This window comes from Hymenobacter sp. BRD128, assembly GCF_013256625.1.
Classification (GTDB): domain Bacteria; phylum Bacteroidota; class Bacteroidia; order Cytophagales; family Hymenobacteraceae; genus Hymenobacter.
Genome location: NZ_CP053909.1, coordinates 57,672 through 114,590, shown reverse-complemented (window position 1 = coordinate 114,590; position 56,919 = coordinate 57,672). Strand labels below are relative to the sequence as shown.

53 protein-coding genes (2 of these 53 running past the window's edge) are annotated in these 56,919 nt (G+C 56.7%); 38 read left to right on the top strand and 15 right to left on the bottom strand.

Annotation, left to right across the window (positions count from 1 at the left end; genetic code table 11):
* The 8 genes from GKZ68_RS20910 to GKZ68_RS20875 all read left to right on the top strand — a co-directional run.
* Window positions 1-1,108 (top strand): IS3 family transposase gene (locus GKZ68_RS20910; protein ID WP_254244317.1). Its coding sequence is split into 2 segments (ribosomal slippage): window positions 1-252 and window positions 252-1,108, totalling 1,110 coding nucleotides (it extends 1 nt beyond the left edge of the window); the frame shifts between segments, so codons are not numbered across the junction.
* Between the two features lie 791 nt (window positions 1,109-1,899).
* A complete protein-coding gene (locus GKZ68_RS20905) occupies window positions 1,900-3,465 on the top strand; it encodes a vitamin K epoxide reductase family protein (RefSeq protein ID WP_173118790.1) in 1,566 nt (521 codons plus the stop codon).
* A 334-nt stretch (window positions 3,466-3,799) separates the two neighbouring features.
* On the top strand, window positions 3,800-5,353 hold the full coding sequence (locus GKZ68_RS20900) for a DUF6734 family protein (RefSeq protein ID WP_173118788.1): 1,554 nt from the start codon (window positions 3,800-3,802) through the stop codon (window positions 5,351-5,353).
* Window positions 5,354-6,569: 1,216 nt separating this feature from the next.
* Complete coding sequence (locus tag GKZ68_RS20895) at window positions 6,570-6,749, top strand: hypothetical protein (RefSeq protein ID WP_173118786.1); 180 nt, start codon at window positions 6,570-6,572, stop codon at window positions 6,747-6,749.
* Between the two features lie 520 nt (window positions 6,750-7,269).
* Window positions 7,270-8,325: an IS110 family transposase gene (locus GKZ68_RS20890; protein ID WP_173118784.1), complete on the top strand. Its 1,056-nt coding sequence runs from the start codon at window positions 7,270-7,272 to the stop codon at window positions 8,323-8,325.
* Window positions 8,326-8,559: 234 nt separating this feature from the next.
* Window positions 8,560-9,999, top strand: a complete 1,440-nt coding sequence (locus tag GKZ68_RS22860; protein ID WP_367949241.1) for a cysteine peptidase family C39 domain-containing protein — start codon at window positions 8,560-8,562, stop codon at window positions 9,997-9,999.
* A complete protein-coding gene (locus GKZ68_RS22855; RefSeq protein WP_173118782.1) occupies window positions 9,975-10,874 on the top strand; it encodes a peptidase domain-containing ABC transporter in 900 nt (299 codons plus the stop codon). The genes GKZ68_RS22860 and GKZ68_RS22855 overlap by 25 nt, the downstream gene beginning before the upstream one ends.
* A gap of 54 nt (window positions 10,875-10,928) precedes the next feature.
* On the top strand, window positions 10,929-12,221 hold the full coding sequence (locus tag GKZ68_RS20875) for an HlyD family efflux transporter periplasmic adaptor subunit (protein ID WP_173118780.1): 1,293 nt from the start codon (window positions 10,929-10,931) through the stop codon (window positions 12,219-12,221).
* A gap of 203 nt (window positions 12,222-12,424) precedes the next feature.
* Here GKZ68_RS20875 and GKZ68_RS20870 read toward each other — a convergent pair whose 3' ends face one another.
* The gene (locus GKZ68_RS20870; RefSeq protein ID WP_302052025.1) at window positions 12,425-14,950 is read right to left on the bottom strand and encodes an outer membrane beta-barrel family protein; all 2,526 of its coding nucleotides are present in this window, start codon (window positions 14,948-14,950) and stop codon (window positions 12,425-12,427) included.
* A 426-nt stretch (window positions 14,951-15,376) separates the two neighbouring features.
* On the opposite strand from GKZ68_RS20870, the gene GKZ68_RS22850 reads away from it, so the two are divergent.
* From GKZ68_RS22850 to GKZ68_RS20855, 3 genes are all read left to right on the top strand, one after another.
* Entirely contained in the window at window positions 15,377-15,718 is a 342-nt protein-coding gene (locus GKZ68_RS22850) for a transposase (RefSeq protein WP_367949242.1), read from the top strand.
* Between the two features lie 1,529 nt (window positions 15,719-17,247).
* Window positions 17,248-17,817 (top strand): replication initiation protein, encoded by a 570-nt coding sequence (locus tag GKZ68_RS20860; RefSeq protein ID WP_173118775.1) that lies wholly within the window; start codon window positions 17,248-17,250, stop codon window positions 17,815-17,817.
* A complete protein-coding gene (locus GKZ68_RS20855; RefSeq protein WP_254244311.1) occupies window positions 17,814-18,590 on the top strand; it encodes a DnaA N-terminal domain-containing protein in 777 nt (258 codons plus the stop codon). The genes GKZ68_RS20860 and GKZ68_RS20855 overlap by 4 nt, the downstream gene beginning before the upstream one ends.
* Before the next feature lie 23 nt (window positions 18,591-18,613).
* Here GKZ68_RS20855 and GKZ68_RS20850 read toward each other — a convergent pair whose 3' ends face one another.
* A complete protein-coding gene (locus tag GKZ68_RS20850; protein WP_173118771.1) occupies window positions 18,614-19,960 on the bottom strand; it encodes a Y-family DNA polymerase in 1,347 nt (448 codons plus the stop codon).
* Window positions 19,961-20,056: 96 nt separating this feature from the next.
* Here GKZ68_RS20850 and GKZ68_RS20845 point away from each other — a divergent pair, with 96 nt between their 5' ends.
* The gene (locus GKZ68_RS20845; RefSeq protein WP_173118769.1) at window positions 20,057-20,530 is read left to right on the top strand and encodes a hypothetical protein; all 474 of its coding nucleotides are present in this window, start codon (window positions 20,057-20,059) and stop codon (window positions 20,528-20,530) included.
* A gap of 190 nt (window positions 20,531-20,720) precedes the next feature.
* Here the strand turns inward: GKZ68_RS20845 and GKZ68_RS20840 are convergent, their stop codons facing one another.
* Complete coding sequence (locus GKZ68_RS20840) at window positions 20,721-21,194, bottom strand: LexA family transcriptional regulator (RefSeq protein WP_173118767.1); 474 nt, start codon at window positions 21,192-21,194, stop codon at window positions 20,721-20,723.
* A 230-nt stretch (window positions 21,195-21,424) separates the two neighbouring features.
* On the opposite strand from GKZ68_RS20840, the gene GKZ68_RS20835 reads away from it, so the two are divergent.
* The 4 genes from GKZ68_RS20835 to GKZ68_RS20820 all read left to right on the top strand — a co-directional run bounded on the left by GKZ68_RS20835 (window position 21,425) and on the right by GKZ68_RS20820 (window position 24,250).
* Window positions 21,425-22,009: a sce7726 family protein gene (locus tag GKZ68_RS20835; protein ID WP_173118765.1), complete on the top strand. Its 585-nt coding sequence runs from the start codon at window positions 21,425-21,427 to the stop codon at window positions 22,007-22,009.
* Window positions 22,010-22,169: 160 nt separating this feature from the next.
* Window positions 22,170-23,006 (top strand): hypothetical protein, encoded by an 837-nt coding sequence (locus GKZ68_RS20830; RefSeq protein ID WP_173118763.1) that lies wholly within the window; start codon window positions 22,170-22,172, stop codon window positions 23,004-23,006.
* A gap of 113 nt (window positions 23,007-23,119) precedes the next feature.
* Window positions 23,120-23,779 (top strand): hypothetical protein, encoded by a 660-nt coding sequence (locus GKZ68_RS20825; RefSeq protein WP_254244310.1) that lies wholly within the window; start codon window positions 23,120-23,122, stop codon window positions 23,777-23,779.
* A 15-nt stretch (window positions 23,780-23,794) separates the two neighbouring features.
* Window positions 23,795-24,250, top strand: a complete 456-nt coding sequence (locus tag GKZ68_RS20820; RefSeq protein WP_173118759.1) for a hypothetical protein — start codon at window positions 23,795-23,797, stop codon at window positions 24,248-24,250.
* Between the two features lie 56 nt (window positions 24,251-24,306).
* Here the strand turns inward: GKZ68_RS20820 and GKZ68_RS20815 are convergent, their stop codons facing one another.
* A complete protein-coding gene (locus GKZ68_RS20815; protein ID WP_173118757.1) occupies window positions 24,307-24,585 on the bottom strand; it encodes a hypothetical protein in 279 nt (92 codons plus the stop codon).
* A gap of 369 nt (window positions 24,586-24,954) precedes the next feature.
* Between GKZ68_RS20815 and GKZ68_RS20810 the strand changes: the two genes are divergently transcribed.
* Both GKZ68_RS20810 and GKZ68_RS20805 read left to right on the top strand, forming a co-directional pair.
* The gene (locus tag GKZ68_RS20810) at window positions 24,955-25,329 is read left to right on the top strand and encodes a hypothetical protein (RefSeq protein ID WP_173118755.1); all 375 of its coding nucleotides are present in this window, start codon (window positions 24,955-24,957) and stop codon (window positions 25,327-25,329) included.
* Between the two features lie 310 nt (window positions 25,330-25,639).
* Entirely contained in the window at window positions 25,640-26,170 is a 531-nt protein-coding gene (locus GKZ68_RS20805) for a hypothetical protein (RefSeq protein ID WP_173118753.1), read from the top strand.
* 396 nt (window positions 26,171-26,566) lie between these two features.
* Here the strand turns inward: GKZ68_RS20805 and rseP are convergent, their stop codons facing one another.
* Window positions 26,567-27,916, bottom strand: a complete 1,350-nt coding sequence (gene rseP / locus GKZ68_RS20800) for an RIP metalloprotease RseP (protein ID WP_254244309.1) — start codon at window positions 27,914-27,916, stop codon at window positions 26,567-26,569.
* 294 nt (window positions 27,917-28,210) lie between these two features.
* On the opposite strand from rseP, the gene GKZ68_RS20795 reads away from it, so the two are divergent.
* The 9 genes from GKZ68_RS20795 (at window position 28,211) to GKZ68_RS20760 (ending at window position 37,242) form a co-directional block, all read left to right on the top strand.
* Window positions 28,211-28,522 carry a hypothetical protein gene (locus GKZ68_RS20795; RefSeq protein WP_173118751.1) on the top strand — a complete coding sequence of 104 codons (312 nt, stop codon included), beginning with the start codon at window positions 28,211-28,213 and terminating at the stop codon, window positions 28,520-28,522.
* Between the two features lie 268 nt (window positions 28,523-28,790).
* A complete protein-coding gene (locus GKZ68_RS20790; protein WP_173118750.1) occupies window positions 28,791-30,488 on the top strand; it encodes a DUF4942 domain-containing protein in 1,698 nt (565 codons plus the stop codon).
* A gap of 210 nt (window positions 30,489-30,698) precedes the next feature.
* Window positions 30,699-30,830: a hypothetical protein gene (locus GKZ68_RS22475; RefSeq protein ID WP_302052024.1), complete on the top strand. Its 132-nt coding sequence runs from the start codon at window positions 30,699-30,701 to the stop codon at window positions 30,828-30,830.
* 252 nt (window positions 30,831-31,082) lie between these two features.
* On the top strand, window positions 31,083-32,159 hold the full coding sequence (locus GKZ68_RS20785; RefSeq protein WP_173118748.1) for a hypothetical protein: 1,077 nt from the start codon (window positions 31,083-31,085) through the stop codon (window positions 32,157-32,159).
* Window positions 32,160-32,248: 89 nt separating this feature from the next.
* Window positions 32,249-32,695, top strand: a complete 447-nt coding sequence (locus GKZ68_RS20780; RefSeq protein ID WP_173118746.1) for a hypothetical protein — start codon at window positions 32,249-32,251, stop codon at window positions 32,693-32,695.
* Between the two features lie 65 nt (window positions 32,696-32,760).
* Window positions 32,761-33,063, top strand: coding sequence for a hypothetical protein (locus GKZ68_RS20775; protein ID WP_173118744.1), 303 nt, complete (start codon window positions 32,761-32,763; stop codon window positions 33,061-33,063).
* A 56-nt stretch (window positions 33,064-33,119) separates the two neighbouring features.
* Window positions 33,120-33,569: a hypothetical protein gene (locus GKZ68_RS20770; RefSeq protein WP_173118742.1), complete on the top strand. Its 450-nt coding sequence runs from the start codon at window positions 33,120-33,122 to the stop codon at window positions 33,567-33,569.
* A 19-nt stretch (window positions 33,570-33,588) separates the two neighbouring features.
* Window positions 33,589-35,205, top strand: a complete 1,617-nt coding sequence (locus tag GKZ68_RS20765) for a 3'-5' exonuclease (protein ID WP_173118740.1) — start codon at window positions 33,589-33,591, stop codon at window positions 35,203-35,205.
* 330 nt (window positions 35,206-35,535) lie between these two features.
* The gene (locus tag GKZ68_RS20760; protein ID WP_173118738.1) at window positions 35,536-37,242 is read left to right on the top strand and encodes an ABC transporter substrate-binding protein; all 1,707 of its coding nucleotides are present in this window, start codon (window positions 35,536-35,538) and stop codon (window positions 37,240-37,242) included.
* 221 nt (window positions 37,243-37,463) lie between these two features.
* Here the strand turns inward: GKZ68_RS20760 and GKZ68_RS20755 are convergent, their stop codons facing one another.
* The 3 genes from GKZ68_RS20755 to GKZ68_RS20745 all read right to left on the bottom strand — a co-directional run bounded on the left by GKZ68_RS20755 (window position 37,464) and on the right by GKZ68_RS20745 (window position 40,166).
* Window positions 37,464-38,000: a hypothetical protein gene (locus tag GKZ68_RS20755; RefSeq protein WP_173118736.1), complete on the bottom strand. Its 537-nt coding sequence runs from the start codon at window positions 37,998-38,000 to the stop codon at window positions 37,464-37,466.
* Window positions 38,001-38,032: 32 nt separating this feature from the next.
* Window positions 38,033-38,683 (bottom strand): restriction endonuclease, encoded by a 651-nt coding sequence (locus GKZ68_RS20750; RefSeq protein ID WP_173118734.1) that lies wholly within the window; start codon window positions 38,681-38,683, stop codon window positions 38,033-38,035.
* 748 nt (window positions 38,684-39,431) lie between these two features.
* On the bottom strand, window positions 39,432-40,166 hold the full coding sequence (locus tag GKZ68_RS20745; RefSeq protein WP_173118732.1) for a ParA family protein: 735 nt from the start codon (window positions 40,164-40,166) through the stop codon (window positions 39,432-39,434).
* Window positions 40,167-41,114: 948 nt separating this feature from the next.
* Between GKZ68_RS20745 and GKZ68_RS20740 the strand changes: the two genes are divergently transcribed.
* From GKZ68_RS20740 to GKZ68_RS20700, 9 genes are all read left to right on the top strand, one after another.
* On the top strand, window positions 41,115-41,561 hold the full coding sequence (locus GKZ68_RS20740; RefSeq protein ID WP_173118730.1) for a BfmA/BtgA family mobilization protein: 447 nt from the start codon (window positions 41,115-41,117) through the stop codon (window positions 41,559-41,561).
* Between the two features lie 6 nt (window positions 41,562-41,567).
* Window positions 41,568-42,620 carry a DUF5712 family protein gene (locus GKZ68_RS20735; protein ID WP_173118728.1) on the top strand — a complete coding sequence of 351 codons (1,053 nt, stop codon included), beginning with the start codon at window positions 41,568-41,570 and terminating at the stop codon, window positions 42,618-42,620.
* An 84-nt stretch (window positions 42,621-42,704) separates the two neighbouring features.
* Window positions 42,705-44,021 (top strand): tol-pal system protein YbgF, encoded by a 1,317-nt coding sequence (locus GKZ68_RS20730; protein WP_173118726.1) that lies wholly within the window; start codon window positions 42,705-42,707, stop codon window positions 44,019-44,021.
* Window positions 44,022-44,161: 140 nt separating this feature from the next.
* A complete protein-coding gene (locus GKZ68_RS20725; protein WP_173118724.1) occupies window positions 44,162-45,073 on the top strand; it encodes a hypothetical protein in 912 nt (303 codons plus the stop codon).
* 69 nt (window positions 45,074-45,142) lie between these two features.
* Window positions 45,143-46,276 carry a hypothetical protein gene (locus tag GKZ68_RS20720; RefSeq protein ID WP_173118722.1) on the top strand — a complete coding sequence of 378 codons (1,134 nt, stop codon included), beginning with the start codon at window positions 45,143-45,145 and terminating at the stop codon, window positions 46,274-46,276.
* A gap of 326 nt (window positions 46,277-46,602) precedes the next feature.
* Window positions 46,603-46,758 (top strand): hypothetical protein, encoded by a 156-nt coding sequence (locus GKZ68_RS20715; protein ID WP_173118720.1) that lies wholly within the window; start codon window positions 46,603-46,605, stop codon window positions 46,756-46,758.
* 525 nt (window positions 46,759-47,283) lie between these two features.
* Window positions 47,284-48,780, top strand: coding sequence for a TraM recognition domain-containing protein (locus GKZ68_RS20710; protein WP_173118719.1), 1,497 nt, complete (start codon window positions 47,284-47,286; stop codon window positions 48,778-48,780).
* Window positions 48,777-49,283: a hypothetical protein gene (locus tag GKZ68_RS20705; protein WP_173118717.1), complete on the top strand. Its 507-nt coding sequence runs from the start codon at window positions 48,777-48,779 to the stop codon at window positions 49,281-49,283. The genes GKZ68_RS20710 and GKZ68_RS20705 overlap by 4 nt, the downstream gene beginning before the upstream one ends.
* Window positions 49,284-49,311: 28 nt before the next feature.
* Window positions 49,312-49,509: a hypothetical protein gene (locus GKZ68_RS20700; RefSeq protein ID WP_173118715.1), complete on the top strand. Its 198-nt coding sequence runs from the start codon at window positions 49,312-49,314 to the stop codon at window positions 49,507-49,509.
* Between the two features lie 403 nt (window positions 49,510-49,912).
* Here GKZ68_RS20700 and GKZ68_RS20695 read toward each other — a convergent pair whose 3' ends face one another.
* From GKZ68_RS20695 to GKZ68_RS20670, 6 genes are all read right to left on the bottom strand, one after another.
* Window positions 49,913-50,881, bottom strand: a complete 969-nt coding sequence (locus GKZ68_RS20695) for a tyrosine-type recombinase/integrase (protein WP_173118713.1) — start codon at window positions 50,879-50,881, stop codon at window positions 49,913-49,915.
* 21 nt (window positions 50,882-50,902) lie between these two features.
* Window positions 50,903-52,435: a hypothetical protein gene (locus tag GKZ68_RS20690; protein WP_173118711.1), complete on the bottom strand. Its 1,533-nt coding sequence runs from the start codon at window positions 52,433-52,435 to the stop codon at window positions 50,903-50,905.
* An 810-nt stretch (window positions 52,436-53,245) separates the two neighbouring features.
* On the bottom strand, window positions 53,246-53,725 hold the full coding sequence (locus GKZ68_RS20685; protein ID WP_173118709.1) for a hypothetical protein: 480 nt from the start codon (window positions 53,723-53,725) through the stop codon (window positions 53,246-53,248).
* 23 nt (window positions 53,726-53,748) lie between these two features.
* A complete protein-coding gene (locus tag GKZ68_RS20680; protein WP_173118707.1) occupies window positions 53,749-54,156 on the bottom strand; it encodes a hypothetical protein in 408 nt (135 codons plus the stop codon).
* A gap of 36 nt (window positions 54,157-54,192) precedes the next feature.
* Window positions 54,193-54,621: a hypothetical protein gene (locus tag GKZ68_RS20675; protein WP_173118705.1), complete on the bottom strand. Its 429-nt coding sequence runs from the start codon at window positions 54,619-54,621 to the stop codon at window positions 54,193-54,195.
* 10 nt (window positions 54,622-54,631) lie between these two features.
* A complete protein-coding gene (locus GKZ68_RS20670) occupies window positions 54,632-55,087 on the bottom strand; it encodes a hypothetical protein (RefSeq protein ID WP_173118703.1) in 456 nt (151 codons plus the stop codon).
* A 369-nt stretch (window positions 55,088-55,456) separates the two neighbouring features.
* On the opposite strand from GKZ68_RS20670, the gene GKZ68_RS20665 reads away from it, so the two are divergent.
* The gene (locus tag GKZ68_RS20665) at window positions 55,457-55,696 is read left to right on the top strand and encodes a hypothetical protein (RefSeq protein WP_173118701.1); all 240 of its coding nucleotides are present in this window, start codon (window positions 55,457-55,459) and stop codon (window positions 55,694-55,696) included.
* Window positions 55,697-55,827: 131 nt separating this feature from the next.
* Here the strand turns inward: GKZ68_RS20665 and GKZ68_RS20660 are convergent, their stop codons facing one another.
* Window positions 55,828-56,091, bottom strand: coding sequence for a transposase (locus GKZ68_RS20660; RefSeq protein WP_173118699.1), 264 nt, complete (start codon window positions 56,089-56,091; stop codon window positions 55,828-55,830).
* Between the two features lie 742 nt (window positions 56,092-56,833).
* Here GKZ68_RS20660 and GKZ68_RS20655 point away from each other — a divergent pair.
* A protein-coding gene (locus GKZ68_RS20655; protein ID WP_173118697.1) for a hypothetical protein crosses the window boundary here: on the top strand, window positions 56,834-56,919 show its beginning. It continues 1,543 nt past the right edge of the window; only the first 86 of its 1,629 coding nucleotides appear in the window; the start codon lies at window positions 56,834-56,836; its stop codon lies off the right edge, out of view.

The following is a 56,919-nucleotide window of genomic DNA, read 5'->3' as shown; positions in this document are numbered from 1 at the left end:
TGAAAAAGACCAAGTTTACCGAGGCCCAAATCGTGTTCGCCCTACGCCAGGCCGACACCGGCATCACCGTCGCGGAGGTGTGCCGCAAGATGGGCATCAGCGAGGCCACCTACTACAACTGGAAGAAAAAGTACGGCGGCTTGGGCGTACCCGAGCTGCGGCGGCTCAAGCAGTTGTCAGCGGAAAATCAGCACCTCAAACAGCTCGTGGCTGACCTGAGCCTTGACAAGCAGATGCTGCAGGACGTGCTCAAAAAAAAGTTTTAAGGCCCGTGCAGCGTCGGCACGCGGCCCAACACCTCATTGACGCTTACCGCATCTCTGCTCGCCGCGCCTGCCGAGTCATTGGCTTGCAGCGCGCCAGCTTTGCTTACAAAGCAGGTGGGCGTGATGATACCGTTTTGCGCCAACGCTTGCGCGAATTGGCGCAAGTGCGCGTGCGCTACGGTAGTCAGCGCCTTTATGTCCTGCTACGCCGGGAAGGCTGGCCCGACAATCACAAGCGCGTTCATCGGCTTTACTGCCTGGAAGGCTTGAACTACCGCAGCAAGCGCCCGCGGCGTAACCGCGCCGCTGCCCATCGGTTAGAACGTCTGCCGTTGGGTCGGCTACACCAGAGTTGGAGCATGGATTTTGTGGCCGATAATCTCTTCGATGGCCGCAAAATCCGCGCCTTAACGATAGTCGATAACTTTAGTCGCCAGTGCCTGGCTATTCACGTGGGCCAGTCGCTCAAAGGCGAAGATGTCGTGGCCGTGGTGCAGCGCTTACACCAGCAGGTAGGCGTGGTGCCCGAGCGCATTCAGGTCGATAACGGCAGCGAGTTTAGCAACAAGGCCCTCGACCGCTGGGCCTACGACCAGCACGTCACGCTGGACTTCTCGCGGCCCGGCAAACCGACAGATAATCCGTACAGTGAATCGTTTAATGGCAGCTTCCGGGACGAGTGCCTGAACGTGCACTGGTTTCTATCGTTGACTGATGCACAAGAGAAAATCGAGCACTGGCGCCAGGAGTACAATGGCTTCCGACCGCACAGTTCATTACAGAGTTTAACGCCCGATGAGGTAGTGGCGGCCGCCACTACGGTCGAGCTTCAGAACGCCTGATGCTCCACTTTCAACCGGCTCAGTAATTGGGAGGAGGTCAAGAGCTGCTTAACCTCTGCCTACCACTGGCTTATCGAACGGGGAAGCGTACACAAGTGGTGGCGCTTGAGGCAGAGCTATTGACCTTACTCGATTAACATTTTGAGTAGGAATAAGCCACTTACAATCCATACCCGGTATTGGCCGCAAGACGGCGGGCATGCTGCTTCTGTTTGAGGGTGCTTTACGCGCCTCGACAACTATGGCCAACTCATTGTTAAAGCGGGCCTCTCTCCACGGGAGCATACGCCGGGACCAGCGTGCTGGATAAAACGCACATTACCAAGATAGGTGGGGCTCTCCTTCGCGGTAAATTATTTGTCTGTAACTTCTCGGCTAAGAAGTTGAACGCGGCTTGCAAAGCCTTGTTTGAGCGACTGCTAGCCAAAGGTAAAAGCAGCAAAGTGGCCTTCCTTGGTTGCTGTCTGCAACTAACTCTTTAAGTAAGCCTTCGCCATTGTTAAATCCGGTGTTGCTTACTAAGCGAATTTCGCTAAACTTCCGGCTTAAAACATGGCTGTTCAACACTGTTCATGTTGTGTCTCCGATAATTTTACGTATAGCCTAGTAAAAATTGTTAGAATTCCGCTATATTAGCGAGCGATACATAAGCTTGCGCCTAATGCTACATAAAATATTTATATACTATAATAACAATGTATTATTATAGTATATTTTAAAATTAAGAAAAATTGTACTTGCGCATCAGGATTTTTATAACAATTTAGTTTTGTATCTCTTAGCTCTTAGTCATGAATAAAAATTCTGTACGTATGGAAAAAGTAGTCATAGACTATCTTAAGCACATAGGCGCCAAGGCTAACTATCCAAATATCGAGGATAACATTTTTAATCATCCAGATTATCCTTCAGTTCTGAGTATTTCCGACGTACTTAGTATGCATGGATGTAAGGTTAATGTAGTTAAGGTTGACTTAAAAAAGGCCGCAGCTATTCAATACCCATGTTTAGTCCATGTTTATAATGACGGCGGGGGTGTGATTTTGGTCAAAAGCTTACCTGATTTTATAACTAAAATAAATAATTTCGAACGTGCTTCGGGAGTGCTGATTAAAATAGAGTCAAAAATAAGTTCGAATACTTTTGAATATAGAAAATATATCGTAGAGAAAGGGATAAGATACGCATTGATTTTATCTCTTTGCTTTTTATTATTTTATTCTATATTTAATTTACGCTCAATTAATCTAGCCCCATCTCTAATACTCCCTATAATTGGAACTGTAATTGGGTTTGCCTTAGTTTTCAAGGATTTAGGGATAGCTGCTGAAGAGTTAGAAAAGTTTTGCTCAACTCAGCATGGTGATGGATGCGACAAAGTTACTAAGTCAGCTAGCGGAACTATAATGAATATCATTAAGCTCTCTGACATAGTATTAGCTTATTTCTCATTCCAAATTACAACTGTATTAATGCTTGGCTTCAATGCATTTCCGACCCTAAAATTTATATCATTGTTTTCGTTATTAGCAGTGCCCTATTCTATTTATAACCAAGCTAAAATTGGAACTTGGTGTAATTTATGTATTTTAACATTGGCTATCATTATTGCTGAATGCGCGTATTTCAACTATAATTACGCTGGTTATGGTCTGAATATTTGGCACTTTATCTACGCTGTGGCTGCTCTTGTTAGTATTATGTCTGCAACTGTCATAATAAATAACACAATTAGAGAATTGTTGACTTTAAAGGGCGAATTAGCTTTGTCTAATAGAATCAAAAATTCTTTTTTTGTTTTTAGTTCTATTCTGAAGTCTACTGATAAGATAGATGTTACCAATGATAATGAAAGCAAATTTGTTATCGGCAATATAAATTCACCGATCCATATAACAATGATAGCTAACTTGTATTGTGGCCCATGTGAGGAAAAGTTGCTACAATTATCTCAATTTGTTAAAAAACATTTAGACGATGTATGCCTAGAATTATTATTCATTAAAAACAATCCGGATGAATTAGAAATATCCGCTAACGAATATATATTCAATTATTGGTTGGCCAACATTAAAGGTGCTTATAATGAGTTAGAAAGAACTGTATCACTCCTCTTAGATTGGTACGACATTAAAAATCTCGACACGTTTTCCACCAAGTATAAAGAAAATGATCTATCTACAATCAGCCAAGCTACTAACATGTATAATAAACAACTAAACGTAATTAAGAATATTGATTATAGCCAAACCCCAACTTTATATGTTAATGGGTACAATATGCCTAATAAGTATTCGATATTTGACTTAGAGAAAATATTGCCTGAAATTTTAAACGAAATTAAAAATTTTGGTTGATGGCTATCGGCTTTGCCATTTTAAAAAGCCTAAAATTTCTTTCTTTTTTTTATGAAAAAGCGATTTAAAATTGACTCATTAGACATCGGTACAGTCTTGAGTCGAGAGCAAATGAGGCAAGTAAAAGGTGGCGCAACAGCTGGTGATGGTTGTCAGCATTGTGTGGTAACTGGCGCAGCATGTGGTTTTAGTCCTGTCAATCCTTGCTATTGCACATTCAATCCATCAGATTTTTGCTATTTCTGATAATTTTCAATTGACAGCACAAGGTTGCGTATTACTATGTAACCTCGTGCTGTCAATTTTATGTTACTTGTCAGCAAAAATTCTAATTATGAAAATCATACAGAGTTACTGGTCCAAACCATCCGAGACATCTCGTTTAACTAATGACCGTCACTCTGGGGGCTGGCTTACATCTAGATACCACTATATTGGAATGAGCCTAAGTTGTTTACTTCTCAACAGATATCATCGTAGTGTAGAGCTTTTAACTGATGAGCTTGGTTATGAATTACTTATCAATAAGTTGAACTTGCCGTACACTAAGGTTAGCAAATGTATGGACAATATAAATTCTTATAGTCCTTCACTATGGGCTTTGCCTAAATTACATGCTTATAATATCCAGGATGAGCCTTTTATACATGTGGACGGTGATGTTTTTGTATGGCAGGCACTTACAGAGTTTTTAAATGGAAATCAACAATTAGTTGTACAAAGCCCAGAAATCCATCTCGTTGGATATTATAAGAAACTGTATTTGCATATGCGTAAAACGTACCATAATATTCCTTCTGAGCTACAATGGGACGAAAATGTCACATCCTCTAAACTATTTTTCACTTCTGTGAATGCCGGTATTTTTGGTGGAACGGACAACGCATACATAAAGCAATATGCATCAACTGCGATAAATTTCTTTAACTCTAATAAACAAACTATACAATCAGATCCCAAGGCTGATACGCTTAACGTCCTAATTGAACAGCTATTGTTCTCTAAATTAGTTGAAAAAAATGGTAAAACATTAGAGTATGTTTTGCCTAATCTAGATAAAAAATTCAGCCAAATGCTGCAACTGCATCTGGTTCCATTAGCTTCTAAATATGTCCATTTAGCTGGAAGGACAAAAAGAATAATGCACAATTGTGAGCAGGTAGAAATGAGACTTCGATACGAATTTCCTAAAGAATATAAAAGTATTTGCAAAGAGCTGGAGCAGATAGAAAATGAAAATAGGTCTATTTTCCCTTATATTAATTCCAGCCTAGATAAAAGTAAAAAAAGAATTAAAAATAGTTCATCAGCGAAGAGATTCTTTTTACGTAATGGCATTACTCTTAATCAACTTAAAAACTCTTCAGACATAAGTCAGGGTAATGTTAACCGAATGCATTTGTTTGTAAAACAATTGTATGATCTTGAATCTGCATTAGAAAGCTTAAATAATAAAAATAATACATATAAATCTTATAAGTTTAAGAATGCAGAAGTTTTTTATAATATGTTGACTATGTTGTCAATAGACGACATACTAAAAAATCGTTATACTTCATCGAGTATTTCAATAATACAAAAAACCAACTGGCCGTTAAAACATATGAGTAAAATCATTAAAAATAATAATTGGCATTTAAATTTTACGGATACATTCATTGGAATAACTTTAAACATGCTCGGCGCAAATGCTCAGGACCTCAAAGGGTTGGACAAGCTTTTAGTACTTTTTCAGAACAGAATTATTTCAGGTAATCAGCTTGTTGATTATTTATTTGAAAAAACAGGGAGCACCGCAGAAAACCTTAACAATATCAAGCTTATTGCATTAAATTTTTTAGCGAATCAAGTTGTTCTGACAGGAAGGTTGAGAGTAGTTAAACCTTAATAATCTTTTTCAGAAACTATAGTTTATTTTCTGATATTAAGAGACACCATTAGTGGATTGAGACCATTTAATGGGTGCTGCAAATAGGATCTTATATTAGTTTTTTGGGTAGTGGTCTAAACTCATGTAAAACCGTATTGGCCGTGCGATAACTATGATTTACCTGTGCAGGCATTGTTCAAGCGAGCACGTGCGCAAAAATGGCAGCAACGGGTGGACGGGCGAAATATCAATGCACCAATTGCGGCTACCAGGAATTCTTGCAGTCTGCAGCCCCAGCGCGAGCGGCTCGCTAAACGCAAGTTGGAGAAGTGGCTATTTTGCTTAAAGTCGCAGTTACCAACTTGGCCCCGGATTGGACCACTGGTGACACTTCCACACATATTGGATAGCCTCAAAAGGTGTGGAGAACGGACAGGCAGTTGGTTAGGTTATAGTCAGTATGATGATTACGACTTTTCCAGCGAAACCTGTGTGTTGGTGATAGCGGCTGAGGTGCTCTACTTAAGCGGGGAAGAGTTGAGTGGCACCTTTCCTTCGTTGTTAAAGACAGCCCTTAACCTGCCAAACGTCGGCGCTATGACGCCGCCTTGCGTACCGAAACGTTGCGCTTAGTTGCGCAAAATCGCGTGACTCAATCCATGGTGCGGGCACTCAACATCGACCCCAAGCGCATCTACCAGTAGCAGAAAGTCGCCCAAAAGCCGATGGCCGCGTTGGGGCCTGCACTGCAACCGGCCACGGCCGCCGAGTTGCCAGGCGTACAAGCGGACGGCCCGGCGGCAGGCGCAAAAGTTGGATATTTAAAAAAGCCATAACCATCTTCTCTTAGACTCAGACGTCATGAGCCGCTACCGCTTCATCGCCGCCGAGCGCGGCCACTACCCCATGCGACGGCTGTGCTAGGTGCCGGGCGTGCCAGCCAGCGGCTTCTACGCCTGGCAACTCGGCGGCCGTGGCCGGTTGCAGGTGGCCCAGCGCCAAGAAGGGCCAGGGTGGACCGCCGGCGCTCGGCCATACGCCGGCCGGGCCTGCACGCCCTCCAGTCCAAGACCTTCGCCCCGCGCACGAAAGACTCCGCCCACAGCTTGCGCTGCACGCCCAACTACTGCTCAACCGGCCCAAACTCACCCAAGCCAACCGGACGAGGGTGTAGGACCTCACCTATTTGCCGCTGGCCGATGGCTCCTGGACCTACTTGTGCATGTTTCAATAAGTGGCCAGCCAGCATGTGCTGTGCTGGCATGTGGCAGCCACCATGCTCGAAGAATTAGTCAGCACGGACTTGCGGCGCGCCTTTTGGTCCCAGCCGCCTACGCCGGACCTGCTTGTGCACTCCGACCTGGGTGGACAGTATTGTGGCAACGACCACCGTAAACTGCTGCGCGACCGCTAGGCCCTGCGCTCGCAGAGTCGCCGCGGCAAATGCTATGCTAACGCGCACGGTGGTCGCGCTTCAAAATCGAAGAGCTAGAACGCCGCGAATGGCCCGTTTCTGCCAACCTTGCCGCCGAGCAAGCTAGTTAGGTATTTTATTAATATTACCATATTTATAAATATATACTATCACTTTCAATCTAGCATCGGCTACCAGCCCCCGCATCTTGATCACCAAAAACACATTCAAGCTACTGCCCTAAACTCACCAGCTTGACTCGATCACCCCTACCCTTGTATGATTGCAGAGCCTTTCGTAGAAGGGTAGCCAGAAAAGGAAACGGGGTCACCATCCATCCCTAAAGGCGGCGTTTCGGCGCTGACCTTGTGCGATAGAGACTGTGCCCCGTTTCCCGTTTTTGCCCGAAGACTGAACAGTATGGAGGGAGTCCGGCTGCGTGCTGACATCCCGTATTTGTGCAAGGATAGTTGCGGTAAAAACCTGACTGGCAAGCTGCTTTCCTTCTTATTTCCCGCTTATGCCTGTTCCACCAGCTGCCCCCCTCAAGTATGTCGTGGGTCTCGACATTGCCAAAGACACGTTTGTAGCCTGCTTCGGCCACATCGAAGTCACGCAGCACCTGCACTTTGGTAAGCCCGCCACCTTTGCCAACACCAGCGCCGGCTTTGCCGAGCTACTCACCTGGACCGTGCGCCAGCAAGCGGCCCGTGCCCCACTCTGGTTTGTCGTGGAGGCGACGGGCGTGTACTACGAAGAGCTGGCCTATTTCCTGGCAGATAAGCAACAGGCGTTGAGCGTGCTGCTGCCCAATAAAGCCAAGCACTTCGCCCAAAGCACGGAGCAAAAGAGCAAGACCGACCTGCTCGATGCCCGCCTGCTCTGCCGCCTGGGTCTGGAGCGGGTACTGCCCGCCTGGCAGCCGCCGACCCCGGCCCTGCGCCAGCTGCGCGCCCTCTCCCGCGAGCGTCACAGCCTGACGGGGCAGGGGGCGCGGCTTAAAATCCGCCGCCATGCGTACCAGCACAGCTACCAGCCCGATGCCCGGACCCTGGAACGGCTCAACATGCAACAGCAATTAGTTGACCAACAGCTCAAAGCAGTCGACAAAGACTTGGCCGACCTGGTAAAGGCGGCGCCGGACCTGGCTCGCAAGCTGGCCCATTTGACCAGCGTCCCGGGTATCGGCCTGACGACGGCTATCGCCTTGGTCGCCGAAACGACCGGCTTTGCCCTGGTCGAAAACGAGCGGCAACTGGCCTCCTACGCCGGCCTGGACGTGGTGCAGCGCCAAAGCGGCCTCTCAGCCGGGGCCACGCGCATCTCCCGTCGGGGAAACGTGCGCCTGCGCACGGCCCTGTACCTGCCGGCTGTCAGCAGCCTGCGCTACAACCCCCAGCAGATGGTTTTTTACGCCCGTCTGCGCAGTCGGCACCCCACCGGCAAGCCCGGCGTGATTGCCGTCATGCGCAAGCTCTTACTCCTTTGCTACTCGCTCTGGAAAAACGACCAGCCCTACGACCCATACTATCATCCGGCCCACCAGCCCCCAAAAGAAGTAGCCCCGGCCGTTTAAGGACCGAGGCTACGCAGGATGAACCCGAAGGCCCTCCTTGGAAGAGCCCAAAGGTAAAAATTATTGCCTCATTGCTTGCTTTTCATCACAGTATCTACCGCATCCATAATACCTGAGGCATCGAAGCCGTGTTTAGGATTGAACAAGCAAGTAAACAACACCCACTCAGCCATCTTTTACAGGGCCACTCCCATGTAAATGCAAATTCAATGTTACTGACAATCTCTTTTACTGATGCGATTTCCCCTTTACATCCAGCATGACCAAATGGACTGCGGTCCAACCTGCTTACGCATGGTGGCAAAGCACTATGGGCGGCATTTCTCCGCTCAAACCATGCGCGAAAAAGCCCAAATTGGAAAAGAGGGTGTCTCGCTACTGGGCATCGCTGAAGGCGCCGAAGCCATTGGACTGCGAGCTTTGGGGATCAAGGTGTCATTTGAGCAACTGGCAGAAGAGGCACAGTTACCATGTATAGTCCATTGGCAACAAAATCACTTTGTAGTAGTATATGATATTAAGCTAAGAAGCAAGTGGAAAAGTAAATTAACTACCCTCTTCGGGTCAAAACCTTCCGTTGAGGAATTTGATGCCACTCACCAAGCTACATCCTATGGAGCTATTGCCAACACCAATGGGTTCCCCGTTGAAGCGAGAGGCACCGTGTTTGTGGCCGACCCAAATCGTGGATTGACTTCATATACTGTAAAAGAATTTAGGCAGGGGTGGCTGAACTCGTACGCGGACAACGAACGGGTTGGGATGGCGATGTTACTTGAGCCCTCGCCAGCTTTTTATGAGCAAGACGAGGAAGCGGATACCAACTACAGCCTCGGACGGGTGCTCAATTACGTCGGACAATACAAACAACTCCTTGCTCAACTTATCTTGGGGCTTTCCGTGGGCAGTGCGTTGCAGTTGTTGGTTCCCTTCCTGACCCAGTCGGTTGTGGACATCGGCATCAACACACAAAATCTACCCTTTATCTACCTCGTACTGGGCGCTCAGTTAATGGTCATGGCCGGCAGGCTGACCGTTGAATTTATTCAGAGCTGGATTTTACTCCATGTCAGCACTAGGGTAAATTTGAGCATACTTTCCGACTTTCTCATTAAGCTCATGCGCCTGCCGTTGTCATTCTTCGACACCAAGCACTATGGCGATATCATGCAGCGCATCGGCGACCACCAGCGCATTGAGTCCTTCGTAACGGGACAAGCAGTAGCACTGCCCTTTGCATTGGCAAATATTTTGGTACTCAGTGTAGTGGTTGCGCTCTACAGCCTCCCTATTTTCGGCATCTACGTTATTTCTAACGTGCTTTACGTAGGGTGGATAATGCTGTTTCTGCGTCACCGCCGTAAGTTGGATACGAAGCGCTTCACCCTGTCAGCTCGAAGCCAAAGTGCACTGGTTCAAATAATTCAGGGTATGCAAGATTTAAAGCTAGCCGGGGCTGAAAGGCAAAGCCGCTGGAGCTGGGAGCGCTTGCAAGCCAATCTTTTTCGGTGGCAGATGAGCAGTCTCACCTTAGGTCAGTATCAGCAAGTCGGCGCTTTTCTCATTAATGATGGTAAGAATATACTCATTACCTGTTTGGCAGCTCAGGCCGTTATCCAAGGACAAATGACTTTGGGGCAATGCTGGCTATGCAACAAATTATTGGACAGTTAAACGGCCCTGTCAGCCAACTAACCGGACTATCGCAGAGCATGCAGGATGCTAAAATAAGCCTGGAAAGATTGAATGAGGTTCATGCGCTCGCGGACGAGGAACCCATTGGACAGCCCAAAATGGACGAGGTAATTAATGCTGGACTATATCTTTCCCGACTTGCATTCCAATACCCCGGTGCGGGTAATGAACTGGTTTTACGAAACGTGAACTTGCATATTCCCGCAGGAAAGACTACTGCTATTGTCGGCATGAGTGGAAGTGGCAAGACAACTCTATTGAAATTACTATTGAATATATACCAGCCTAGCAGCGGCGAGATTCGGCTGGGGAACGTTGCACTTCGACATATGAAAAATGCCTCATGGCGTGCACAATGTGGCGTTGTCATGCAAGAGGGATATATTTTTTCCGATACGATTGCTCGTAATATAGCCGTGGGGGTAGAACGAATCGATACCAAAAAATTGACAGATGCCATCAGAATTGCCAATCTTAGTGATTTTGTGGACATCTTGCCTTCTGGTCTACATACAAAAATTGGACCGGAAGGTATTGGTATCAGTCAAGGACAAAAACAACGCATATTGATTGCGCGGGCAGTTTATAAAGACCCGCAATTTATTTTGTTCGATGAAGCAACAAATGCATTAGATTCTATTAATGAAGCTACAATTATGAATAATTTAGGGGATTTCTTCCGTGGTCGAACCGTCATAATTGTGGCCCACCGTTTGAGCACGGTCTGCCAAGCCGACCAGATAATGGTACTGGACAAGGGAGAAACGATAGAGGTTGGTACCCATTCCGAACTGGTTAAGCAACAAGGCTCGTATTGGAAATTGGTCAAAAACCAGTTGGAAATCGACATTTAATCATTGATATATATTTATTATATAACAATGCCTCTAGTGTTAATCTGCTAAGTAATGCATCAGAGCAGCGATTTTATTGAGCTTCGAGCGGAAGAAGTACAAGAGATTTTAGCGCGCCCACCTAAGTGGCTACTTCGATGGGGAATCACTGGGGTATTTCTCCTAGTGGTGATAATTTTTATCGGCACATGGATGGTACGCTACCCGGACCTTGTCCATGCATCTTTCAGGCTTATTGCTACGAATGCGCCGAAGGCTGTTGTTACAAGAACCGACGGCAAAGTCATACATTTATTTGTGCAGGATGGACAGCAAGTACAAGTAGGAGCGCCACTAGCGCATCTTGAAAGTAATGCCAGCTATGCGGAAGTACTGTGGTTGGGTGAAGAGTTACAATCTGCGTGGCATTTTGCCCAAAACGGAGAGTTAGAGAAAGTCCAGCTTGCAAGCCTAGCATCCTATCACGAGTTAGGCGAATTGCAAGCTGCTTTTCAAACTTTTGAGCAAGCTAACATCCGTCTCAAATCGTACTTGGCGGGTGGATTTTTCAGCAAGAAAAAAGCTTTATTGCAAAAAGAACTAAGTGATTTGCAAGAGCTCTCGAAACAACTAAGACGGGAGCGTTTATTGCAGTTTCGCGATGCTAAACTAGCTCAGCAAGATTATGATGTGCAACGCGGACTAGCCTCACAAAAAGGAATAGCTTCGCTTGAACTCAAGCGCGAGGCAAGTAAGAACATTGAACGCCAGCTAGCCTATGAACAAATGGCATCCACGCTTATCAATAATACTTCGGCTCAACGAGCTAAGCAGAAAGAATTACTAGAAATTGATCGAGAGTTTTCGGAGAAACGCAGTCAATTTCTTCAGGCACTCAATAGTCTGCAAAGTGCTTTAGTCGCTTGGAAGGCCAAATACATCCTTATAGCTCCCGTTTCCGGAAGGGTTTTTTTTACAGGATTATTGCAGGAGAGCCAAGTCGTCGCTCTTAACCAAGAATTATTTTACGTGGCTCCCGAAAGTACCGGATATCTTGGCGAACTCCTGGTTCCGCAACGAAACGCAGGCAAAGTCCGAGTTGGCCAAGAAGTATTGGTGAGATTCGCGGGGTTTCCTTATCAGGAGTTTGGGTTCGTTAAAGGACGTATTACTACCATTGCCGATATTCCTCTTAAGGACAGCGTTTTTTTAGCCAAAGTAGTGCTATCCGAGGGCTTAAAGACCAGCTATGGAAAGTCATTAGTCTACAAGACTGGTATGACTGCTTCCGCCGACATAATCACTGCTGATAGCCGCTTGCTACAAAAACTCTTTTACCAGTTTCGCAAAGCAACCGATGGCAGATAACAATAAGTAGGATATTTTTTATATTACATCAATATGTTTAACTGTTTTATTTTTAGGCGCAATAAGTTGTCATAGTTAAGGAAATATATATCAAAAAAATTATAGTACAGTCGCAGTCAGCAAGGGCTTGACTAATATCGACGGAACGTCTACTGATACTGCTCAACCCGACTTGTCCCTTTAGTTGATTGGTTGTGTTTGCCCTAACTGCCCCCGCCGCCCTGGCTGCTCCCGCCGCCCTTGATGTCGTCATTGCGGATGCTTTTGCGCTGGCGCATGGCTTGCTGTTGCCCGAAGCGGTAGGTGAAGCCCACCCGAAACTGGCGCTGCTGGTTGGTGAAGCGGCTGTTCTGCGAAAAAGTGGGTGTGGCCGTCTCAGACGAAAACGTGCGCTGTGCCGTGAAGGGATACTGCGTATTGAACGACACGTCGGCCCGGCCCTTGAGCAGCGTTTGGCGTAGGCCTACCCCGTAGTAGACAAAGCCACTGCTACGTCCCTGCAGCGTTGGCCGCGCCAGGGAGTGAAACAGATTGCCTTGCAACGTTAACGTCTTGGTCGCCTTGTAAGAAGTATTGACATTGTAGTTGCCGGCGAAGCCGCGCCGGGTCAAACCCAAGGCCGTGCTGCGCAGCAGCAAATACTGCACGTTGCCTCCTACACTAAGGCTCCACTTTTCGGTGGGCTTGGTCGAGACGTAGCCGTTAAGCTGGAAGGCCGTGTTGCTGGCCACGTTGGCGCTGGTTTGCAGCACTAAGTTGGGGGCGGGCACAATCTCGGCGGGTACGGGCAGCAGCGGCTGGGTGCTGGCAAAGCTCACGCGCTCGATGGAATTGCCGGTGCGCAAGACGGAAAGCGCCACGTTGAAGGACGTCGTTTTGATGAAGTTGTTGTAGCTCAGTTCCACTGAGTGCGTCAACTCGGGGTCCAGGTCGGGGTTGCCGTAGGAGTAGCTGATGGGATTGCTGCGGTTGACGTAGGGGTTCAGGTAGTAGATGTAGGGCCGGCTGATGCGGCGACTGTAGGCCAGGCGTAGACTACTGGTTTTGCTGAGCTCGTAGCTCACGTTGGCGTTGGGCAGCGGCGTGACGTAACTGCGATAGGGAATACCGGTGTGGGTGTTCGCAAACTCGGCCCAGAGGCCCGTGCGCTCCACGCGCCCGCCCAGGCCGAGGTGCAGCTTCTCCGAGGCGTTGAAGTTGTACGTGGCATACGCGGCTTCCACGTCCTGGCGGTAGTCGAAGGCGGTGCCCCGGTAGCGGGACGTAGCAAACTCGGGGGACAGGGCCGGAAACAGGGTGTCGACCTGCGCCTGCGAGCCCGTCAGGCGAACAATACCCTTGAGGCCAAACTCTAGCGTCTTCTTCTCCCCCAGGGGCAAGGTGTAGTCACTTTGCAGCGTGTACTCGTGGCCCGGCAGGCGGGTGGTGCTGCGCTCGCGGTAGCTGGCTTGGCTCACGTCGAGCGCCCGGTCGCTGTTATTGAACTGGTTAAATTCGTAGCCGTTGCGGTTGCCATTGTAGGCATATTGCACCAGGGTGCTCCACTCGCGCCGCTCCTGCTTGTAGGTGCGGGTATAGGTGCCGGTCACCTCGGCGTTGCCGCCGTTGTAGGTCGAGCGCGTGTCACGCAGAAACAGGGCTCCGAAGCCCGGCAGCGGCGTAGAGTAACGGTTCAGGTTGCCCGACTGGTTAGCGCCGCCGTAGCTGAAAAAGGAGCCGTTGAGCGAGAAGCTGTGGTGCTCGGCGGGGTCGTAGTCGAGGCCGAGCGAGCCCGAGCCGTAGTAGCCCGTGTTGCTGCCCGTGCCGTCCTGGCGCAGCGTGTCAGTGCGGGTAGGGCGGTAGGTTATCTGCTCGCTGCTCGACGCGCTGTGGCTGTTGTAGTTCAGCCCCCCGTTGAGCGAGGAGGTGAAGTTGAACTTGCCCTGGCGGAAGTTGAGCGACGCATTGCCATTGCTGCCGCGGTTGCCAGCGTTGGCCCCCACCGTGCCGTTAAGGCCCTGCTTGGCCCCTTTTTTAAGCACGATGTTGATGATGCCGGCCGTGCCCTCCCCGTCATACTTGGCGGGCGGGGTGGTAATCACCTCCACCGATTTAATCTGGTCGGCCGGGATACTTTTGAGGGCTTCCTTCAGGTTGGCGGCCAGCGTGGGCGAGGGCTTGTTGTTAATCAGGACCTTGAAGTTGCTGTTACCGCGCATCGTCACGTTGTCCTGGCCGTCAATAGCGAGCAGGGGGGCCTTGCGCAGCACGTCCTGGGCCGTGCCGCCGGCGTTGGTCACGTCCTGGTCGGCGTTGTAGACGAGGCGGTCCGGCCGGACTTCCATGAGCGGCTTTTGGCCGACCACCACCGCTTCGCCTAGTTTTTGCGCCGTAGCGGGTAGCCGAATGGGGCCTAGTGCCAGCCGGCCATCGGTCACGGTTACGGCCTGGGTACGCACGCCATAGCCCACGAAGCTGATGCGTAAGCGGTAAGCGCCGGCCTTTAGTTTGGTTAATTCAAAATACCCCTGCTCGTCCGCTGATTGCCCCGCCGCGGCTTTTTCGGAAGGGGCCGGTGGCAGGAGCACGACCGTAGCAAAGGGCACCGGCTTTTGCGTAAGCGAATCGAGTACGGTGCCCGTCAGCGAGCCACTGCCCTGGCCAGGCGCTTGCGCTGCCGCCCGCTGGCCGAGTACTGAGCAGCATAACAGTAACAATATTCGATGAGCTAAAGCGACAACGTGCTTCATGAAAAGGCAGGTAAAACGATGACAAGAAGCGCTTCTTAACTAATTAGCTACCACGCGCTACTCCGCACCAAAGGTAGGCTGCGCTGCTAGCTTAGCTAAATTGCCAGCTGAATATTGTTGCAATTAAAAATGTGCTTGTAGCAACGCAGAAGCTGGAAGCTACCGGTCGGCGTTCTGAGGCCTTCGCGTGCTAAGAAAAGAGCCCTCGTTTGCCAAACAGACTTGTAAAATTGGGCAAAGCGGCTAGCGCTAACCTAAACGCGTTCCGAAAGGTGTAGTGGCTGTAGCAGAAGTAGGCGGCTGACCAGCGGTATCTTGCAGGTATGCAGGGCCACAAGCAGTTTACTGACAAAGTCGTCACCGGCGTTCGTTTGTCCGAGCGGGTGCTGAAGCAAAATCTCTACCGCCAGCTAGCGAAGTTGCGGAATCGAGGGCTTTACCTACGATGCGGAAGCAGACTGCTTTACGTGCTCAGCCGGCAAGGTGCTGACTTTTAGATTATTTTGTAAAAATCAGGACAGTGAGCTGGGGAAAATATACCGCGCGGCTAGCCGAGACTGCCGCTTGTGCCCGCGGAAGCCGACCTGCGTCCCGAAGGTCAAGAAACAGCAGTATATTCGAACCGCCTATGCCGCGCACTACCGCCGCACCCTGACCCGACAGGGTCGATATATACGTCGGCTGCGTCAACGTACCATAGAACCCGTATTTGGCACTTTACTGCAGCACTATGGCCTACGCCGGGTCAACCAACACGCGATGTCTTAGCAGTACGCATAAAACGATGCTGCTAACCGCCATCGCCTTAAACCTTAAGTAGATCGAGCACCAGTCCCAACACACCTTGTGTCGGGCCAGCGCCCTGCCCAAGCCATCATCAGAGCAGCGGCTTTTATCCTTTTTGCGCACGTATTACTGCCGGTAGCAGCAGCTTGGGAACTGGAGGCAAAACGGACCAAGAGTTCTGCAGCAGCCACCGTAACTTATTGACCCTGTATGTATTGTAGCTCACTTGAGTAATTGCCTCAGCAAACAAGGTTCAGAAAGGCAGTCCAGAAAGAAACAGCTAATTGGTTTATTGAACCTAGCTTTTTGGACTGTGTGAAAATGTCATCTGGTTAAAAGTCAAGGACATATTATATACGGTATGTCCTTAAAGTAATTTTGTCTCCCTGCTGCTATAAAAAGGCCAATAACGCTTCTTTCGGCGCCGGAAAGAGGCGTTAGGTGGGTGCTTTGGGCTCCAGGCCGGCACCTCGTACTCCGGCTCCTCAATGACAAAGGCAGCGACTGTCACAGCCCACAGCTGCTGCACCCGCTCGCGGGCGGCGTCCAGGTCGGCGGCCGATGCCTGCCGGCTTTCCTTGCGCGCCACTCCCCCCGCTCGGCGGCCAGGTAGGCTTCAAGCTGCGCCATGGTACCGTACGCCAAGCGGCCTGCAGAGTAGCGCGCAACGCGGGGCAGCATCATGCCGGGTTGGTTATTGAGAAAGTCCCGCAGCGAACCGCTCTTGTTCCAACGCTTCGCTGCCCACCGGGCGGGCGGCGCGGGTACGGGCTGCCCGCACCCACTTGCCCAATATGGCTTCGCTCATGCCCAATGCTTGCGCGACGCGCGGGCCGGCTGCCCGTCCTGCGTTACGCGGCGAACTGCCTCGGTCCGAAAGGCCGCATCGTACTTGGTTCGGTGCCGCTTAGCGGCTGGTTTTTCTGCTTCCATGACAAGGGAAGGTTACTTTCGCCCTGTCCACTTACCCGACCACCTCAGTTGGCTAATAGTGAGCTGAGCGCTAGCTCGTACTAAATAATGTAGCTACATGATTCCGCCCCCCAGGTGTGCGAAGCCAACTTTTAGACGGTAGCGCCGGCCTGAGCAATTTACGGTAGGCCTACACGACTAAAAAAGACGCTAGCTAGTCTTACTTTATCTTTAAAGCCTTAAAGCTTTACTATCTGCGTAAGTAACTGATAGATAGTATTTTATAAGCGTTAATTGCTACTAAAACCGTCTTATCTGCTACCTAAACCGTCTTATCTGCTACTTAAACCTAACTGACCTGCTACCATAACCGTCAGGTTGCCGCTACTAAAACCGTCTCATCTGCTACCTAAACCGTCAGGCTATTTCTGCCAATGCCTTCCTAGCCGCTGCTAAAACCGTCTCCGTTAGCTAGGCGATTCAGGTAGAAAAGACGGTTTCGGTAGCAGTAACCAATCCGCGAGGCAGGGGAGCGGAGTATGCACCTGCTACAATTTTTGCTAAATTTCGTACTTTAGGAGCGGATAAAATTTCGCCTGATGACTGACGCTACGCAGACGCTCACGATTAGCTTTCCCACGGAGGAGATAGTTCGCCAGCACAACGCCATGATTAACAGCCCGTTTAATTTGGCATCCACGGAGTGGCGGCTTTTCACCTGTATTCTGGCGCGGATACGACCCACTGACACGGAATTTGCCGTGCACGTTATTCCAGTGTCCGAATTCATGGACCTTTCCAGCAGTAACTGGGCTTACGAGTACGTGCGCGACATGAAAAGCAGCCTGGCCGGGCGTACCCTGCAATTAGAAATCATCCCTGAGACGGGAAAGCGTTTAAAGTCAGGCCGTACCCACCGTGATATCCCGCTGTTTTCCCTCCTCGACTACGTTGAGGGGAAGGGCTGCATCGAGGCGCAGCTGAATCACCAGGTCATGCCCTACTTGCTGGAGTTGACGCGGGGGGGCCAGTTTACCCGCTCCGTGGTGCAGGAACTCAAGAGTCTCAAGAGTGCATACGCCCATAAGCTCTACTGGCTCCTATCGGAATACCGCTTTCGGGGGAGCGAACCTTTACCTATGATGACTTGCGTTACCGGCTGGGAATGAGCGAGAACGAGTACGCTGACCGGTTCAACAACTTTAAGGCGCGCATCATTGATAAAGTACAGCTTGAACTAGCCAAAACCGACCTGGCCTTTACCTACCAGGTGCTGCGCACCGGCAAGAAAGCGACGGGTATTGTCTTTCGGTACTCGGCCCGGCCGATACCATTGGACCCAACGCCATCTGCTACCAAAACCGTCTCAGATGCCGACCTGCTGCCGGCCGAGCTTGTGGAGCAGCTGCGGGCCATTGGTATCAGCCAAGACAGTGTCGCTGAACTAACGCGCGACGTGTGCGAAACCAAGCGTTACCCGGTGGACTACATCTGGTACGTGCTCAATAAGTCCCGGCAGAACACTAAAACCAAGATTAAGAGCCTGGGCGGCTGGGTGTTCAAATTGGTACGCAACCGGTCGTTGCTCGACGAGTATGAACGCAGCCTCAAGCCTCCCACTACGGCAACTGGGCAACCCCGGCCGGCGGCGCCGGCCGGGAAGGCAGCACCCACGCAGGCAGAGGTAGCCGCCCGCGAGGGCTGGCGACAGTGCCTAGCGCGACTGGAAAAAGTGCTGGGCTCCCAGAGCCTCGCCACCTGGTTTAAGCCTCTGCAACCGCTTGTTTTCCAAAATGGAGTGCTGGAGCTTGGCGTTCCTGACCAGCGCATCTACGACCACATTGAAAGCACGTATGTGGAGGAGCTGAAGGAGGTACTCAGGCAGGTGTTCGGGCCGGGGTTCAAGTTGGAGTATTCGGTGACGCTGGCCCAGAGCGCTTAGCCGGGCGGGTAGAGTTAAGTTAACTAATTGACGAGTAATAAATCTTCCAGCCGGGTCGTATAGGCTGGCGTGCGCCACTGCGCTTTGCCTTCCCAGGGTGCCCGGCTATCGGGCCGGCGCTGACGGGACAGCACGACGGCGCTAGCCAGGCGAACCGTGCCCCGACCAAAGCGACTGTTCAACGCATCGAGGGCGCGCATCAAGCGCGGCTGCTCCGGGACCGTGGGGAAAGTAGGGGCCACCGGGATAGCCGCGAATAAATCCAGCTGCTGCCCCTGGCCCGGGGGCTCCAGGCCGTCGAGCACGACGCCGGCTTTGTGGTACGGCACGCCAGGCTCCCAGATGCGGTCGAGCAATAGGTGGGCGTAGCTCAGCAGCACCCGCGTGTCGGCCGTGGGTCCACTCGGTAGCGTCAGGGTAGCCGAGCGCGAGTAGGGCGGCGTTACCGCGGCCGAGTACCGGTTCTTGCCCAGGTACACCGTGAGCAGGTGCGCCAGGTCGCCTTGTCGCCGCAGCTTTTCCGCCGCGCCGGCCAGGAACGTGGCGACGGCTGCCAGTACCTCAGCCTGAACGTGCAGGGGTTGGCCAAACGTGCGCGAGCAGCTGATGCTCTGCCGGCTCAGCGTGCCATCTTCGGAAGGGTGCAGGCCCGCGCAGGGCTGGCCCTGAAGCTCCTGCACCAGGCGCACCCCCACTACCCCACCCAGGTGCTTGCGCGCCCAGGGCTCGGAAACCCGGGCCAGGTCGGCGGCCGAGTCGATGCCGGCAGCCGTGAGCTTGCCGGCGTACTGCCGGCCGATGCCCCACACGTCGGCGGCGGGCACCTGGCCCAGCGCCCAGGCTAGCCGCGCCGGCGTATCGAGGTGCACGACCCCCTCGAACTGCGGTTTTTTCTTGGCAATGCGGTTGGCGAGCTTGGCCAGCGTCTTGGTGGGGGCCACGCCCACGCAAGTCGGGATGCCGGTGCTGCGCTTGACGCCGGCGCGCAGCTGGCGGGCGAACGTTTCCAGGTTGCCCAGGTACGGCGTCAAGTGCTTTTCCAACCCGTGCAGGTCCATGAATGCCTCATCAATTGAGTAAATTTCCAGGCCGGGCACCTGCTGCGCGAGATGGTGCATGACCCGTCTGGACATGTCGCCGTAGAGCGGATAATTGGAGCTGAAGACTTGCACTTCGTGCTGCCGCAGCAACTCCTTAACCTGAAAATAGGGGTCGCCCATTTGCAGCCCCAGGGCTTTCGCCTCGGCCGAGCGGCTGATGATATTGGCGTCGTTGTTGGAGAGCACCACCACGGGCTTACCTTCCAGCCGAGGCTGAAAAACGCGTTCGCAGCTCACGTAGAAGTTGTTGGCGTCGAGAAGGGCAAACATGGCCTTGGCTAAAAGTTTGGTACAGCTGTTACTTGGCCGGATTCTCCCATTGCGTAGTCAGGCGTTGGTCCGAAGTATCTTTGGCGTATGGCCAGGATGCGAATTGTATTTGAGTTTGAGCAGGGCGAAGCGCCCATAACCCCAGCGCTATTAGCGAATTACTGGCATGAGGGCACCGATAGCGGTAGCAGCGACCAGCAGACGCGGGACTTGGGACTAGAAAGTGAGCTTGCCATGTTCGCGGCCGTGAAAGCGCAGCCGGAGCTACTGCGCCAACTCTGGTTAGAAAAAGCTATCTCCTGGCTGCAATGGTTAGAAAACTCAGAAGTGTACGACCTGGTAAAGCCCGTAGCTCCACCTGGGCCGGACCTGCACAAAATAGCTGCTGGGCTTCACGACTACGCACGCACCTACTTCCTAGAAGATGGGGTACTCGATGATTTCCGGAGCGATACGCTGATTCGTTGGGTACTCAGCCTGCGCATGGTCAAGGTCAGCGTGGAAGATGCGGAGGGCGTTCTACTAAATAGCGACGATAAGCCGCTACGGCGCACACGGAGCCGCAAATAAGGCGGTTTTAAATTTGGCCGTTAACACGCCTTCCCCTTTGCTCCTGGGGCACTGCTCATGAGGCCAATCATCCTGTAAATCTCTCATGTTGCTAGGTTTTTAGTGATGTTAGCAAGTAGGTTAGCTTTCCAGCGTAACTAGTTGCCAAATGCGACTTTTGGACTAATCTTTCAAGACAGGCCAAACATGGCTAGTCGTGGCTGTGCAGCAGCGCCGTGAGCCGCCCAGGTATCAGTTCGTGCACGACGTGGGTAACCACGCCCCAGATGCGCAGGTCCTCGGCGTTATCACCAATCTTATAGGGCGGGTAAGCCGGATTTTCCGGCATGAGCCACCAGCTTTGGTCTTTACGCACCAGGCGCTTCACGGTACACTCGCCCTCGACCACGGCCACCACTATCATGTTGTGGTCCGCCTCCAGGTGCTTATCGACGGCCAGCAGGTCGCCGGCGTGAATCTCGGCGCCGCTCATCGACTCGCCGGAAACCCGCAGCAGGTACGTGGCGTCCGGGTGCCGCAGCAGCAGCCGGTTCAGGTCGATGACGCCCGCCAGCTCATCGGAGGCCGGGCTGGGAAAACCGGCGGGGACCAGACTACTGAAAACCGGCAGTAAAAACGGCGTGGCCGTCCGGTCGGGGATGCGAATGAGGTGAATATTGGTCATAGGGCGGCACGGGAGGGGCCGCAAAATAAACGATTGCCAATAAACTTAGTTTGTATTTAGCTAAATCAGCTAGGAATTGGTGCCGACTGTAGAAGTTCGAATAATATGAATTTACTTAGCAGCATCTAGTTACTACTGTTACGGTTCTGCTTTATTTAATGGCGAGCTTGTCGCTGCTAAGTTCTCCTAAAGTTTGTTCTATTAAACAAACTTTTGTAGCTTGTTCTGTGATGAATGACCCCGAAATCCGGTCCTTGCTTCGCGCCCACTTGCTGCCCTGCACGGCCGTGCTCGATGAGTTGCCCATCGGCAATACTATCGGGGCCATGACGCGCGCGGACGTGGTAGCCCTGGGTGACGGCTACTTGCACGGCTATGAAATCAAGGGCGACAGCGACACCCTTAAGCGCATACCGCTGCAAGTGAACTGCTACGGCCACGTTTTCTCGGCCATCAACTTTGTAGTCGTCGAAAAACACGTGGGCAAGCTCCCCCCGCTGGTGCCGACGTGGGTGGGCCTGTGGGTGGCCAGCGCCGGGCAGCTGACGTGTGCCCGAGTTGCCGGCCCTAACCCCGCGCAGAGTAAAACCTGGCTGGCGGGACTGCTGTGGCAAGCGGAGCTGGTGGCCTTGCTGAAAAGGCACGACGTGCCGGTGCTCAGTCGCTGGCGCGTGTGGGAGTGCTGGGAAGCGCTGGAGGCTGCTGAGCACATCGCTGTGCACCAAACCGAGTCTTTTGTAAGTGAGTGCCTGCTGCGACGATTGCCGAGCCGGGAGCGCCGGCAGCAGAACGCGCAGCTACGCCGGCAGGGGTAATCAACGAGGGATTTTTGGGCCGTGGGGGAAAAGTGCGAACTACGCGAAATAAGGGGATTTATTTGCGTTTATTAGTATTAAATACACGTATAATATACAAGTTTTAGCGTAATTTTATACCCCAAGCCCCCCGATACCTCACCTTCTCCTACCTACTGCCATGAAAATTGCCCGCCAATCCAAGCTAGCCCTCAAAACCCCGGCCCCCCTCCCCGCCCTGCGCTTCGAGAACGTGAACTGGCCCGTTGTGTTCGAGCTGGAGGAGTTTCAGATGCTGGGGCTCTGCAACCGCCACGTAACCATCGACAACACCGGCCGCGACTGCTACGGCCTGCCCCTGATAGTTGACGCGGAGGCCTACCCCAAGCAGGGTAGCCCCTACTGCCTGCCCTTCTCCCGCTACGACGAGAAGCACCTCAACGACTTGCTGTGGCAGCTGCATACCCTACGCCAGGGCGCGTATGCGCTGACCGAGCGCCTGGCCTACAAGTGGTACCTGGACGAGTGCGAGCCCACGGCTACCCGGCCGCGCCGCGAGCCGCTGACCCGCCAGCAGTATTTCTTGCAGCGCGTGGTACGGTACGTGCAGGCGAAGGTATTGCCTTCCGCCCGGTCGGCCCGCCACTACCTGGTGCGCGAAACCCCGGCGCAGTATGAGGCCCGCGATGCGGCCGCCGAGGCCCAGGGCGGGCGCTACGTCACCAACCTGGAGCGCTTCGCGCAGCTCGATTGGCTGGGCCGAGTAGTCTTCGCGCTCGAAGGCCAGGTACGCCACCAGCGCCAGGAAATCTACTTCTCCCGGCTACTGGCCCAGGCCGAGGCCCGCCAGCAGCTTGCCCAGACCGAGGCCCGCCGCGAGAGCCGCCAGCTTTGGTACCCCATCGACCAGCAGCGCGAGGCCCAGCGCCTGGAGCGGCTGGCCCAGCGCCGCGCCGGCGTGCAGTTGGAGCCCGCCGCTGAGCCGGTGCAGTTCGACCTGTTCCGGACAGCGGCTTAGCCACCGATGCCCCTACCGCTTTCCCAGGCCAGCACATGATTAAGTATCACGGGACCCCGATGGGAGGCAGTAAGCAGGATGCACATACTGCCTTGGCGGGGCGTTACGCGCTAGTGCCATTTTCCCGCCCCGACGACCTGGCGCTCGTCGTCGGGGCCTGCCGCGGGTTCCTGGCGGATAACGGGGCCTACTCCTATTGGCGCAAAGGCTTTGCGGAGTACCCCCACTATGAGGCCTACGTGCGCTGGGTCGAAAAAATCCAGCCGCTGCCAGGCTTTCACGGCGCCATTATCCCGGACCACATCGCCGGCGACGAGCGGCAAAACAACGAGTACCTGCGGCGCTGGCCAGTTCACCTAACCGGGATTCCAGTTTTCCACATGCACCACTCACTCGACCGCGCCCGGTGGCTAGCCCAAACCTACGACACGGTTGCTCTGGGCGGCGGGCGAGGGTATGAGCAGTTGAAAAGCGCCAGCTGGTGGGCGCGTATGCACGAGATAATGAGTGCGTTTTGTGATGAATACGGGCGGCCGCTGTGCCGCTTGCACGGCCTGCGCATGCTAGACCCCAAGGTATTTACCAAGTTCCCACTAGCCTCCGCAGACTCGGTAAATGCTGCCCGCAACAGCGGCAGCAGCCAGCGCTTTGCTCCCGGCCTGACGCGCGGCGAACGTGCCTGCCTGATTGCCGACCGCATCGAGCAGCAGGATGCCCCCCAGGTATGGCTACGCCCTGAGCTACTAGCCCGGCGGCAACTAACCCTTTTCTAACCACCACTGAAAGTTATGTACGCCATTGTTCCTAGCCCCCGAACCGTACTCGACCAGCTGCCGGCCGACCCCGCGCCGCACCAGGTAGCTTTTCTGGCCGAGGCCATCTACTACGCCAGCCGCGACTACACCGAGCCCACGTTTCCCCAGACGTACTACCAGCTAGTTGACACCCAGCGCTACCACCGGGCCGCAGTGTATCTGTTGCAGCGCCGGCAGCGCCCCGAGGCCCGGCCCCCGCAGCCTGCGCAGCGCCGCGCCCGGGCGCTCGACTGGCTGCGCGAGCAGGTGGTGAACTACCCGAGCTTGCTCACCGACGAAGCCGGCCAGCTCACCAGCGCGGGCGTGCAGGCGTTTCTTCAGCGGCACTACCCCGCCGAGTTGGGCGACGTGCTGGCCGGGTGGGCGCAGCTCTGGCTCAACAACCCACCGCCCGGCTGGGCCGATTGGTATTGGTGGAAGAAAGCGTAACTGCTAAGTAGCAAAAAGGCCCATCCTTGCGGTTGGGCCTTTTTGCTACTTAGCAGTTACGCTAGTGTAAGTATCAGCATACCAACTGCCAGTATACCGACCGCGCCGCACCAGAGGTAGCGAGTCGGGCGGGAATCACACACGCGAGCCAGCACCACGACACAGACGAGCATGCCGGCCAGCTTAGTACGTTCATCGAGTTGCTGTGCGCCAAAGAGCAGTACGCAGCCTACCAAGCCGGTAACTATGGCCACCGCGAGGTATGCGATGGTGATTGGCTGCTCGAATAACGCGTCGTGCAGCTGATGCCAGTAAGTGGAAAAAGTATTTTTCATCTGGTGGAAATGAGTAAAACCCTTGGTTGACGGTAAGATAAGGGCTAGCTCGTTCTTCTGCCAAAAATATAATCTTGTGACCTGGCCATATTCAATAAATAAGCCTGCCCTATATCGAACCAATGATTTTTGATACTGCCTCAGGCGTAGCGGCTGCCGCGCGCGGGGCCCGGCCGGCCAGTGTCGGCGGTCGAGGGAAACTGAGTGGGTCTTCAAGGGGGCGAAGCGACAAAAACGGGGGGCTTTTGGGCCGTGGGGGGAAAGTGCGAACTACGCGAAATAAGGGGGTTTATACTTGTTTAATTGTATTAAATACACGTATAATATATAAATCAGGTCGTAACTTTAACTTGTTAAACAGCCCCCCTTATGAGCGAAGAAACAGCCCCCATCGTCGTCGTAGAAGAAGCCTACACCATCTTGCAGCACCTCGGCGGCCGAGGGTTCCTGCTGATGACCGGCGCCCATAACCTGTTTGCGGCCGGCTGCTCGGAGAGCAACCCCCTCCCCTGGCTGCGGATGGACTTGCAGCCTAACCAAGCGGGCGTTAACCGCCTCAAGATTACGGTAAGCGCGACCGATAACTACCGGCTGGACTTTTACCACCAGGAGCTAGTTGACTTCAAGCCGGTAATCACCAACGAGCAGGTTTTCGAGGAAGTCGGGGTGGAGAACCTGGCGCAGACCTTCCGGGAGGTGACGGGCTACGAAACCCGGATGCCGCGAATTATCCGCATCGGCTAGCTCCGCCTGAGAATACCCGCGCCCAGCGCCTCGTAACCGGCCCCGATAGCTCAGCCAGTCCAGGTCGAGCGCCGGGCCCGCCACAGCCGCAACGACCTGGACTGGCTGAGCTACCGGGGCCGGGATGGCATCCTGCGTGGCGAGTTAGCCACGGCCTACGCCTATAAGCGGGCGCTGCTGGCCGCCGGCACTAAGGGCCGGTTCAAGCTGCATACCAGCAGCGGCAATCTGCTGCTTAGCTGGAAAACCGGCCTGAATGCCATGTGTCAACTGGCCGGCTGGAAAACTGCCATCTACAAAAACGCCTAACATGCAGTTCGACCTTTTTGCCGTCAATTCCACCCAGCCGGTAGACCTGCGGAGTACGAAGCTGCCGGACCTGGCCGAGGCCGCCGCCCAGGTGGGCACCGTTGCTAGCTGGCAAACGCTCACCCTGAGCCAGGTGCTGGAGTTGTGGGACCAGCTTTACACCGACTTTGTGGCCTCGCTTCAGGCTCCTATTGAGCACGCGAGATGTTTCTGCCAGGAGCACGGAAAGCACTACGGGGAAGGCGGGCCGGGGGCCCGTAAATTTTACCAGCGCGAATATGAGCGCTTGGTGCAGGGCCAGCAGCAGCTACAGGTAACGGTAGAAAATCTGTTTTGCGCCAACATGCTAGGGGTATTCGCGCAGGGTAAGGAGGTGCTCAAAGCCGGGGGGCTGGACGAGGACGAGGCCGAAGAAAGCAACGAGTTTTTCAACGCGGTTTTCCAGCATCCCGAGCCCGGCGACCTGGGCAAGCTGATGCCGGTGCTCATGCGCGACCTAGCCCAGGAATACCAGCGGCTGCAAGCCCGCTAGTCAGAATGTTAAGTGGTACTTGGCCGCTTCTTAGCCACTACCTCTATGCTAATTGTAACCAAGGTGAGCAATCCAACAACTAGTAGCGAGCTATAAGCCACACGCTGATAGGTGGGTGAGGGAAGCGGCAACAAGACAGTTAAGGCTACTATTACGGTGGCCGAGAAGCTAATTGGCCCACTATACCGAAAGTGTAGTAGGGCCAAGCATAAATACGCCGTGCCGACCGCCACGGCGGCCCCAAAAGTAGGCCCTGCCTTCGTGGTGGCAGACAAGTAGTAGAACAGACAGGTAAGCAGGCAGACGAAGCCTGCTGCATTAGTAGTGAATCGCATGAGTTAAATGAGGAAGAGTGGGTAAGCGAGTGCTAGTAAGGTGCGCGTAACTGGGTGGGAGTTAAGAAGTGAGTTTAAGCACCTGCTTTACCACTAGCACGTACACCATCAAGAGCATGAGCAGCATCGTGCCAACGCGCTGCGCTTTATCGAGTACCCGCTCCGACGGCTTGCGCCCGGTCAGCATTTCGTAGAGCAGAAACATAACGTGGCCCCCGTCGAGGGCCGGAATGGGTAGCAGGTTCATAAAAGCCAGCACCATGCTCAGCAAGCCCACCAGGCCCCAGAAGTGGTTCCAGTCCCAGTGCCCGCCAAACTGCTGGGCAATCTCCACCGGGCCGCTCAAATTGTCGGCCGCCGAAAGCTGGCCGGTGACCATCTTCCCGAGCGCCTTGGCTTGCAGGCGGGCGACCGTGCCGGCGCGCTCCAGGCCGTGGCTCAGCGCTTGCGCCGGTGTGAAGTAGCGCGTACCGTGCGCCAGGTCGCTTTGCTGCTTGACCCCGATTTTTCCATCGGCATTAACGGTAATAGTCTGGTGCAGCGTCAGCACCCCGCGCTGCACCACGAAGGGCAGCGCCTCCTTCCGATGCCGGGCCAGGGTAGTCGTGAGCTCATCGAAGAAACGGATGGGCTGGCCAGCCACGCGCAGGATGCGGTCGCCGGCTTGCAGGCCGGCTTGGTCGGCCGGAAAGCCGGGCACGACCTCCGCCACCGAGAAGGGGGAGCGCGGCGAAACGAATGCGCTATCGTCCCCCTGCTTACTGTAGCACTCAAAAAACCCGCGCCCCAGGGGCGGCAGCGCCAGCAGGTGCCCTTGCCGCTCGACGGTGAAGCAAGTGGCCGGGTTGAGCAGTAGGTCGGGGTCGTACACGTCATTGAACTCGACTACTGGCCGCCCATTGATTTGCACTATCCGGTCCCCGTTGCGAAAGCCCACGCTGCGGCCGAGGCCGTTGGCCGCAATACCATAGCGCACGGCCGCGGCCGGCAGGTAATCGGTGCCCAGCCGGTAGGTCATCACCGAGAACACCACGATGCCGGTGGCCACGTTCAGTAGGATGCCGCCGAGCATCACCAGCAGGCGCTGCCAGGCGGGCTTGCTGCGAAACTCGTCGGGCTGCGGCGGGCCGGCCAGCGCGGCGGCGTCCTGGGTTTCATCGACCATGCCGTGAATGGCCACGTAGCCGCCGAGCGGAAACCAGCCGATGCCATACTCTGTCTCGCCTACCTTCTTTTTGAATAGGCTGAATTTGAGCTTGTCCGGTAGCGGAAACAGGAAGTCGAAGAAGATATAAAACTTGCTGACTCTAATCTTGAAGAGCTTGGCGAAGGCGAAGTGGCCGAACTCGTGCAGGCCGACGAGTAGCGACATGGCCAGCACGAGCTGGCCAATCATGGCAAAAATTTCCACTGAGGTAAGGGGGTAGAGGATGAAGCAACCAAGGTACCAAAGTTTCAATAAAGTTTGTTCAATCGGACAATCTTTCCCCTTGCTAGACCCTACCCAGCCCACCCCCCGCAATGCGGGAAGAACAGGGGGCTATTTATGTATTTATGTGTGTATCATAGCTTGTCGGGCCGTGGGGAGAAGGTTACGTTACTGAATAATAAGTCATTATCATTCGTGTAATGGATATTAAATACTTGTATTAAATACAATTTATGGGTATTTTTGTCTTGCTGTAAATCGCCAGCCCCCCTACCCATGAAGCACATATTTTCGGCCCCCGCCGCTGATGCCGCCGCCGGCAGTGCCCCCACCTTGCGCATTGACGCCGGCTGGGACCGCATTCTGCAACACTTCTTTCTCACTATCTGGCAGCTGGATGCCCAAGGCAACCAGGCGGAAATGCTTTACACTACGCTGAGCGAGCCCCGAGGGGGCGGGTTGCAGTCGCTGGATGAACTGATTGAAAAAGTGGAAGCGCACCAGGTCGAGGCCCCAGAAGGATTTTATGAGCGCCTGTATCTGGATGAGGCCTTTGAGGAGAGCAGCAATGCCGTAAAATTTTGGTGAGTACGCGGCGCGTAACGGCCTACTGTGATACGTGGCCGCCGGGCTGCTCCGCTGGGGCACTCGGCGGCCACGCTGCTTGGTGCCGTAGCCTGGCCAGACGAGTAGCTGATGGGCAGTGGGGGAAAAGCGGGCTACGGCAATAAAAGGCCCTTTTTTACTACTGTATTTAGCATTTAATACTTGTATTTAATACAAAATCGCCGTATCTTTAACGTGTACTAAGCGGGTTAGCAGCCCCCCCAACAGTCACTTTTTCCCCCCACGGCCCATGCTGAACAACGAGTTTTTCCCGACCCCTGAACGCGTTATTCGCCAGATGCTTTCGCCCTGGCTGGGCGCCGTCGCACACTGCCGGGACCGGGCAAAGTTGAGCGAGCTAACCATTCTGGAGCCCAGCGCCGGCAGCGGGGCCATTGTGGATTATATCGTGCGCCACATTGATAACGTCGAGCGCGGTTGCTACGGCCGCGACAAGAGCCGCAACATCTACACCTGCGAGCTGGACCCGGATTTGAAGGCCACGCTCGACGGCAAGGGCTATAAGGTGCTGGCGCATGACTTCCTGACCTACGAGGGCGACCACCAGTTTGATTTAATTATCCTGAACCCGCCGTTTTCGCGCGGCTGTGAGCATGTGCTGCACGCTTTTGACCGGGTGGCCAGCGGGGGCCACGTAGTGGCGCTCGTTAACAGTGAAACGGTGCTCAACCCCTTTACCGAAAAGCGCCAGCTCTTACAAGCCCTGCTGGCCGACCACGGCAGCGTGGAGCACCTGGGCGCCGCCTTCGAGGACGCCGAGCGCAAAACCAGCGTGGAGGTTTCCCTTATCCGTCTGCAAAAGCCCCAGGGCACCGACCGCTTAGCCTTCGACTTTACCCGGCACAGTGGCCCCACTCCGGACCTGAGCGAGGACAATCTAAAAGACCAGGTAGCCCTAAACGACGTGATAGGCGATATGATACATCGCCAGCAGCTGCTACGGGAGGCGTTTGTGGGCTTCACCCGCGCCCGTGCGGCGCTAGAGTTTTACCAGCACGGCGTTATCCGGCGCGGCCAGGGCGTGAACGTGCACAAGCTCGCCGGCGACGCGATAGAGTTTGGCGGGGCTAACCTGCGCAGCCAGTACAATTACTTCAGCGAAGAGCTGGGGCAGCACGCCTGGAGCGAAGTAATGGACAAGCTAAATATTCAGAAGTACATGACGCACCAAGTGCGCCAGGACTTCGCGCGCTATAGTCGTTCGTGCGGCTACCTCGACTTCACCAAAGAGAACGTGGCGCAGCTCGTTACAATGGTATTTGAGAATAAGGATACTATTTTGCAAAATGCCGTGGTGGCCGTGTTCGACCTCTTTACTTCCTACTACAAGGAAAACCGCTGCTACGTGGAGGGGTGGAAAACCAACGACCGCTATAAAGTCAACCGTAAACTGATTCTGCCCCGCTGGGTCCGCTGGAGTGACTGGGATAAGCCTGACCAGCTCAAGCGCTACGGCAGCTACTTCCGCTTAGACTTTGGCGTATCAAGTCAATATAGGGACATAGACCGCGTAATGTGCTATCTTTCCGGCACTACCTACGAAAAGTGCCACACGATAGAGCAGGCGCTGACTACCCATTTTAACCACCTCGGCAAGGTCTATCCCGGCGAAACCTTCACCGACACGCTGCAAAGCGAGTTTTTCGAGATTCGCTTTTTTAAGAAAGGGACGTTGCATTTGACGTTCCGCGATACTCGGCTGCACCAAGAATTCAACCTCCGCGCCTGTGCCGGTAAGCTCTGGCTACCGGAGCCGGAAATGAAAGCTTATCAGCAGCGCCAGCGGGGCCCGTTTGACCCGGAGCCCGCCGCCGAGCCCCTGCCCGAGCGCCGGCAGCTCGTAGCCAGTACCACGGAGCCCGGTACGGGGGCGGGCGGTTTGCAATTCTCCTTATTCGGGGACCAGCCAATGGCCCAGGCCGCCTAGCCAGTCGGGCCGTGGTAGCCGAGTGGCAAACGCTACTCGGCTACTGGGGCCTGCCCAGTGCGCAGCACGAACAGAACGGGGAGAGAGGGCGCGTTAACTTTGTATTATTTACTTGTATTTTATACAACAATTGGCGAGGTTATTGCGTTAAGTAGTCAGAAGCTCGCGACGCACTGACCGTCCACTGCGCCAGCCGCTCCCCCCCGCGCCATGTACCTCGACCTGGATTTGGACAGCAGCGAAGTAATCGCCGACCGCTTCGACCCGGCGGATGAGCAGGCGCCGCGGCCCACTATCACGGCGGCCGAACTGGCCGCGTGGGAAGCCAACCCCCTCTTCTAGCCGAGCCTGCCATGCACCCTGACCTGGCCTACGCCGCGAGCTACCTGCTCTTCCGCCACGCGGCCTACGTGCACCGGTGCCTGCGGGCGGTGAGGCGGGCCGGGGGCCGCCCGTCGCCCCTCCAGCGCTGCTACCGGCGTAAGGGCCGGCGCCTGGTCGCCATCCTGACGGCGTGCCAGCCGGACCCCTACCCGCCTGTCCTCGCTCCTGATTCAGATACCCTGCCTTTTTAATCACTTAATCACTTTAGCCATGAGAGGTCTAAATCTGCCTACTGATGAGGCAATCGTGTCGCTGGCAGCCCAGGCGGGCTTTACGGTGGGCTCGGTGGTGCGGCTGCGCACCGGGCCGGACTATATCTCGGCCCCCATCCGCGCCTTTTCCTGGTGCGACGGCCAGGTACTGGCTTCCTGGTTCGAGGGCGCGGAGCGCGCGCCCCTGTCGGCGCTGATGCTCGTGCCGCTGAGCGGGGCCGACCGGGAGGCGATGGACCGTACCCTCGACAAGTGGCAGGCCGATTTCGAGCGCGCAACGGCTAGCCAGGGCCTGGACGCCACGAGTACCGACTGGATACCGGATTACCCCCGAGCCCGGCGGAGCTGGTGTTGGGGCAGGCCCATGACCTGCGTGACGAGGAGGGGTTCTCATTTGATAATCAGGACTCGACGGAATATCCTGAAAATCCCCTCGATGAGCAGCGCGCCTAGGTTCCCCGAGCAACTACCCAGCGGCCAGCCCCTGGATAGCCCGTCGTTTACCCTGGCCTACTGCCAGCCCTCGCGGTTACCGGCCGTGGTTGTATACCCCCGGGTAGACTTCCAAGCCGGGCGGCTCGTGCTGAACTTGTTCCTGCCGCAGCCGGCGGCCGCGCCCGTGGCCCAGCTCCGGGCCGGTACCCTGCAATATGGCTGGGTCGAGCCCCTGGCCGGCTTTCCCCTGCTGCTGCTCAGCGTGGGCGAGTGGCTGGTGGAGGCGGGCCTGAATCTGCTGCGCATACCGGGGGCCGCGGCGCAGGCCTGGCTGCGTAACCCGGGGGCGGAATTGCACTTAGTTCTGCTGGATGCCGGCACGGCCAGCATCCTGCTGGAGCACACCGTGCACACCGCCCCCACCTTCGGGCAGGAGCTGCGCGACTGCCTGGCCACCCAGCAGGCGGCGGCGCGCACGGCCCAGGTGGCCGACGAGGTGTTCCAGCTGCTCCAGCAGGCGCATGACCCGCGGGAGCGGCTGAGCCAGGCGACCTTCTATCACCCGGTTTGCTCCTCCCCTCCCCCCGCCCCCGAAGAAGGGATTACTGGGGCAGTGGGGAGAAAATATTCAACTTTGTAAATAAACAGTGTTAAATAACTGAAAACTAGCATCTTAGGTTCTGCTTTTGCGTATATTTGTATAGATAACACGTTAAAGCTCAGCCTGCTATGAACGCCCCCGCCACCGCCGCCACCCGCCAAGCACCCCGCCTCTTAATCGGGGGTCAGGCCCTTGTCGCGTTAGGTTCAACCCGCATTACCAACGACACGGACTACCTGGTAAGCGACCTGAGCAGCCCGGCCGACTTCCTGCACGACGAGGCCGCCAACGTGGACTACATCAACGCCAACGGCCACCAGTTCTTCGCCGCCGTGTGGAAAGCCGAAGCTGGCAACCGGAGCGGGGTCGCCACGCCGCAAAGCCTACTCGAATTGAAAGCCTTTTCCTTCGTGCAGCATTGCCTGAACCGCAAGTTTCAAAAGGCCGACGATGCCGAGTTCGATATAAAGTTCCTGGTGCGCACTTTCGGCTTGACGAGTGTGAAGCTAGTTGCCAAATTCGTAACCGCCGGGCAGCTCAGCGAGATTAAGAAAGTGATAGCCAGCGTGCACTAACGCCCCTTCGGGGCGTGGGCAGCCCCGATTTAGTTACTTTTTTACGGCCGCTGGCCTTTTCCGCAATGGCAGTTCCCACCACCCGCGCCGCGCTAGCGGCCTACATTCGTCAGAATCCGTGCCTGGACCAGGTGACGGTGGCCGACCTGAGCCAGGGGCTAGCCCAGCACTTTCAGCAGCACCCGGCGCTGCGGCTGGCCGTGGCCCAGTGGCTGGGCATGAGCCGGCGCGAGCGCCAGTGGCCGCAGCTCGTGGCGCAGCGCTACGCTATCTCCTTTTGCGACTGCCCGCAGCTGGCCGAAGTACTCCTGACCGGGGGCTACGTGGCGTATCCGGAGCCGGAGACTTTATTTCAAAATCTGCCTTAACGCAATATGCCTTAATTGGCTTTTCTTCGTATCTTTGAGTAAACCACTTTCAGCCCATGAATACTACTTTGCCCGCCCCTCAGGCCACGCGCACCGGGCTGCTGATTGGCGGCCACGCGTTGGCGCAGCTGGGCTCTTCGCGCCATACGGAGGACGTGGATTACCTCATCAACGACCCCGGGACCCGCGAGATGTTTCTGCACGACGAGGCCGCCAACGTGGACTACATCAACGCCAACGGCCACCAGTTCTTCGCCGCCGTGTGGAAAGCCGAGGCCGGTAATAAAACCGGTCGGGCGACTCCCCAGAGCCTGCTTGAGCTGAAGGCGTTCGCCTTCGTGCAGCACTGCCTGAACCGCAAGTTTCAAAAGGCCGACGATGCCGAGTACGATATAAAGTTTCTGGTGCGCACCTTCGGCCTGAAGAAGCTGAAAATCGCCCCTAAGTTTCTCGGCGCCGGCGAGCTGCACGAAGTCAACCGGGTCATCGCGAGCACCCGCGTCTAGGCCCACTCCTACCCCGGTCATGAACATTACCCCCGAGCAAGCCGCGATTGTGGCAAGCACCGGCGACATCAAAATCAACGCCGTGGCCGGCTCCGGCAAGACGACCACGCTCATCGAGTACGCCCGGGCCCAGCCCGCCACCGCGCGCGGCCTCTACCTGGCGTTCAACCGCACCGTGAAACTGGAGGCCCGCACCCGCTTCGCGGCGCAGGGCCTCCATAACGTGCAGGTTGAGACGGCCCACTCGCTGGCCTACGCCCACGTCGTGAAGAACAGCCGCTACCGCGTGCTGCAAGCCGGCAGCTACAAGTCGCACGAGCTGGTGGACGTGCTGGGCCTGCCGTCCAGCCAGGAGGGCCACGAGGAGTACGTGCTGGCCAGCCACATCAACAAGTTCCTGACCTACTTCTGCAACAGCGACAAGGCCAAGGTATCGGAGTTGAATTACCGCGATATCGTGTGGGAAGCGGCCGCCAAGGTGTTCGTCGAGCGGCACTACGCGGCCATCGAGCGCGGCTGCCGGCGCCTGCTGGCCCGCATGGAATCCGCCGAGATTGAGATTACCCACGATTTCTACCTCAAGAAATTTCAGCTCAAAGGGCCGCAGCTCACCTACGATTACATCCTCTTCGACGAGGCCCAGGACGCCTCCGGGCCCATGCTGGCGCTCTTTCTCGAGCAGCGCGCCACAAAAATTATGGTCGGAGATGCCCATCAGCAAATTTACGCCTGGCGGCACGCCATCAACTCGCTCGACCGGGCCGATTTTCCCTCCTACCCGCTCACCACCAGCTTTCGCTTCGGGGTGGAAGTGGCCACGCTGGCCACCCAGGTGCTCGACTACAAAGCGGCCCTGGGGGCGCATGCCCCCGTCGAATTGAGCGGGCTGGGCACGAGCACGGCCACCACGACCAAGGCGGTCATCGGCCGCAGCAACCTGGCCCTGCTGCTCAAGGCCATCGAGTACATCTCCGGCGAGAACCAGGTACAGCGGCTTTACTTTGAGGGCAACATCAACTCGTACACCTACGCCGACGAGGGCGCCAGTCTCTACGACGTGCTGCACCTCTACAACGGCCGGTCGGCCGCCATCAAGGACCCCTTGATTCGGAAGATGGCCAATCTGGACGAGCTGCTGAACTACGCGCGGCAAACGGAGGACGCCCAGCTGCTCATGCTGATTAGCATTGTGGAAGACTACGGCAACAGTGTCATTGACCTGATTAAGGAGCTGAAGCGCCGGCAGGTCAGCGACGGTGAGCGCCACCGGGCCCAGGTGTATTTTTCGACGGTGCACCGGTGCAAGGGCCTGGAGTATGACGAGGTGCAGCTAACGAGCGATTTTGTCACGCGCGAGAAAGTCGAGGAGTGGGGCGCCCTGGTGGCGGAGTCCGGCATCGGGGCGGGCGAGCTGGCCCGCCTCAACGAGGAAATCAACCTGCTCTACGTGGCGCTCACCCGCGCCAAGTTCCGTCTGCACTTGCCGGAGTTGAGCCGCCCGGCCGGCTTTACGGCGCAGCCGCCCATTCTGCCTTACTACGGCCGCGGCGGCACGGTGCTGATGGCGCCCGCCCCGTCACCCACCAAGCCCGCCCGCCGGCCGTGGACGCCCGCCGAGGATTTTCAACTCACCTAGGGCTACTGCGCCGGCGAGACCCTGGCGGCGCTCGCATCCGCTTTGGGCCGGAGCTTGTCGGAAATTCGGGCGCAGGTCGATGTGCTGGAGCTGGAGGAGAAGTACGGGGAGTGGTAGGTACACCGGACGGGTCTGGGTTACGTGCTGACCCAGCGGCCCAACGCCAACTAGTTGCGGAGGAAAACGGTCCAGTTGATAGCGGAGGAGAATCTGGGGGCTTAAATTGGATTTTCCACAGTATCTTGAATAGTTATTTTACTCATTTCCCCCGAGCAAGCGGGGGCCTGCTATTTCCAAGTGAGCCGTTTTCGTCCTTTTCCGAAAGTACTTATGGCGCTTACTTGCCTGGCTACTAGCTGCCAGCAACGCGCAACCTCCGTAGCCGACCAGCCGGTGCGTATTCGCTGGGCGCGCGACCCGGAATCCCTCGACCCGTTTCAGCAGCCGAACCAGGCGGCGCTGGAGGGATTAAATTTAATCAGTCAGAGCCTGCTGGCAATCGACCTCGAAAAGTGCCGCACCGAGCCGCAGCTGGCCCAGGCGCTGCCCACTCGCCGCTCACGCGGGGATTCGCTGACGTTGATTTCGTTTCAGATTCGCCCCCAGGCCCGTTGGGACAACGGGCGGCCGGTGCTGGCGAGCGACGTGGCCTTTACGATGCGGCTTATGCTCTGCCCACGGGTGCCCGCCGAGTCAACCCGGCTGGCAGTCGATTTTGTGAAGGATGTCGAGCCCGACCCGGCCGACCCGCGCCGGATTACGTTCGTGTGCCGGGGCAGCGACCCCAGCTTTGAGACGGCACTGGGCGATTTTCTGATTCTGCCGGAAGCCTACCTCGACCCCAAGGGGAGCCTGCGGGTTTTCTCGCTGGCGCAGCTGCGCCGGCCGGCTGCGCCGGCCCGCGCCGTACTCGAGCAGGTGGGCCAACGCTACGAAGCCGCCCAGTTGGGGCACCACCCGGAGCATTTGCCCGGCAGTGGCCCCTACCGGTTGAGCACCTGGGAAAGCGGCCGGCAGCTTGTGTTTACGCGGAAGACCCAGTGGTGGGCCGACGCGCTGCCCGAGCGCCCCCTGGTACTGACGGCCACCCCGCATCAGCTGCGCTACGAAGTGCTCCCGGAGGACGCGTCGGCCACGCTGGCCTTACGGCGCGGCGACGTGGATATATATCCCAATATGCCGGCCCGCACCTTCGACCGCCTCCAGCACACGCCGGGGGCCAGCGCGCAGCTGCGCTTCTACACTGCCCTCTCGTATGACGTGTTAGTGGCCGGATTCAATTGCAGTCGCCCCGCGCTGGCGGATTCGGCCACGCGCCATGCCTTGAGTTTGCTGTTTAACACCCCGGCCCTGCTGCAAGCCACGCAGCTTGGCTTAGGCCGGCGAACCACCGGCATGTTTTCTCCCAACCTGGGCGCGGGCTACAATGATAGCCTTCCCCTGTTGCCCTATAGCCTGGCGGCCGCGCAGCAACGCCTCCGCCAGGCCGGGTGGCAGCGCACGGCGACCGGCTGGCAGCGCGCCGGCGTGCCCCTGCACCTGGCGCTCCGCTACCGCGCCGCCGACCCAACCTATGAAATCGTGGCGCTGCAATTTGCGCAGGCCGCCCGCAGCATCGGCGTGGACGTGCAGCTGCGGGCCACGGAGGCCTCGTCCTTGACCACGGCATTTCAGCAGGGTGACTTTGACGTCTACGTGCAGCTTCAGAAGGGTAATCCCTTCCGGTTTGACCTTACCCCCATTTTCTCCGGGCAGGGTATTGGCGCGGGAAACATTACCCGCTTCGCCACGCCGGCAGCGGACCGGCTGCTCAAAGCGCTGGCCCTGGCCGCAACGCCGGCTACGCAAACACGGCTCCTGCGTAAGGTGCAGGTAATGCTGCGCGACCAGCTGCCGATAGTGCCGCTCTTTACGGTGCCAAACCGGGTCGTCGCGGACCGGCAGCTCACCAACCTGCACATCTCGACGCTCAAGCCAGGCTACCAAGCCACGGCCATCGAGCGCGGCGGGGCTGCCCAGGGGCTGGCTGCCAAATAGCGGCTGCTTAGGCGTCCGGTGAGCCGGGGCCATAGTAGCAGGCGGTCCAGTGAATCAGGACCCCGGTAAACGGCTGAGGTTGCCGGGCTGGCGAACCTGGGCGTAAAAATGAATGCGCTGGCCAACGCGCCACCGGGTATCCGCGCGCAGCGAGTGAATTTTTTGTGCCCGCGATAATCGGGGCAATGAATTCGGTTTTGCAACCGAGAATTATAAAGCAATTAGCTGACAAGCTGGGCACTGGTATCCACGTCAACCGGGCTGGCGCCGGCCGATAGGCTGGCGCAGGGCGCGGGGGGGTAGGTGGCGCCGTGGAGGGGCGCCAGCAGGTCGAGCGGCGGCATGGGCGGGCACCACGGCCCCTGCTTGACCGCGCACAGCACCTCGCGAAAGTCGGGGTGCTCAACCTGCACGCTGTAAATGCCCGGCCACCAGGGGAGGCCTAAGTCAATTGGGGCGCTGGTAAAGACGTGGTGGGCCACCAACTCATCGCGTTGGTTGCGGACCCAGATTGATACCGGGTTCGTGGGGGTGGCCAGCAGGGAGGATTCCGAGGCCCAGTGGTCGTGGTAGGCGCGCGCCAAGCGCAGGTGAAACGAGCAGTCGAAGTAGACCGGCGCGTTGGTTAACCGGGGCGGGTACTTGTCCGGCCACAGCGGGACGGCAGGGACAGGGGGCAGCGGCGCCGGGGCGGCGGCAGCGGCTGCAAGGGAGCGAGGCGCTACGGGGACGGCGCGCCTAAAGAAATGCTTGAGCATGGCCTGCAAAGGATAAATGGAGAAGAAACGGGTCAGGCGGCGGCGCGCCGGCCGGCGTGGAGAGCGCCTAGCAATTGGTCCGCGCCAATCAGCGTGAGAGGCTTGCTCTGGGCAAAGGCTTGGGCAGCGGAGGTGGCCTGGTGGTGGTACAGCAGGCCGTAGAGTTCGCGCACGACGGGCACGCCCACGGCTGTAGCGCGGTAGTGCTTGCACTGCACGATTACTTTCTCCCCACTCCCCCACTTCTGAGCCACGAGGTCTATCCCGCCATCAGCACCACCTAAGCCCATTTCCGTGACGTAGTACCCGTGCTGGCGGTAGAGCTGGCCAATGAGCAGCTCGAATTGCTGCCAGGAGAGCGCCTGGATAGCAGCCAGGTTGGTAGCACGGCGTACCAACTGGCGGCGCAGCTGCCGGTGCCGCCAGCTTTGAATAGCGCCAATGACCCCAAAAAGGAGCCACAGGGAGGCCCCAGTGGCCGAAAGTAGTAGGGGCGGTGGGAGCAGCAACTGCCCGGCGCGCAGGGGCCACAAATGCAGCGAAGCTGTGCGGGGCAAGCAGTACAGCCCGGCGAAAGTGAGCAGCGCGGCGAGGGCGGCTAGCCCTAGGACCAGGTACCAGGGGAGGCGAAGCAGGATGCGCCCGTGGGAGGCATGACGGGTGGTAGCGCGGCGGGAGGCCATATCAACTACGGTGCTTAGGACTGGATGGGCACTCGGAATTCAGCAACGAGTAGGTGGTGCAAGATATGTTCAATAGGACAAACTATTTTAAAACTTTTAACCATGTCCCCAAAAAAAGCTCCCCTAGTTAGGAGGAGCTTTTTTAAGCGGGCGGGTACGGCCTACTGGGACCGAACGTGCCGCGCCGGCAGTGCCCTACTATTTGGGCGGGAGCTTGCCAATCTTGCGCAGGTGGGCCAGGTAGTGCTTTAGCGCTTCACTGAGAAACGCCTGCGTGGTAGTCGATTCATTATGAACCAGAAAGAAGTGATACAATGCGGACTTAATTTCGCGGTTATCCTCATGGGATAGACGCGTGGAAATACCGGGGGCAGGCGCTGATTCGGGGGAATTAGCCGCCTGAGCCTGAGCGGAAGTTTTCGAGCTGCCACGGGGGGAGCGTTTAGGGGCGGCCGAACTGGCGGGGGAAGGCGCCGCGATTGTCGGGCTGGGGGAAGCAGGGGGTTCTGCTGCGGCCGGGGCAGGAACCGGGGCGTGCTGGTGAATCGGCTGCTCAGGCGGGGGGCCGTGGGGCTAGCGGCGGGTAAGGGAGCATCCTCCGGCAACGGGGCGGCAGGAGGGGCGTCCTGGGTGGCTAGCTGCTCCAGCTCACGAGCCGCCGCATCCCCGTTTAACGTCCCGCGCATTGCGGCTTGCGCCTGGAGGTGCACCATCTTATTGGGCAGTGGGCGTCTGGGCTTAGGGGGAGTCATACGGTAGCGGGAACAGTGGCGGGGGAAAGATTTGCTTTGGCCACGAGTTCATCACACATGGCGCGCACTTCCTGCTCGATGCTGGGTTTCGCATCAATTCGCTTGAGGTAGTCCAGGTCGAGAAAGCTAAATAGGCTTGACAGGCGCGTATAGGCTACCCGGTTGCCCAGCGTCGAAGCGAAACGAGCGAGGCCAGCGGCGTCCGCGAACTCATTCATTTCCTTTTCTTCGCGACTGGCGGTTTTGCGCGAGGTGACCCCAAAGGGCTGAAATTCCAGGTTTTCCTTTTTGCAGTACTCAGCCAGCACGTGGAGGATGGCGAGAAAGTCTAGCGTGGCTTGCTGGTCCAAAAACGTGGCCTGCATGGGAACGAGCACGACTTCCGAGGAGGCCAGCACATCATTGAGCAGGGAGCTGTCCGCGCGGCCAGGTAAGTCGATGAACGTGATGTCAAATGCCTCCTCGACCTGGGCCAGGTAATCCGGGATGGCCGCCAGCTCCTGACTGACTACTGGGTACGGAAAGTCCAGCGTCGGGTCGCTCAGAAATTCACGTTCCCCTGCTAAAGCGGGTTCATCACTAGCGCGCAGCTTCGTGATGGATTGCTGGGGGTCACCATCAATGACCAATACGCGATACCCGTAATTAACGGCTAAGGCAGTGGCAAGGACCACGAGCAGCGTGGTTTTGCCAGCGCCCCCCTTTTGGTTAGCAATCGAAATGGTTTTCATGGTAAACGGTTGAGTGAAAAAATTAGCTTCTGGCAACTAGCCGGGAATGTGCCGGCAGAAGGCTTGTCAGTATACAATGCGCTAAATGTATGATGCGACGAGTAGAACATACTGATAATCTACAATACGACAAACATACAAAGCTTCTAGTACTTACTCCTACTTGTAGCAAACATATTTTGTCGCATTCAATACAAAGCTACTAAAAGACGATGCGATTAATCTACTACGCGTTAACTATACAATGCGCAACTTATCACTGTATACTTAACGCGTTGTATGAGCTGGTACTATAACTACTGTAGTATTTGCGCAGTTACTACAGTAATCAAAATACATAATAAATATTGTCGCGTTCAGGCAGTGTATACTTGTATACACTATAAATGAATGCGTGCGCTCCGGGGCTCGGGGACCAGTGAGCGGGTAGAATCTAAATACTGCGCAGAGTAAACTTGTGTACGTGTCGCCTTGTCGCGTTATCATCTTGTCGCATTGTCGCGTTGTTGCGTTGTCGTCTTATCGCATTGTCGCAATATGATTACCCCCAGTGGCGTTCTCTACCCTTTTTCCCCACCTCCCAGCGTACAGTTCTGGGGGGAAGGGTGCAGGGAGTGCTAGCGGATGCACTACCGGGAACTGCCGGGGCAGTGGGGGGACTTGTGCCTTAAGCGCAGGGGCCGTGTAGTGCCCGGAGGGGGGCAGTGTAGTACCAAATCCGGGGGCAGTGTAGGCTAGTCTCAGGTGGCGCGATAGCGGCTAACTTTAGTTAGCAAGAAGAGAAACTTATTTACAGGCTTAACTGCCTGTAAATAAGTTTTTTAAAACAGCAGAGCTGTTTTTTTATGTTTTTTTATAGCTAAGATTCTGATAATGAGCAAAAGTTTTTATATTTTTAGTAAATCAGTGCTGAAAATTGGTTCAGTAGTTGCTCAGTAACTTTACCCCATGAGTAGTCTTAAAAAGAACATCAGCATACCCCTGGACGTGCATAAGGAAGCCACTAGGGTAGCAAAAAACCATGATATTAAAATAGGTGAGTTTTGCACAGCAGCCGTGGCGTATTTTGCGAGCCGGGGGCTGAATCCGCAGGTTGAAATGACCCGGCCGGCCGAAGTCCTGGTATTGGAAATCCGCAAGCTGGGAAATCGGTTATTTGGCTTTATGCAGGAGCAGGAGCGCGGGGTACTACTGCCCCTGCTGGAGGAATTGGTGCGCACCCGCGCGCTCCAGGAAGAGGGCGTAGACTTTAGTTTACAGTCGTTGGTCAAGCTTTACGGGGACGAGAAATTTCTCGAAGCCGGGCGTCAGCGCAGCAAGGCGCGGGTGGAAGAAAAGGTGAAAACGGCGTTAGCTGCGCTGAAAGAATCAGGGCCAGCGAGGCAGGGAAAGTAAGAATACGTGTACGCCATTCAGCGCCAGAACAGCATGCATTCCAAGATAATTAACCCGCAAACGCACGGTAAAAATGTCTACCAGAATACCGGCAGCGCGGCCCGAACCCTGAATTATTTAGTACAGGAAAGCAAAGGACAGGACAAAGAAGCGTCCTTTTTTGGGGCCGCTACGGATGCTTTAACGGCGGACCAGGTGCGGGTCAGCATCGACACAAACGTGAAAGGCTTGAAGGAGACTGACGTTAAATTCTACTCCTTGGTATTGAGTCCCAGTGAGGCGGAGCTAGCCAGAATTGGTAATGATGAGGGCAAGTTGAAGGACTTTACCCGCCAGGCAATGGAGCAGTACGCGGCAAATTTCAAGCTCAAGGATGGGCGCGAGCTGGCAAGTAAAGACTTAGTGTGGGCAGCTACTATCCACCACAGTCGAAGCTATCGGGGCGACGACCCCCAGGTACAGGCCGGGGAAAAAAAGGAGGGGGAGAAAAAAGAAGGGTACCAAACGCACGTGCACATACTCGTAAGCGCCCGGGATGCTCAGCAGAAGCTTACGCTCAATCCGCAGGGGCAAAAGCGGCGCTTTAATATGCAGGATTGGCAAGGACAGGTGCAGGAGACGTTCGACAAATCGTTTGGTAAAGGGGAGGAGCAACAGGCCCCCACTGGGCGGGGGAAAATGCCTACCCCCATCGCGACAGCCGCGCAGCAGGCGAAGCGCGAGGCCAAGCTGACGGCACGGGTTGGGCATATAAATAGCCTGCTCGGGTCGAGTAATCGACTTGACCCAGAACAGGTAGTAGAGATTGCGAGGAAGCGGGAATTCGATAAGAGTTTCTACCGCAACCTTAGCTTTGTCGCCAGACGAGCAGCGGACGGCCGCCCGGTGGAGAAACCGCACCAGTATCTGCAAACCGGGCAGCTTGAAAAACCACTGGTAGCGACACGGCAGTTTAAAGCAGTGTTGCAGGTCGTAAATTCCGCGAATAAAAACATTCCCCAGCGCAGTCACGTGCAGGAAATAGGGGAGGAGCGCAAGCGTGGAGAACGGGAATATTAGCTCCTTTTTTTTGCCCTAATTGAACGAACTTTTTTAGAATTAATTTGAAACTTTTTCTTCGATAATTACTAAATTTTCCACGTCATGAAGCGTTTATTCAGTAACTACCCGATATTTCAGCCCTTTCTAGCGGTCGCCCTGTTTTGGCTGGTGGCAGCCAGCGACGCCCACGCCCAGGGTAAAGACTCGACTCGGATACCCGTCATGAGCGCCATCAAGCTCGACACGGTGCAGGTGGGTCCCCAGGCCGTGGATACCAAAGGCTGGCTGCTCACCAATAAGGATATTGAGATAGAGCTGGGCGGGGCGGTTCACAACCTCTATAATTTTAAGTTCGATAAGGCAGAGAAGCAGTTTCGCTCGCTGCGCCGGCGCTACCCGGCGCACCCGATGGCCTATTTTCTACTCGGGCTAGCTACCTGGTGGAAGATGATGCCTAGTAATTTGGAGGATACGCGGTACGATAAGCTCTTTCTGGCTTACATGGATACGGCGGAAGCCAAGGCAACTGCCCTCTATAGGGCCGACAATGCGAACTATGAGGCCAGCTTTTTCTTATCAGCGGCCTACGGCTTCAAAGCCCGCTTTCACTCGGAGCGGCACGACTGGCGCCAGGCGACGGTAAACAGCAAAAAAGCGCTCGAATTCCTGGCCAAGAGTCGGCAAGCAAACGATTTAAGTGTCGAGTTCCTATTTGGCGAAGGCCTGTTTAACTACTACGCGGTGTGGATAGGCGAGCAGTACCCGTGGCTACGCCCCATCCTGTTCTTCTTCCCACGCGGCAACCGCCTCCAGGGGTTAACGCAGCTGCGGACGGTGGGGCAAAATGCAACCTATACCGGGCCCGAGGCCAACGCGTTTCTACTACTCATCTACAGTGATGAGCGGGAAAAGAAAACTGCAACTGCCCTGCGCATCGCCGAGCGCATGAACGCCGAATACCCGGATAACAGTCGCTTCGAGCGAGATTACGCCAAGCTCAGTTTTGCGGAAGGCAACTTTGCCGCCTGCGAAACCAGTTGCCGCAGCATGGTCAATAAGATTACCCAAGGCCTGCCCGGGTACGAGGCCCAGACCGGGCGCGCCGCCACCTATATCCTGGGCTGGCTCATGCAGCACCGGCACAACAATGCCGCAGAGGCCCGCAATTACTACCAACGCTGCATCGTTTTTTCGGAGTCGGCCGGGCATACCCAGGGGGGTACTATTTATTCGCCAATCAAAACCTGGCCCAGTTGGCAGTTGCCGACCAGGACGAGGCCTTGGCCAAGCGCTACTACCAGGTGGTGCTCAAAAGCAGTGAGCGGGGCAGCGACGCCCACAAAGAGGCCGCTTCGTTTCTGCGCAGTCACCGCCAGTAAAGCCCGGCAAGGGGTAGCAAGGCGAGGTAAAAACGCCTAAGGGCAGAAGTGGAGGGGTACCGGTGGGTTTCACGGCCGCGATGAGCCGATTGACCGTGAAGCAGGGTAAAAGAAATAATTCTGGGATAAAGACAAAGTTCGTCCAAATGAACGTATTTTGCACAAACTTTATCCGGTCTCATGGAATCCATCGCTTCACTCTTTGCCAATCTGCCCGTAAGCGAAGCGCTCAGGGCGCGCCTTGCGGACCCAACGCAACTGCGCAATCACCGCTTTTATCTAGAGCTGCCCCACGGATTATCGGTAGCGTTTCGCGGGGTTGAGGAGGCTAGCTTACAGGAGCTGGTGGTGAGTTCCTACCTCTATTTTCGCACGCTGCTGTTTCTCGACGACCTACTCGACGGGGAAACCCGGGCGGCAACTGAGGAAGAGGTAGAGGTAATTTTTTTGTACTTTTCCCTGTACGAGCGGGCCGTGCGCGGCCTAGCCACCCTCTTTCCTGGAACCCACTCGTTTTGGGATAACTTGGATAAGTGCAAAGTGGAGTATGCGCGGGCCAACAAGCGCGAGAAGCAGCTGGTCGGGAGCTGGCGCGCGTGGACTCAGGAAGCATACGAAGAGCTGGCGGCCGGCAAGTCGGCCGTTTGCGGAGCGTTGGTGTATGCTCTAGAGGGACTGGCTACCGACGCCGGGGCCACGGTGGACATCCTAGCCGCGCTGCGAGACTTTCATTTAGCCGTTCAGTATGAGGACGACGTACTGGATTTTACGAAGGACCTCAGCCAGGGCCAGTACACTTACGTGTATGACCAATTGCGCCTGAGCTTGCACGAGGAAGGGTTGGCCATTGGCGAGTTCGACAACCCGCTGCTGGGCCGACTGCTCTTTACGACCGGTACCGCGACCAGGCTGCTCCGGCGGGCGGCCGAGCTTTACGCAAACGTACAGCAGCAAGCCGCCCGGCTGGGCATCCAAATGCTCGGCACCTATGCCAGCCGCCAGCTCAGCGAAAATCAGCGGCAGCAGCGCCAAATCGCGGAGGAAGTCAGCGCGGCCCAGCTGCGTGCGTCCCACCCCCAGCTAGCCGCCTAAGACGCCATGAGCACGACAAGCTTACTGGCAAGCCCGCCGCAGCTCACGCGCTATTCCGCGCGGCAATGGGTGCTTCATTGCCCCAGCGGCCACGATTTGTTGCTTAATCAGGCAACGGTAGACCTGCTGTACCTGCTCGACGGGGCCCCAACGCTAGCGGCGGCGCGGCAGCAATTTAATTCCCGTTTCGAAGCCACGCTGAGCCAACCCGAGTTCGAAGGACTGCTGGGGCGGCAGTTAGGCGGGTACCAGGTACTGGCCCTCGATGAAGAGCCCGCCCGCGCCGCAATTACCGGCCCGCTGCACCACCGCCTCGAACTCATTCCGACCAGGGTGGCCGGCTGGCTGGCCAGCCCGCTAACGAAGCTCTATCACCCGGCCGTGTTCTGGCCGGTGCTCACCGGGCTAAGCCTGGCCTTGCTGACCCTGGTGCAGGTCGAGCCGGTGCCGAACACCGTACCGACTACGGCCGGGGCCGTCGCGCTTTTTTACTTCTCGGTACCGGTGCACGAGCTGGGGCACATCGCCGCCTGCCGGCGCGCCGGCGCGAGGCACGGGGGCATTGGGGTAGGGGTGTACTATTTCTTTCCGCTCCTCTACGCCGACATAACCGGAATCTGGCAGGCCGCCCCTCACGCGCGCCTCGTCGCCAACCTGGGGGGAATCTTCAGTCAACTGCTCTACGCCGGTGGCCTGGCGGGGGCAGGCCTGCTGCTGCACCAGGCCGACGTACTGCTGGTGGCCGAAGCAGTAGCCATCTCGGCCGCGTGGCAGCTTAATCCGTTTCTGCAACACGACGGCTACTGGGTACTGTCGGACCTGAGCCATACGCCAAACCTGTTAAGCCGGGCGAGGGACCTGCGCCGGACGCTGCTCTCCCGGGCGGGCCTGCGCCGCGCGTGGGCCAGGCCCTTGGCCGAGCGTCTGCGTGACCGCCGCGCCTGGGTGCTGCTGTACGGCCTGCTGAATACAAGCCTGCTGCTAACCCTACTCGCCTACGCGCTCTACCACAGCCGGCAAGTGCTGCCGCAGCTGCCGGCGCTCGGCCACACGATAGTTTCCAAGCTCTTCCAGGGCACCCTAACCCTTGCCGACCTGCCGGGCCAAGCACTAACCGTACTCGCAGTCTACGGGTGGTTGCTGCGTAAGGCAGCAGGCAGGGTTTTGCGGGCGCGCAGGCGCCCCGTAACCAGGGCCAGCTAGGCTGGCTTGGGGATACCGGCCGCGCGCTTACACGGGGGCAGGCAGCCGGGTTTTCTCACCATCCCGTTTTTTCAAAACCCATGAACCCAACCCAAACTCCCTCGGCTACTAACGTGGCCCAACAATTCCACTGCGAGGTCCTGGACCCGCGTACCGAAATCTGGAGCAAAGACATTGAGCGCTCCACGCCGAGCGTTCCGAACGCGTTAAATGACGGTAATTAATTCTTCTACTTCTTTTCAATCCCCATCCCAACGCCGGGAAAAAAACCGCCAGGAGCGAGCGGACGGTTTTCCTACTAGCGTAATTTTTTCACGCAATCCCTGATGAAGACTACCACGCCTTCGGCTACGGAAGTAGCCCAGCAGTTCCAGGCGGAAGCCCTGGCCCCGCGCACCGAAATCTGGAGCAAGGATACCGAGCAGCGGTTTCCGGACAACCCCTCGCCGGAGTGTCCCACCTGCCCGAGCGGCCGAAACTAATTACTCACTTTTACTTAATCCTTACGAAAATAAGTAGCGAGTTGTCGAGCTGAACAGGAGATGAAAAGAGCCGGTCTGTCCATAGAAACAGACCGGCTCTTTTCTGATTTCGGGGACTAAGCATACTTATAATTAAGTTTGTTCAAAAGAACAAACTTTTAATTTTCATTTATGCCCATTACCCCAACCGCGCAGCGCCCGGGCAGTTCTAATGCCGGGCTGTACCTGCTCTTATTCCTCGCTGCCCTACTAGGCGGCGAATATTATGTGCTGACGACCCCGGCTCCCCCGGTCGTCGCGCAAGGGTCCCCAAAAGTCCACGGGCCGGGGCCGAAGGCTAAGCATCTAGCCAAGGCTAGTAAAAGCAAAGCTGGCGAGCCAGGGGCGGACTCGAGCCACGCCAGCATGGCCGGGGCCGCCGCAGGGTTTGGCACCCGGATGGACGACCTGAAGGGGGACGCCGAGGCCAAAGCCCGCGCGGTCTATCGCGTAGCGGGTCTACCGTTACGCGGCGTCCTGGTCCTGGTGGCCATCGTTCTGGTTTTTGCCCAGGGCCCGCCCAAAGAAAAGGTGGGCGTAAAGCGGCGGAAGGCCAACCCCGCGCAGATTAAGAAGCTGGTTTACGGCCTCAGCGTGCTGATGGTGCCGGCGTCGCTGGTGCTGCTGTTCGTGCACCACCTGCGCGTTGAGCAGCTGGCAACCTACTATCCAGCCAGCGGGGGCGCATTACTCTTCATGGGTTTCCTGGCGGGCATGATGCGGGGCGCGCTCAAGACGGCGGCCTTTGGACTGCACACCGAGCGCAAGCTGCACGAGACGCCCTGGAGCTTTAATCTGCGCACCGACGACGGCGGCTTTATCAACGTGCCGAACCCGGACCGGGGCACGCTGGTGCTGGGCGGCGCCGGCGCCGGTAAAAGCTTTTCCATTGGGGAGCCACTCGTCGAGCAGTTCGCCATGAAAGGGCGGTGCGGCCTCATCTACGACTTTAAATTCCCGGTCCTGGCCGCAGCCGCGCAAAAAGCGTTGATTCTGGCCGAACCAACTGTAAAGCAGCTGCACGCGCAGGCGGTGGCCAAAGCGCGGGCGCTCGGCGCGCCGGAGCCGCAGCCCTTGCGGCACCACATCATCAACTTTACCGACATGACGCGCACCGAGAAGGTGAACCCCTTCCGGCCCCAGGATATGCCGGACATTTCCTACGCAATGGAATATGCCCAAACCATCATCTCCAACCTGGGGACGAGTGCCAAAGGCGGCGATGATTTCTTTGAAAAATCGGCCTATGCCTACCTGACCTCGATTATCTGGTTTTACCGCAATAACTACCCGCAGTTCTGCACCATTCCCCACGTGGTGGCCACGGCCCTCTACGAAGACCTTTCGGCCGTGCTGAGCATGCTCAAAGCCGACCCGCAGGCCGCCGGCATGGCGCAGTCGCTCATCGTGGCCGTCGAGCAGAAAGCGGAGAAGCAGGTAGCGGCCGTGGTGGCCTCGCTGCAAATCGCACTAGTGCGCATCAACACCCCTAACATTGCCTGGGTGCTCACGCCCGATGAGGAGCGGGGCGAGGGCTTCAGCTTAAATCTAAATGACCCGCTGGCCCCCAAGCTGCTCACCATCGGCAACAACCCGACCCTGAAAACGACGTTTTCGCCCGTCATCGCGTGCGTGGTGGCCACGGCGCTCAAGCTGATGAATCAGCAGGGAAAGCACCCCAGCTACGTATTTCTCGACGAGGCGGCTACCATCTACGTGCCCGGGCTGGAGGTGATTCCGGCCACGGCCCGCAGCAATAAAGTGGCCATGATTTACATGACGCAGGACATGGCCCAGATGACGGATGCCTACGGGCCGGAGAAAATGAAAGTGCTGATTAGTAATCTGAACAATCAGTTCTTTGGCAAGGTAAACAGCCTGGAAACGGCAAAATTCGTCTCCGATATGATTGGCCGCGAAGACCGGGAAATGGTATCGGTGAGCAGCGGCAAGAACCAGGGCGGCAAGGGGGGCAAGGCATGAGCGAGAACAACAGCGTAAGCCTACAGGAGCGCAACCTGGTGCGGCCGCAGGATGTAATTACGCTGGAGCAAGGCGAGTTCATCGGGCAGACGGTAGAAACCAGCGTGCCGTTTTTCAAAGGCACGATTGTCCGAACGGAAGCTCCCGGCAAGTATCCCATCGAGCCGATGACGCGCTACGACTACGGGGATGCCGAAAGCGAGCGCATCCAGATTGAGAAAAACAACGAGGCCCGGGTGCGGGCCAGCCAAGCGGCGCAGGCCGGCACCTCGGGTACGCTGCTGGAACGCCGCAGGCGGGCGGCGGACGATAACTACCGGCGAATTGACAGCCAGGAACTGCGGGCGACCAACGCCGAGGAAGCAATCATTAACCAGAATTTTCAACTGATTCGCGAGGAAGTTGACAACATCATTTCCTCTTTTCCCAACGTCATCAAAATGCAGGAGGAAAATGCGGCGGCCCTACGGGCTACCGCTCGCCGGAGCAACGCCCAGCTGTAAGCTATCTTGCACGCACTTCCCCAGCCCCATGACCCCTCCTGCCCTGCCCCTGGCTGACCTCGAAGTAATCGAAGGAGCCGAGCTAGCTCACTGTACTACCTGTAACCAGCTCACGCTGCAAACCGTGGACCGGGTGCTCGACGTTTATTCAGACAACCGCGTCAGCGAAGTATTGCGGCGCTGTCTGGCCTGCGAGCAGACCGCAGTGGTGCTTATCTGCACGTAGCAGCGCCCCCCGCGCGCGGGTACCGAATAGGGTAACCTCCCCGTACCTTTGCTGCGTAAGTAGCCCTTAAACAGGGGGCGCACCCAGCAGCACGACCCCAGCTACCTAGTGCATCCAGGGGGAGGCGGCCGATAACGCCCCACCCCCCATCAGGATGGCCCCGATGAGCCACTTAACCAGCTCAGGGGGCATTCGGAGCCTGACTTTAAAATCAAACTCCTGCTTCGCCTTTTTACTTTCCATCTGACCAGAAGTAAAGGGTTCTGCTAAAACCCCCACACTTCTCGAAGCCCTGGCTGCGCCAACAGCCGGGGCTTCTCTTTTTACAGAGTAGCCGGTGGCTGGGGGACGTACCAAACGCGAGTGCCGCAAAGGTACGCCGGGGCTGGCCGGGCGTACCCGGTTATATGCCCAGGTGCTGCGCGGCGTTGAATTCCTCCACGTCATTGAGGCGGGCGTAGCGCTCAATCATGGCGTCGGTCTTTTGCTTGGTCTGGTTCTTGATGGCCTTGTTGGACTGGCCATTGCGCACGGCCTGGGTGATAAAGGAAGCGCGCAGCGAGTGCGCCGTAAAATCAGGGCCAAACGCTTCCTGCACGAGCACATTCATGCGGTGGTCCGAGAGCCGGGTGGGGCGCAGCTTGCCGGCGCGCGTTAGACGCACAAACAGGGGGCCGTTGGTGCGCGGCGCCAGCATGGCCAGCCACTCCTGCACGGCCCGCACCGGACAAAACAAAGGCTGGGGGGAGTAAAAAACAGCCTTCTCCTCGACCTCCCCGAACTGATTGGTCTTGCTGTGGTGCAGGCGCAGCTTAAGGGATTTCGCCGTGAAGACCAGGTCCTCGATATTAAGGGCGGAAAGCTCGGAGCGGCGAAAGGCCCCGGTAAAGCCCAGCAGCAGCAGGGCCCGGAGGCGCAGGCCGGCGGGCTTGGTCAAATCGAGGCCGCGCAGGTAGGTGCGCAGGTCCTCGACCGTGAAGGCAGGCGCCTGCTTCTGACGCTTCGAGTTCAGGCGGGCAATGCCTTCGAGTACGGTTGTGACGGTGGGGGAAGCCGGGGAGGGGTGACCGGCCAGCTGATGCACCTTGGAGATGCTGGCCAGGTGCCGCTGAATCGTGGCGTACTTGCGGCCCGCGTCGGCCAGGTGGGCCAAGTAGGCGGCAACGGTTGCCGGGGCCGCTGGGACGGGGTCAGTAGCTTGGGAAGCACAGAACGCCGTAAACTGCCGGAAGTCGGACGCGTAGGCTTTCTGCGTGTTGACGGACCCGGTCAGGCCCGCCTCGGCGTAGTGGCCCGCCCGCCCCTCGGGGAGATTGGCCAGCGTCGGGAGGGCGGGCCGGGGCGGAAGGGTAAGGGCAGTTGCTTTTGGCATGACTAGGGAAGCGGGGGCCGCTTAAACCGGCGGGCCCTGGCGCAGAATGGCCAAGGTAAGCTCCCACAGGTGCTCGTAGGGCACAATCTCAATTTCCGTGGCGCCGGGGGCGATGAAAGGCGCGCGGCGCAGCGTCTCCAGGTGCTGAAGCACGCGTTCGTGGTGCGTGAGCTGCGCCACCTGAAACTCGGCCTCCGGTAGCAGCAGCAGCAGCCGCAGAAACGTGCGGCTGCGCAGCAGCGACGAATCTTTCAAATGCCGCTGCTGGTATTTGCGCAGGCTTTCCAAGCGCAGCGTAACCGCGTCGAGCCGCCGCTCGCGCAAAAACTCCAGCGCCTGGTGCACCAGAATAAAGACGTTGTAGCCCGCTTTATCCCGGCTGTACTCGGGCATAGTCAGCTCGGAAAGCGGTAGCCGGCTGCCCCGGCGCTTGAGCAACGGCGGGTCGGCCGGACGCATAAGCAGCGTGTAGGCCGAGAGCAACTCCCAGCGCTCCAGCGCGGACGGCCTTATTTTTTTCATGGAAGGATTCTTGTACACCTGCTGAAGCAGGTGGTACGCCAGGTCGTAGCGCCGGCCGTGCAGGGCAAGGAGTAAATAGTGCTCGTAGAAAAAAAACCAGTTGGTGGAAGTCATCAAAAAGGCGGAGGCGTAGCGCTCGGCCAGTTCCAGCCCTTCGGTTATATGCTGGGTGCGTAAATGGGCGTAGACTATCCAGAAATAGCTGAACCGCAAATCAAAGCGCTTGCGGTTGATTTGCCCGACCTCGAAAAGCTGCTGGGCGTCCGTCGTTATTTTCAGCACATCTTCGTAGCAGCCCGTGTATTCCGCGTAGGAAAGCTGGGCACGGTAGAGGTTGTAGAAGGTAGTATAGGACTGGAGCTGCGCGTGCAGCTCCGCCAGCTCCGCAATGAGCGCGTGGGCACCAGCAAGCAGTTGCCGCTTTTGAGCGACCCCGCCTTCCGCAAGCATCCGGAACTGGTTGTACAATTCGTCCGAGCGGCGCTCGACCGCCAGCTGCTGCCGGATGGCCACCGCCTGGGGAAGCACCTTCTCGTAGGCCGTCCACCCGATTGCATCCGAGTACAAAAGCAAGAGCCGGGTCACGGCCTGCTCCGCCAGGTCGGTAAATTCCGCTGCCAGCGCCTTTTTCAAGCAGCGTTGCAGCAACCGCTCGCTAAAGCGGGTTTCACCTTCGGAAATAAGCAAGGAGGCCCGGTAGAGCAGCGTCCGGCACTCTATCTCAAAAGGGCGCGCCACGAAGCCCTGCTGGTCCGTATAGTCTAGAAACGGCAGGTTGTTCAGTAGCTTTTCCTGGACCCGCGCGCGCAGCTGGCGAAAGGCCGCCCGATTAGCGGCGGAGTTCACGCCGTACAAATCCTTGGTCAGCTCCAGGTCCGTTTTAGCCGGTTTTTCCGTCACCAGGGCGATAAGCCGCTGCTCCTTGCCCGTCGCGGTGCCGGGAGAAGCCGGAGCATCAAACTCAATCAGCAGCTTCTTGCCTTTCAGGCGGCGCTGTTGAATAATTCGAACGATAGTAGAAAATTCGCTCACCTCTGCTAAGTAGAATACGTTTCAACGAATGCGAACGGGCGGTGGGGAGAAACCAGTCGCGCGCAACCGAGTAGGCCAGGCCCCTAATTAGAGGAAAAAGCCGCCGCCGGGCCACGACCCGCCGTTAGGGAAGGCGCCAGCGGGTAATTAGGCGCAGTTACCCCGACCAGTTCCAGGGGCCGATTCAGCAGCGGCCGCGCCGGCTGGGCCGCCTGAGGGCCACGACCGGAACTAGCGAGCGGCTGGGTTGCCGTCAGGGAGCGCCCCGGACGCTGACGACTCAACACAGCAAGCAGCAGGTGAGCTACCAGAAAGGGACTAGCCACGAGCAGCAGCCCAGGGCCCAGCGGCAAGTGCAGCCCGACGCCGGCCGGGCGAGCGCTAGTCAGTAGTACGGTAATCAGCGTGCAGCTCGTCAGCACCAGCAGCCAGCAGGTCGCCCGAACGTGGTTACGGGGTACGGGCAGCCGCGGCACCAGGCGCCACAAAATGGAGGCGCACAGCACGGTGGTGACCCCAAGCAGCACCGGTACGGGTAGGGCTGCCAAAACCCGGTGAGCCAGGATGGTCGCCAGGGGAGCCACGAAGCCGGCTAGTACAATCGACAGCAGCAATCGTACCAGCGGCCCCCGCGTGGCCGTGAAGAGGCCCAGAAATAAGAGACATCCGCAAATGGGCGGGAGCGCTAGGAGGATAAACATAACCAGTAATATAATAAAGTACTTTTCTAAATGCACTAAATGCAACAAATGCGCCAGATTAGTTCAAATACGACACTTTGCTAAAATTTATCACTTGCTAGTCAGGTAGTTAAAATTGCGCGCTTGAATTGGTTGCCAAATTTAAGCACCGGCGGGCAGCCGCACGCTGGGTAACCCGGCAAAAGCGGTAGAGGGTGGCCCGGGGCGCGGCCAGCGGGCCGGGCGGGACCGTAATAGCGGCGGACAGCTCGCCGGCTAGTCCCGGCTGGGCGAGCAGGCGCAGCCAGCCGCTGACCTGGCGGAGGCGCGGGGGCAAACTGGTAAACTCGATGGTAGGGGCTTGCTGCGCGGCCGCCGGACCAGGCGCGGCGCGGAAGCGGACCAAAACGGGTTGCGGGCGGGCGGTGGGCGTGACTTGCTCACAAGCGGCGAATACCAGGTGGGCCGCGAGTCGGTGCAGCGCCGGCTCAGCCGGGACCGCGAGCACCACTACCCGGTAGTCGTGCTCGCGAAGCTGCGCCACCAGCTGCGCAAGCGAGGGGGAGCTGGCCGGCGTGCCGGCGGGAAGAGCGAGGAGAAGGGAGCGCATAACTACCGGGTAGTGGGGAAAAATTAGGCGGCAAAGGCGCTGATGAAGGAATGCACGCGCTGCTGCGCCTGCTCATCGGGCCGGATGTAGCCGAGAATGATGTCGATGAACGAAGTCACGGCGGCTACTTGCAGCACGGCGTGCCGGGAAAGCGCGGTTTGCAGTTGGTGCACCCAGGTGGCGCACTCGGAATCAGTACTGAGCATGGCCAGGACGTGGCCGATGTGCGGATAGCGCACGGTGGCCACGATATTTTCCAGGGTACAGCTGGGGCGGGAGTCAGTGCCGGAGAAGTACGCGGCAATGCTGTGCAATAGTGATTGGCTCGACACCTCGAAGAAGATGCCGGGCAGCTCCTCCGCGGGCAGCTGAGCCAGGAAGTACGACCGAACCTTGGTCGGCGTCAGGGGCGTGGTAATCAAGTGATTCATGCGAAAAAAGGGATAAAGTGAGAAAATGGAAAGGAATTAGCGTGCGAATGGAGAGAGGTAAGCCGTTACCCGCTCGGCGGCCAGCCGGCCGGGGTCGAGCACGGAGAGCAGCAGCTGCGCGTAGGCCAGCACGCCGGCGGCCTGCTGAAAGGCAGACTGCCGCGCCGCCAGCTGAAAGCCGGCCGTTAGCTTCGCGCTGACCGGGTCAGTCTGGAGCATGCGCAGCACCGCCAGCGCATCCGGGTGCTGCGCGGTAGCCAGGACAGGTGCGACCGAGCAGGCCGGGCGGGCCTCGCCGCCGTAAGCCAGTGCGCCGGCCGGCGGCTGGTGGTAATAAGTGCCGATGGCCAGCAGGTAATCGCGGGCCTGCTGGCAAGCCAGGTGGTCGGCTCCCGCGAGGGCCGGGGCTTGGCTCAGTAAATAAGCCAGAATCGCCGGCGGGGGGAGGGGGGCAGAAAAATCCATTGGGGGGCGGCTAGCTGGGTTCGAGCGGGGTGAGGCAGGCGTGAATGGTTTCGTCGGTGCCGGGCGGCAGATTGTAGACCGGGTCGGGTACCGGCAGCTCCTTATCGGGCCAATCCCAGGGGCGGCCCACAAAGCCGTCCCGAAAGCTTTCGTAGTAGATGAGCGGGCGCCAGTGGGGCGGTAGGCCCGGCTGGCTACAAATGCGCCGCCACACCTGGCCCGCCCCACCCACGAGCTGGAGCAGAAATGCCGCGTCGAGCAGATACGCCTCATAATGAGGAAGAAATGAAACCGAGAGGCGGCGATTAAACACGCGCGGGCAGCGGGCCAGCGTCAGCACAATGTGCGCTTCAGTGAATGACAACTCAATGTCCGAGGGAGTAACCGGGCAGCTCAGCCGGGGACTTCCCAACCCCACGTTACCGGAATAATAACGCCGGTAGAGCCACTGAATTTCGTCGGGCATTGCCATCGGAAAAGGACTAAAAGCGAATGGGAATAAGTTTCTCAACCCACCCGGGTTGCGGCGCGCCGCACTCGCCGCAGCTAACGAGCTAATCATGCACCAGCGGATAAGTAGCCGTCAAACGGCCGCGCCGGTGGAGCATCAATTCGGCGCAGCGGGCGCAGTCGAGGACTACCAGCTCAGCGGCCTGGCCGGGAAGGGCCCACGGGTGCTGGGCGGTGATATCCGGCTGGAAAGCAGGGGCAGGGGAGGGGACTACCTCCCAAAGATACAAGATAATTTGTTCAAATGAACAAGCTATTTTAAAATTATAAGTGATAAGCGCCCAAAACCAGAATGCCTGACTATTAAGCGGTAAGGTAGCTTTCAATGGAAGTGCATCAAGTGACCTGTGACCTCTTTTCAATTGCCGAGCCGATTGCAAGTAAAGCATCGGACATTCTGACCGCCTTTACCCGAGCAGCCATCTGCCAGCCTCCGCCGGGCTTGCTGGTGCACGCCGACCGCGGCAGCCAGTACCCCAGCGACGCATTTACCGCCCTGCTGGACCGCACGCAGGCCATTGTGGAGCCTGCTTCACCGACTTGGAAGAGGCCCGCCTCGAATTAGCCGAATACCTTGACCATTATTACAACACGCAGTGCCTGCACTCCGTGCTGGGCTACTGCACCCCGCTCGAAATCGAACTCCATTACCTCTTTAACCTACCTTAGCTCCGTGTCCTCTGGCACCCGACCACCTCAATCGAGTCGCAGGCTGCAGTGCTCCACCAGGCGCCGGTCGCTGACCAGATTTTCCAAGCGGCTGACGAGCGTCAGCTTGAAAAATACGACCGGGTTGAGTGAAGGCTGACCCGTGTGGCTGTAGAGGGCCTGGGTCCGCGCATAGAGAAAGTCCCAGTCGAGCAGCTCGGCGAGCCGGCGATAGAGATTCTGCTTCGGCACGCGCTCCGACAACTGGAAGCGCAGCACGACTTTGTCGACGAATTGCTTGTGGCTCTGCATAAGCCCAAGGTACCGGATACCTGGCACCTACTTCTGCAACAGCAACTTCCCCCTTTTAAGTATTTTTTAATATTTGTCTATTATAAAATTTAATAAAAACCATTTCTCCGCTTTAGCCAATTTATTTAGCTCTCTTTATCTATCGCGCGCTGAATTGGCCTGCGCGCAATAGGTCGTCCACAGTACGCTGGGCATCAACTGGACAAAACTTTCCACGCATGGACGCAAAAACTGCTGTTTCAAACTTCGTTGCTTAAGTAAGAAAGGGGGTGGCTTGCCCCACAGCCGGCGAAGTCGTGTAAAGGGCCGCCCAATCTCCTGCTACGAACCCTTCCTAAATTTTTGCCTTGATAATTAGTGAGTTATCGAAAATGCAACCCTATCCTGGAAGAAGAAGAATGGTCAATTTCGCTTCTCAACTTATACTTGCACCACTATACCTGCCTAGTGGTCTTTCCCACTGGTATCGCACTACCTTCCTCCGCTCTACTTATTCTGGGTTGCATCAGCCGGTCTTACTATCCTTAGGGGATAGCAAGCATTATTGTCCTATGCCCTTCCCATTCCGAGCATCCTCCGCCCCGTCCTTTTTTTAAGTTCTCCAAGTACTTGGTTCGCTTAATCTAACTGCTAGCGAAGCAGGTCTGTGCGTACCTGCTAGGCACAAATAGTTAGCAACTGGCTTGGATTCCAAGTACTTGCTTCCAACTGTTCCCTTTTCCACACTTTTTACCTGCTGCTTATGGCGCAGTTATACCTCCGCACGTCCCTTAATCGGTTCCCTAAACTGGCCGCACCAAGAGTGGTGCGCAGCACGGTACGCCACTG

Excerpts from the sequence above, each read along its gene's own strand:
- GKZ68_RS20660 (WP_173118699.1), bottom strand. The coding sequence starts at position 56,091 with ATGCAGAGCCACAAGCAATTCGTCGACAAAGTCGTGCTGCGCTTCCAG.
- GKZ68_RS20665 (WP_173118701.1), top strand. The coding sequence starts at position 55,457 with ATGGAAGTGCATCAAGTGACCTGTGACCTCTTTTCAATTGCCGAGCCG.
- GKZ68_RS20765 (WP_173118740.1), top strand. The coding sequence starts at position 33,589 with ATGAACATTACCCCCGAGCAAGCCGCGATTGTGGCAAGCACCGGCGAC.
- GKZ68_RS20685 (WP_173118709.1), bottom strand. The coding sequence starts at position 53,725 with ATGCGCTCCCTTCTCCTCGCTCTTCCCGCCGGCACGCCGGCCAGCTCC.
- GKZ68_RS20675 (WP_173118705.1), bottom strand. The coding sequence starts at position 54,621 with ATGGATTTTTCTGCCCCCCTCCCCCCGCCGGCGATTCTGGCTTATTTA.
- GKZ68_RS20840 (WP_173118767.1), bottom strand. The coding sequence starts at position 21,194 with ATGACCAATATTCACCTCATTCGCATCCCCGACCGGACGGCCACGCCG.
- GKZ68_RS22860 (WP_367949241.1), top strand. The coding sequence starts at position 8,560 with ATGCGATTTCCCCTTTACATCCAGCATGACCAAATGGACTGCGGTCCA.
- GKZ68_RS20845 (WP_173118769.1), top strand. The coding sequence starts at position 20,057 with ATGCGAATTGTATTTGAGTTTGAGCAGGGCGAAGCGCCCATAACCCCA.
- GKZ68_RS20790 (WP_173118750.1), top strand. The coding sequence starts at position 28,791 with ATGCTGAACAACGAGTTTTTCCCGACCCCTGAACGCGTTATTCGCCAG.
- GKZ68_RS20760 (WP_173118738.1), top strand. The coding sequence starts at position 35,536 with ATGGCGCTTACTTGCCTGGCTACTAGCTGCCAGCAACGCGCAACCTCC.
- GKZ68_RS20755 (WP_173118736.1), bottom strand. The coding sequence starts at position 38,000 with ATGCTCAAGCATTTCTTTAGGCGCGCCGTCCCCGTAGCGCCTCGCTCC.
- GKZ68_RS20810 (WP_173118755.1), top strand. The coding sequence starts at position 24,955 with ATGAGCGAAGAAACAGCCCCCATCGTCGTCGTAGAAGAAGCCTACACC.
- GKZ68_RS20700 (WP_173118715.1), top strand. The coding sequence starts at position 49,312 with ATGACCCCTCCTGCCCTGCCCCTGGCTGACCTCGAAGTAATCGAAGGA.
- GKZ68_RS20680 (WP_173118707.1), bottom strand. The coding sequence starts at position 54,156 with ATGAATCACTTGATTACCACGCCCCTGACGCCGACCAAGGTTCGGTCG.
- GKZ68_RS20850 (WP_173118771.1), bottom strand. The coding sequence starts at position 19,960 with ATGTTTGCCCTTCTCGACGCCAACAACTTCTACGTGAGCTGCGAACGC.
- GKZ68_RS20715 (WP_173118720.1), top strand. The coding sequence starts at position 46,603 with ATGAAGACTACCACGCCTTCGGCTACGGAAGTAGCCCAGCAGTTCCAG.
- GKZ68_RS20725 (WP_173118724.1), top strand. The coding sequence starts at position 44,162 with ATGGAATCCATCGCTTCACTCTTTGCCAATCTGCCCGTAAGCGAAGCG.
- GKZ68_RS20740 (WP_173118730.1), top strand. The coding sequence starts at position 41,115 with ATGAGTAGTCTTAAAAAGAACATCAGCATACCCCTGGACGTGCATAAG.
- GKZ68_RS20745 (WP_173118732.1), bottom strand. The coding sequence starts at position 40,166 with ATGAAAACCATTTCGATTGCTAACCAAAAGGGGGGCGCTGGCAAAACC.
- GKZ68_RS22475 (WP_302052024.1), top strand. The coding sequence starts at position 30,699 with ATGTACCTCGACCTGGATTTGGACAGCAGCGAAGTAATCGCCGACCGC.
- GKZ68_RS20705 (WP_173118717.1), top strand. The coding sequence starts at position 48,777 with ATGAGCGAGAACAACAGCGTAAGCCTACAGGAGCGCAACCTGGTGCGG.
- GKZ68_RS20890 (WP_173118784.1), top strand. The coding sequence starts at position 7,270 with ATGCCTGTTCCACCAGCTGCCCCCCTCAAGTATGTCGTGGGTCTCGAC.
- GKZ68_RS20730 (WP_173118726.1), top strand. The coding sequence starts at position 42,705 with ATGAAGCGTTTATTCAGTAACTACCCGATATTTCAGCCCTTTCTAGCG.
- GKZ68_RS20805 (WP_173118753.1), top strand. The coding sequence starts at position 25,640 with ATGCAGTTCGACCTTTTTGCCGTCAATTCCACCCAGCCGGTAGACCTG.
- GKZ68_RS20820 (WP_173118759.1), top strand. The coding sequence starts at position 23,795 with ATGTACGCCATTGTTCCTAGCCCCCGAACCGTACTCGACCAGCTGCCG.
- GKZ68_RS20830 (WP_173118763.1), top strand. The coding sequence starts at position 22,170 with ATGAAAATTGCCCGCCAATCCAAGCTAGCCCTCAAAACCCCGGCCCCC.
- GKZ68_RS20905 (WP_173118790.1), top strand. The coding sequence starts at position 1,900 with ATGAATAAAAATTCTGTACGTATGGAAAAAGTAGTCATAGACTATCTT.
- GKZ68_RS20775 (WP_173118744.1), top strand. The coding sequence starts at position 32,761 with ATGGCAGTTCCCACCACCCGCGCCGCGCTAGCGGCCTACATTCGTCAG.
- GKZ68_RS20815 (WP_173118757.1), bottom strand. The coding sequence starts at position 24,585 with ATGAAAAATACTTTTTCCACTTACTGGCATCAGCTGCACGACGCGTTA.
- GKZ68_RS20870 (WP_302052025.1), bottom strand. The coding sequence starts at position 14,950 with ATGAAGCACGTTGTCGCTTTAGCTCATCGAATATTGTTACTGTTATGC.
- GKZ68_RS20875 (WP_173118780.1), top strand. The coding sequence starts at position 10,929 with ATGCATCAGAGCAGCGATTTTATTGAGCTTCGAGCGGAAGAAGTACAA.
- GKZ68_RS20855 (WP_254244311.1), top strand. The coding sequence starts at position 17,814 with ATGAGCGAGAACGAGTACGCTGACCGGTTCAACAACTTTAAGGCGCGC.
- GKZ68_RS20900 (WP_173118788.1), top strand. The coding sequence starts at position 3,800 with ATGAAAATCATACAGAGTTACTGGTCCAAACCATCCGAGACATCTCGT.
- GKZ68_RS20695 (WP_173118713.1), bottom strand. The coding sequence starts at position 50,881 with ATGCCAAAAGCAACTGCCCTTACCCTTCCGCCCCGGCCCGCCCTCCCG.
- GKZ68_RS20780 (WP_173118746.1), top strand. The coding sequence starts at position 32,249 with ATGAACGCCCCCGCCACCGCCGCCACCCGCCAAGCACCCCGCCTCTTA.
- GKZ68_RS20785 (WP_173118748.1), top strand. The coding sequence starts at position 31,083 with ATGAGAGGTCTAAATCTGCCTACTGATGAGGCAATCGTGTCGCTGGCA.
- GKZ68_RS20835 (WP_173118765.1), top strand. The coding sequence starts at position 21,425 with ATGAATGACCCCGAAATCCGGTCCTTGCTTCGCGCCCACTTGCTGCCC.
- GKZ68_RS20770 (WP_173118742.1), top strand. The coding sequence starts at position 33,120 with ATGAATACTACTTTGCCCGCCCCTCAGGCCACGCGCACCGGGCTGCTG.
- GKZ68_RS20860 (WP_173118775.1), top strand. The coding sequence starts at position 17,248 with ATGACTGACGCTACGCAGACGCTCACGATTAGCTTTCCCACGGAGGAG.
- GKZ68_RS20795 (WP_173118751.1), top strand. The coding sequence starts at position 28,211 with ATGAAGCACATATTTTCGGCCCCCGCCGCTGATGCCGCCGCCGGCAGT.
- GKZ68_RS20670 (WP_173118703.1), bottom strand. The coding sequence starts at position 55,087 with ATGCCCGACGAAATTCAGTGGCTCTACCGGCGTTATTATTCCGGTAAC.
- GKZ68_RS20750 (WP_173118734.1), bottom strand. The coding sequence starts at position 38,683 with ATGGCCTCCCGCCGCGCTACCACCCGTCATGCCTCCCACGGGCGCATC.
- GKZ68_RS22855 (WP_173118782.1), top strand. The coding sequence starts at position 9,975 with ATGCAACAAATTATTGGACAGTTAAACGGCCCTGTCAGCCAACTAACC.